We start from the raw sequence: 57,671 nt of genomic DNA, 5'->3' as shown, positions 1-57,671 counted from the left end.
GGAGCGATTCAGCCTGCGCTACAAGCATGGATGATCGACCGAGTAGCACCGCACCGACGAGGAGTCGCAACAGCTACATTCTTCTCAGCATTTGACCTTGGAATTGGTGCGGGAGCGATTATTTTCGGATTCATTGCACATTTTACAAACTATGCGACTGTATATCGTTATTCTTCCCTATTACTTATTGCTTTTCTGTTCATTTACATTACAAGCTTACGAAAACAAAAGCAAAACGATAAAACAAACGAAAAAGCCGTTGGATAGTGTTAAATCGTTCTATTTTAAAGTAATTCAACTAAAAAATCATATATAAACAAGTGCAAAAAGCAGTGGATTCTCCAAAAATCACACTGCTTTTTGCAATGTATTGTAAGGTGAACCACCGTTCTATATATTCATATTGTTCGTATGATATTAATATATACAACGAATTGGAGGAAATATTAATGAAAGCAATAGTGTACACAAAATATGGTCCCCCCGACGTTCTTCAATTGAAAGAGGTAGAAAAACCTAGTCCTAAAGAAAACGAAATACTTGTAAAAATCAAAGCGACAACCGTAACAGCAGGCGATATTCGCTCAAGAAGTTTTACGGTTCCCTCTTCTGTTTGGCTACCTGCTCGCATTGCACTTGGTATTAAACAACCGAAAAAACAAATACTTGGAATGGAATTGGCTGGTGAAGTTGAATCAGTAGGAAAAGACGTTACTCGTTTTAAAATAGGAGATCAAATTTTTGCTGCTACCCAAGCAAATTTCGGTTCTTATGCTGAGTACATTTGTATAGCTGAAGATGGACCAGTATGTATAAAACCCTCCAATATAACCTATGAAGAAGCCGCAGCCATTCCAATCGGGGCACGTACAGCCTTGTTTTTCCTTAGAAAAGCTCACATTCAGAACGGTCAAAACATCCTTATTTACGGCGCTTCTGGAAGCGTTGGAAGCTATGCCATACAAATTTCTAAATATTTCGGTGCGACAGTTACAGGAGTATGCAGTAGCTCCAATTTAGAATTAATAAAATCTCTAGGAGCTGACGAAGTAATTGATTATACCTCAAGAGATTTTTCTACTATAGACGGCGCTTATGACATTATATTTGAAGCTGTAAATAAAAGTACATTTTCAGATTGTATAAAATTGTTAAAAGAAAATGGCACTTATATAAATATAGTCGAACCATTACCGAGTGCTCAAATGCTATGGACGCAATTGACAAGTCGTAAGAAATTAATATTAAGTCAAAACGCACCTGAAACTTCCGAAGCATTAGTCTTCCTAAAAGAGCTTGTTGAACAAGAGAAAATAAAAGTAGCCATTGATAAGCACTATACTTTTGAGGAAATTGTTGAAGCTCACATATATGTTGAAGAGGGACACAAAAAGGGAAATGTCGTCATTCATGTGCAACATAAAGACAACTCTAGTTAAAAGATGATTACTTCACATAGTTTTTCACATTACGACGTACTCCGAATTTCCAATTAAAAAACAGGGCAAATTCATATACGAATTGCTCTTTTTTTATTGTTGCAAACACTTCAAGACAAAATGGTTTAAAATACTTCGATCGTTTTTCACCATCATTTCATCCACTCGTTTCAAATCCCCTATTTCCCCTACATATTTTTCTAACTTCAAGAAAAAATATGTAAAGAACCATTATAAATAATTTAAGACTTCACTTAGTACACCTAATTTACATAGTCTTTCTCGTTTTTTTATTATCCTAAAATAGTGTGATAAATGTGATTTCTTTACAAGAAAACTATTTGAAAAAGAATAAAACCAATTAAATACAGCTGTTTCTTTAAAGAATTGTAAACTTTTTATCCTTTTGTAAATTTAGTGTAAATTTTACTAGCAAACCGTTTACAGTGCCTCAAGGTTTAGTTAATAATTACATCGTACATGAAATTTAAGGAGTGGAATGCGTGGAATATAATGTTCAAGAAATGATCTTCCAATTCATTGGTGGATTAGGTATTTTCTTATTCGGGATTAAATACATGGGCGATGGACTGCAACAAGCAGCTGGAGATCGTCTTCGCGATATTTTAGATCGTTTTACAACGAACCCACTTATGGGTGTACTAGCAGGTATGTTAGTTACTGTATTAATTCAATCAAGTTCAGGAACAACCGCTTTAACAGTCGGACTTGTAAGTGCCGGATTTATGACATTAAGACAAGCAATTGGTGTTATTATGGGTGCGAACATCGGTACGACAGTTACTGCATTTATTATCGGGATTAAAATCGGAGAATACGCTCTCCCAGTTATGGCAGTTGGAGCGATTTTACTATTCTTCTTTAAAAATAAAAAAGTACATTCTGTAGGTCAAGTTGTATTCGGTTTTGGTATGTTATTCTTCGGTTTAGAATTAATGAGCGCAGGTATGAAACCTCTTCGTTCATTAGAGGCATTCCAAGATTTAATGATTAGCATGAGTGATAATCCAATTTTAGGAATTATTGTCGGTACAGTCTTCACTTTAATTGTACAAAGCTCAAGCGCAACAATCGGTATTTTACAAGAATTATTCGGTCAAGGTGCAATCGATTTACAAGCTGCCCTTCCTGTATTATTCGGTGATAACATCGGTACGACAATTACAGCAGTATTAGCAGCAATCGGTACTTCAATTGCAGCAAGACGTGCAGCATTAGTTCACGTTATCTTTAATATTATCGGTACCATTATTTTTACGATTATATTGATACCATTTACAAATTTAATTCAATATTTCCAAACGTCATTAAACTTGAATCCAGAAATGACAATTGCATTTGCACATGGAACATTTAACGTAACGAATACAATCATTCAGTTCCCATTCATTGCAGTATTAGCCTGGATTGTAACAAAAATTATTCGTGGTGAAGATGCATCTATTAACTTCAAACCACAACATTTAAATCCAATCTTTATTGAACAATCTCCAGCTATTGCTTTAACAGAAGCTCAAAAAGAGATTATCCGTATGGCGGAGTTTTCATTAGATGGATTAAAAGAAGCAAACCAGTTTTTAAATACACAAGACAAAAAACACGCTAATATGGCTACTCAATTAGAAGGAGCTATTAACAATTTAGATAAAAAAATTACCGAGTATTTAGTTTTACTATCAGAAAAACCACTTTCATCAGCAGATTCTGAGAAGCATTCTGTTTTAGCTGGTGTTGTTGGAGATATTGAACGTGTCGGTGATCATGTAGAAAACCTTGTAGAACTTGTAGATTTCCAAATTTCAAACCGCGTTTCACTATCAGACGACGCACTAACTGAATTAAATGAAATGCTTGAATTAACAATTTCAACATTACAAGATGCAATCAATGCTTTAACAAACTTTGACACTGAACTAGCTCAAACTGTTATTGCAAAAGAACGTAAAATCGACCAAATGGAACGTGTTCTTCGCAAACGTCACGTAATACGTCTAAACGAACGCAGCTGTTCAGGCGATGCAAGCATCATCTTCGTTGACATGGTAAGTAACTTAGAGCGTATCGGTGATCACGCTGTAAATATCGCTGACGGTGTTTTAGGTGAACAAGGAAAAATCAATTTAAAACAATCATTATAATAGGAAAGAGACGCTCAAGTTAGCGTCTCTTTTTTATTTCATATTTACAACTGTTCTTCCTTTTAACTTTCCTTGCAATATGAGCGAAAACTTCTCATCTAATTTTTCTAATGTACATTCTTCTGTATATGATAATAGTTCTAAGTTCTTCCACTCTGTCGCTAACAATGCCCACACTTCTCTTCTCATATCTACTGGACATTGTACGGAATCTATTCCTACAAGGCTAATACCTCGCAAAATAAACGGATATACTGTTGTGTGTAATTCATGCCCTGCCACATTACCACATGTCGTTACACAACCGGCATATCGTACCAATTTCAATGCTGTTTCTAACATCTTTCCGCCCACAGTATCGATAACCCCGGCGTATATTCCTTTAAGCATTGGCCTTCCTGATTCATCACTCAACTCTTCACGCTGAATTACCTTCTTTGCTCCTAAACGTAGTAACATCTCTTCTTCTTCCAATTTCCCTGTTGCTCCGACTACGTTATATCCTAACTTACTTAAAATACTAACCGCTACACTACCTACACCGCCCGTAGCACCAGTTACTAAAACATCTCCCATATTAGGCATAATTCCTGCTCCAATGAGCTTATATACCGATAGTGCAGCTGTAAAACCAGCTGTCCCATACATCATACTTTCCTTCAAAGACATTCCTTCTGGTAAAGAAACAATCCAAGATGATGGCACGCGAATATATTCTCCGAATCCACCAGACGTATTCATACCTAAATCATACCCCGTTACAATAACTTGATCCCCTACCTTAAAGGAACCATCTTCACTACTCACAACTTCTCCTGCAGCATCGATTCCTGGCGTATGAGGATATGTTCTCGTTACACCTTTATTACCAGTAGCTGAAAGCGCATCTTTATAATTTAATGAAGAGTAATGAACTCGTATTAGCACATCTCCTTCAGGTAAACGATTGATTTCTCTCTCAACAAGCTTTCTTTCAAATTGATTATTTTCTTTTTCTTTCACGACGATTGCTCGGAATGATGTATGATCCATTATGCTCTCTCCTTCATCCGTAAAATTCTTCTTTATTATATAGAAGAAATAAGTAGTACTACCAATTTCTTATTGGCTATATTTCAACAAATCTTACTTCTCTCTCACTTTCTCACAATATATATTTTCATTTCTACTAAAAAAACATATACTTATCCTACATCTGAAAAATAACATATAGAAAATCTGACTTTTTATAAATAAATTGAATTTTTACGAAATGTAAATGATTTGTAATGTTTTTTTTCGTCAAATTTCATTATAATAAGTGGATGTGAGTGTCGTATTTCAATCCAAATGAAGGAGTACAAGAAATGGAGCAAAACCCATCTTTGCAAGAAAATACACGCAATAAACCGAAAAAAAGTAAGAAAAAAACAAAAATTATTATAAGCGTCATTCTATTCTTTTTAATAGTAGGAGGCGGTTATACGTGGTTTTTAGTAAATAAAGCATCTTCTGCTGTTCGAAATGCCGCACACGATTTAGCACGCGGTGATAAATCTGATTTACGTGATAAAGCTGTAAAACCTATTACGAACAATGTCTCTGTCTTAATAATGGGTGTTGATGAAAGCGATGTCCGAGGAAAAGAATATGGTGAAGCTATAAGAACAGATGCGCTGTTGCTTGCAACTTTTAATAAAGACAGCAAAACTGTTAAACTATTAAGTATTCCACGTGACACATATACTTACATTCCAGTAGAAAAGAAAAAAGATAAAATTACACACGCTCATGCATTCGGTTCTGCTAAAAACGGTAAAAAGGGTGGACCACAAGCAAGTATCGATGCAGTTGAAAAATTAATGAATGTTCCTGTCGATTACTTTGTAAAATTTAACTTTAAATCATTTATAAAAATTGTCGATGATTTAGGCGGCATTGAAGTCGATGTACCTGTTGAATTTTCAGAACAAGATAGTAATGATAATGCCGATGCAATTCACCTGAAAAAAGGTGTCCAAAAGTTAAATGGCGAAGAGGCTCTTGCTCTTGCTAGAACGCGACACATCGATAGTGATGCAATGCGTGGGCAACGTCAACAACTCGTTATTGAAGCTATTTTAAAGAAAATAACAAACGTTGGATCTGTAACAAAAGTTGGCAACATCATTGATGATATTAACGGACAATTCGTTACAAACTTAACATTCGATGATATGCTTTCATTCTATAAATATGGCGCAGATTCTTCAGTTGAAAAATTACAAATTCAAGGTGATGACTGCTATATGGAAAAAGGTGATGACACATGTAGCAAATCTGCTGGTGGCGGTCGAACATATTACTACAATCCAGATAAAAAAGCACTAGCAAATGTTACGAACGAACTTCGTACTCACCTTGGATTACCTGCCTATACAAAAACTGACTTTGATTCGAAAAAAACAGATTCAGAGAAAACGAAAGACACTAACTCTGAGAGAACAAAAGACACTGACTCTGAGAAAACAAAAGACACTAACTCTGAGAGAACAAAAGACACTAACTCTGAGAGAATAAAAGACACTGACTCTGAAAATACAAACAAACGTGAGTCAAGTAACAACAACCATAATGATAATAACAATGAATAAAAAGAAACCGTACTCTATGGAGGTAGAGTGCGGCTTCTTTTTTCAAACATAAAAAATCAGAACTTTCCAACTATCTTTTTTAATATTTTTAAATTATAATAAATAATAGTAATCTATTCCAATTACCAGGGGGCTCATACATATGAAAGCTGCAGTAAAACATAACATTTCAGATTTTAAAGACTACTTAAAATCCAACGATATATACATGGAAGAAAATATAGATGAAAATGATGGTTCGGTGCATTTTTCAGTAGGATTAGAAACAGAAGCTGGCGCAAAAATTCAACTTATCGCTGCTTTCGAAAATGAAAATCCGACTGTGGATATATACTGCTTCAATGTTGCTCACGTACCTGACGAAACATCAACAAATGACATTTTACATGTCATCAATGAATTAAACACATCTTACCGATTTGCAAAATTCACACTAAATAAGCAAAATGCAATTGATATTTCAACATCTCTTGCATTCTCAGAACCAAACTTTAATCCGGCACTTGTTTTTGAGCATACGAGAATGCTGTATAAATTAGCGAACGACGAATATAAAAACTTAATGAAAGTTATTTGGGCATAAAGTAAAACTATACTCAGTGACGTTTTACTACCCACAATTAGCGGGATAAACAAAAGGATGGGCTGCAAGCAGCACCATCCTTTTACTTCGATATCATATCAACCCACATTTTAACAGCAGTTCCTACAATTAAAGTGGACAATACATATTGCAGTACTTTTTGATTTAGCCTCTTCCCGACTCGTGCTCCAAGTGGCGCAGCAAATATACTTGCAAGCGCAATAATTAGAGCTGGAATGATAACTACTTGCCCAGTAATCACTTTTCCTGTAGTAATCCCTATTGAGGAAATAAACGTAATAGCGATAGATGTTGCGATCGTCATGCGCAGTGGTAATTTTAAAATAACTAGCATAATGGGAACTAAAAGGAACGAACCTCCAGCTCCTATAATGCCTGAAGCTCCCCCTACAACGAACGCTAACAAGCTCGCTAACCATTTATTATACTTCACGTCTCCACTATTATTTTGTTTCGGTACAAACATCATAATAGCTGCAATTGTAGCTAATGCTGCATAAACAACATTCACTGTATGTTCCTCTAATATGTTAGCACCGAAACTCCCTATGAAGCTTCCTATTAATATACTAGCTCCCATATACATAACTAACGTTTTATTCATGTCATTACTTTTTCGGTATGCCCACGCACCTGCAAAAGTTGCAAAGAATACTTGTACCGCTGTAATACCGCTCACCTCATGTGCAGTATAACCAGTAAACCCTAGCAATACTGGAATGTATAAGATCATCGGATAATTAATAATCGCGCCGCCAATCCCAACCATTCCTGATATAAACGATCCTATAAACCCAATTATAAAAAGTAATACGACTAAGCTCACCTTACATCCCCCGCCTTCTTAAAAGAAGGTGATTTAAATGAATAAGTTTACATTCCCATCCGAAGCATCTGCTAAATATGCTCCTACCCCAGCAAACTCTACCCCTTCCATAATCTCTTCCTCTTTTAACCCTAATAAATCTACTGTCATTTGACAAGCTACAAGTTTAATTCCTTGTTCTTTCGCCAAATCAATTAAATCCGGCAAAGGCATTGCGTTATGTTTTTTCATAATGCCTTTAATCATCTTCGGCCCCATGCCAGCAAAATTCATTTTGGATAATCCCATCTTATCGGCACCACGCGGCATCATCTTCCCAAATACTTTCTCTATAAAAGTCTTCTTTACTTTCACATGCTCATCTTTTCTAAGAGCATTCAACCCCCAAAAAGTATGAAATATAGTCACTTCTTGATCATAAGCCGCTGCACCATTTGCAATAATATAGGCAGCCATCGCTTTATCATAATCTCCGCTAAATAACACGATTGTCGTTTTCTTCTGTTGTTCCATTTTGTTCCTCCTCTAAATTACCTATAGGGGTATTTAATTGTTTATAAAAAGGCTCAAATCTTTTATCTCTATGCTATATGACTTTACCTTCCCAAGCTAACATACCACCTACCATATTGATCACTTGAAAACCGTAACCTTCTAAAAATTGAACTGCTCTTGCACTTCTTCCTCCCGAGCGACAAACGATAATGTATTCATTATTTTTATCAAGCTCATGCATTCGAAACTCTAGTAAGCCTAACCTAATATGAAGCACGCCTGGAATTTTCCCTTCCCTCACTTCTTCCACTTCACGAACATCAATTACATGTATCTCTTCATTTCGTAACAATCTTTCCTCTACTTCTCTCGCTGTAATTTCTTTCATCTTAATATTCCTTTCCTTACAAAGCGTTCATACCACCTGAAACATTTATAATGCGCTGAAATCCTAATTTCTTTAATACTTTTGCTGCTTGCTTACTTCTCATCCCGCTCTGACAAATAACGATTACTTCCTTATTCTTATTTAATTGATTTGCCTTACTAACTAACTCATTTAGCGGGATATTCTGAAAGCCCTTCATATGGTTCCCTCTATATTCGCCTACTGTACGAACATCGATAAAGTACTTCCCCTGTTTTCCCACTATACTTTTCAATTCTTTTCCATTTATATTTTGAACACCTTTCACCGGTAAGAACCGTGAAATAACAAATCATGCAGCCAATACAACGAAAAGCGTACTTACTATTGTGTTCATATAACTCCCCCTCTACATTTATAAAATTATTTCTTTACTACGCCTTCTTAATCCAAAACTTTAGTACATCGCTTTCTTCTGCATGCTTTACGATGTCATGACCAGTTTTGTTTGCCCACGCTGGAATATCCTTAATTGACCCTTTATCCGTTACATGTACTTCTAACACTTCGCCCGATTGTAAAGTATCCATCGCTCTTTTCGTTCTTACAATTGGCATTGGACATGCTAAATCTTTCGCATCTAAAACTTGTTTTATATTCATCATCTATTCCTCCAATTTGTTATTAATTATGAACTGCACAGCGGTTTGGACCAATCTCCATTTCACGTTCTTCTTCCACACTCGGATGAATTTTCCCCATATTCGTTTGACGAATTTCTTGATAAGCATTCGGCTGAGGTGGTAGATTCTCCGTTACAATTTTGCGAAATTCATTCTCATCTTTCATATTTAACCCTGCATTCACTTCAAACAATTGTTTTAAATTAGCACTCACAACCCCATTTTCATCCATTTCACTTATTTTTGAATAATGAGCTGGTAAAACAATTAACTCTTGAGATAATTCCTTATAGCGCTTATATAATGTATTTCGTAAATCGCTCACCCAATCTTCAGCCTTACCAGCAAGATCTGGACGCCCGATTGAATCTACAAATAAAATATCGCCCGATAATAAATAGGAATTATCTACAATAAATGATGTACTCCCAATCGTATGCCCCGGTGAGTATAGCGCATCCATTTCGATTTTGGTACCCCCTACCGTAATAACAGATCCTTCTACAAGTGGTTCGTATAAGAAAACGACTTCCTCCGCATCTTTTGGAGGTAACCAATACGTACCACCTACTTTTTCAGCTAACTTACGACCGCCAGAAATATGGTCTGCATGTAAATGTGTATCCATTACATTCGTAATAGTAACTCCATGCTCTTTCGCAAACTCCTCATATGATTCAATCGTTCTTACTGCATCAATAACTGCTGCTTCACCGTTAGAAACGACCATATAAGATAAACAGCCTTTTCCAAGACGATTAAATTGATATATACTCCCTCCGCCCTTTACATCTCCTACTTTGAGCGGCTTTACATATTCACTCCAAGCTTTCATCCCACCAGCTAAATAGGAAACATCGTTGAAGCCAGCATCCAACAATTGCTCCGCGACAAACTGCGAAGAACCTTCTTTTGCACATACGACTAAAATCTCTTTCTCTCTCGGTAATTCATCTACAATATGGTCTACACCATCTAACAAGTCAAAATAAGGTTTATTAATAGAAGAAACTTGTTTCCCTTCAATTTTCCAATCTTCATAATCCGTCTCATTACGAACATCTAAAATAAACAACTCTCCGAATAAAACTTTCTCTGCGACATCTTTTGCTTGTAACGGTTTAACATTCATTTTATTACCCCCATAGGTATATTTTCGTTCAAAAAAATTTACTTCTCTATATTCCCTTGCCACCCTAACATACCAGGAATGACATTTTTCACATTTGAAAAACCTTTCTCTTTCAACATTTGGCAAGCTACATCACTGCGGTTACCAGTTCGGCAAACAACATAAATTTGCTTCGTCTGATCTAACGATGTACTGTCTAGTTCACCTAGTGGCACCGAAATAGCAGATGGAATATGACCAAAAGCAAATTCTGCTGCTTCGCGAACATCTAATACAATGCACTCTTCTCCGTGAGATAATATATCCTGTAATTCCGCATTCGTAATTGTATGAGGATATTTCACAACTTCATTCACTTCATGTTCATGCGCTTTCCTCACATAATGCATCAATATAGCACCCTCGTGTTTCGTCCCGATATATTGATGCCCTATTTTATTCGCCCAACTTTGTATATCTACCGTAGATCCTTTATCTGTTGCCTCAATTTCAATCACTTGCCCTGATGCCAATCCTTCCATCGCCTTCTTCGTCTTTACTATAGGCATCGGACAAGCCAAACCTTTACAATCTAAACTCATATCCACTTTTATACTCATTATCGATTCCTCCATATTTCATATACTTATACCTGTAGGGGTATATTAAAACGTTTTTGAAAATCTGTCAACACTTATGTTTGACAGATTATCGGCTTTTTACAAGTAATTGAACGGCTTCTTTAATTAACTCTTCATTTGAACCATTGCCACTTTCAAACTGTTCACGCAAACATTGCTCTAAATTTGTTCCAACAACTAATCCAATTGTACGATCTAATGCAGAACGAGATGCCGTTAACTGTGTAATAACCTCTCGGCAATCTTTTCCTTCTTCCATCATACGAAGCACACCGCGCACTTGGCCTTCAATACGTTTTAATCTATTTTTCATATCTTGATTGTATTCCATTCTATAATCACCTCATTACCATTATGTCACTACTTATATCTTATAACAATATAATATACCCTGCAGGGTATATTGTAAACCCCTTAATTTAAAATTTTTAACCTACATGTGAAAAAAGACATAAAGTGAGACTTCTATCCTTATTTTTTGTAGCCTATACAAAACTGAATTTCACGAGCAGCAATCTCCCACCAATTTTTAAAATGGGAAACTCACTGCCTGTAACTATTAAGATAAATTTCAATATACAATACGGTCTGGTAATACTGTCCCGTATAATTTAAAGCCACCATCTACATTCTTTACCTTATATCCTTTTTCCATTAACATGCGCGCTGCAACATACCCTCTCATACCAAGTTGACAAGTAATATATATATCTTTATCTACCGGAACTTCGTCCAAACGATCTCGTAATTCATCTAACGGAATATTAATAGAGCCTTTAATCATTCCCTGTTTTAGTTCATTTGGCTCTCGAACATCAATAAGATATCCACCATTTTCAACAATACGATCTATTTCATACCATTGAATCGTTTCTACAAAACCATCTACTATATTACTTGCCGCATACCCCACCATGTTTACTGGGTCTTTTGCAGAAGAATAGGGCGGAGCATATGATAATTCTAAATCTGGTAAATCGATTACAGTTAAATTTGCCTTCATTGCCGTTGCAATAACATCTATACGCTTATCTACTCCATCACGCCCTAAAGCCTGTGCTCCATAAATTTTTCCGCTTTCTTCATTAAAGATTAATTTTATTAGCACTGGCGTAGCATTCGGATAGTACCCTGCATGAGAATTTGCCTGTACATGTACTACCTCATAGGGTATATTTAATCGTTTTAATATTTTCTCATTTACTCCAGTCGAAGCAACTGTTAAATCAAAAACTTTAGCTACAGAAGTTCCCATCGTACCTTTATATAAAGAATCCGTATGACCATGAATAATATCTGCTAACATGCGACCTTGACGATTAGCTGGCCACGCTAAAGGAATCATCGTTTCTGTTTCTGTAACAAAATCTTTCACTTCAATTGCATCACCAATTGCATATATATGGCGGTCCGATGTTTGGAATTTCTCATTTACCTTTATCGTTCCTCTAACTCCTAGTTCTAATTCTGCATCCTTTGCTAAACTACTCTCTGGTTGCACACCAATTGCTAAAATAATCATATCTGTCTTTATGATTGAACCACTTTTTAAACGTACAACAGTCCCGCCCTCTTCTAAAGCATCTACACCATCTTCAAAAACAAGCTCAACATTGTGATTTTTCATAAGCTCATGTACATATGCTGCCATTTCATAATCAATCGGTGGCATCACTTGATTTGCCGTCTCTACAAGAGTAACATCAATCCCTCGTTCTCTTAAGTTTTCAACCATTTCAACGCCAATAAATCCGCCACCAATAACCGTCGCATGACGTGGTTTCTTCTCATCAATATACGCTTTTATACGATCTGTATCAGGTACATTTCGTAACGTAAACAGCGCCTTCGCTTCTTCAATACCCGGAATAGGTGGAACAATTGGTTTCGCCCCTGGTGAAAGGATTAACACATCATATTCCTCGTTATATGTTTCATTTGTAGTTACATTCTTTATAGTAATTGTTTTCTCTTCTTTATTAATCTTTACCACTTCACTCAATACACGTATATCTAAATTAAAACGCTTTGACATCTTTTCAACAGTTTGTACTAATAATTTTTGTCTTTCTGTAATGACACCGCCAATATAGTACGGTAATCCACAATTTGCAAATGAAATATATTCACCGCGCTCCACCATAATAATTTCATCTTCTTCACTTAAACGACGAAACCTTGCAGCTACTGATGCCCCGCCCGCAACTCCGCCTACTACTACAATTTTTCTAGACATATTTCAAACCTCCATATTATTTATTATTCAATTTCCTCATCCATCACACATAAAACCTATACCTGTATGGGTATATGATAAAATATAAAAAATTTAATTTCAATACATATATCTTTCTTTCACAAATTCGAAACAAATAAAAAAGAACCTAGATATCTCCAAGTTCCTTTCTATATGATTAAATCAATGCCTAAAGGCAGCATAGTATGAGTTCTGACTTATTTTTGGCGGCTGAATTTCATTTACGAATGAAATAACCTATCGTTCCATTGTTATAATTCTTATAATCTCTTTGCAAAATTATAATCCATATCGCCACCTAACGCTGCAGCTGTATCACCAGTTTCTCTAAAATCATGTGTATATATTTTTTCAAATGAACCGAAATCTACTTGCTTATAAAATTCAAAACAAGGGAATCCATCATGCTCTCCTTGAATATCAATACTACCATCCTGTTTCACACATACATTTAATACATAATCCACAGGAGGTGCATATACATTTAATGGATTACTTGCACTCGCACTCATTTTGAATTGCACACCTTCAGAATTCCATGTGATATCAGTGCACACAATATTTTCTGTACTTGCTTTCCCTGTTCTTTTACTCACAGAACCATCTGGATTTGTAACCTTCTCTGTCGTAATACCCGTATTTGCATATGAAAACACTTCTTCTTTATAAAAATCCACTACAACCTCTTGCTCAACTCTAGAGCGCATAGTATTTACCGTATGTGGTGTAAATTCACGTGAATCACCTTCAAATTGGATTACTTTTCCTGTTTCCATATCCTTCTTAGCTTCCGTCCAAGACATTGGAATAAATACACTCGCTCTAATTTTTACGATATGAATCATAAGATACACCTCTATAATTTTATTTTAGATACTGCATAATATCGAGTAAAACAGACCACAATATCGCTTCATAATCAATAGATTTCTCTTTTACGTTTTCTACTTCCTTCTGAAAAATAGCGCTATATTTATATTTAGATTGTCGTTTTAAAACTATATTCCATTTCTCCAGCTAGTGCTGCTGGGGTATCATCCGTTTCTCTGAAGTCATGTGTATATATGAATTCAAATGAACCAAAGTCTATTTGTTTATAAAATTCATAGCAAGGGAAACCATCATGTAAACCTTCAACGTGCACAGCGCCACGTTCATTAACCCGTATTAATCTGCTGCTGGTGCTGCCGCGTTTAACGGATTGCTTGCACTTGCTCTCATTTCAAACGAAACTTCATCTTCACTCCATACAATATTTGTACATACAATGTTTTCTGTACTTGTTTCTCCTTTTTGATACTCAATTGAGCCATCTGGATTTGTAATTTTCACAGTGACGATACAAGCATCTGCATATGTGAAAATTTCTCTTTTATAAAAATCAATATTCACTTCTTGTTCTAATCTTGAACGCTTTGTATTCACAGCGTATGGTGTAAACTCACGTGCATCTCCAGCATATTCAAAAACTCTTCCCGTTGCAGGATCCTGAATAGGTTTCAGCGAAGCATACGGTGCAAATACACTCCCTCTAATTTTAACGATATTAACCATGTGAAACCTCCATCGATTCTATATTATATAAATCATTATTTGTTCTACCAACATAATATAGTCAATTTGATTGACTATATTATGTATAGTACAATAAGCATTACATATAGTCAACTTAATTGACTACAAGTGCGGAGGTTATATATATGGATCAAACATTTAACGAGTTAGATCTTACATCGCTTTTATCATTATCATGTAGCACATTAATTACTGAGCTACATGACAAATTAAGTGAATTAGGATTTGAAGATATTAGGCCAGCACATGGTTTTATGTTCAAACGCATCCTCCCTAATGGGGCAACAGGTATAGAACTAGCTGAATATTTAGGGGTTTCCAAACAAGCTGTAAGTAAAATGGTGGATTCTCTTGAGAATAGTGGCTACGTTACACGTAAAACACACCCTACTGATAAAAGGGGTAAAATCATTGTTTTAACCGAACGTGGTTTAGCAGTAATGAAAGCAAAAGAAGAAATAGTAGTTGAAATAGAGCAGCGATGGATTGAAAACATAGGTACAGAACGAATGCAAATGCTAAAAGAAGATTTGACAACATTCGTTACTACAAAAGATGCAGGAAAATTATCATCCAACATACGACCTGTTTGGTAAACAAAAACTCCATATAAAAAACGAATCCATTTTGATTCATCTTCTTCAAAATGGATTCGTTTTTCTATAGCTGTATTAAAAATCATTAATTTCTTTAAATTTTATTCTACTGAATATATTTTTTACGCGTTATATAATTCCATAACTCTCTTCACGACCAACTCCGCAGTATTCTCCTCCGGTGGCATCAATAAATTCGTAACCGGTCCATACACAACAGGGCTTAATTCCACTTCATACCCACCATATGAGAATTCTTCCTTCGTTGGTAAATAACCAATATATCCATTCATATATCCACCAAAGAAAGCTAATTCATTTTGAAGAATCTCTTTCATTTCTAGGGCAGTTTCTGAAAAAGGTTCCATCGGTATGCCAGAGAAAATCCCATCATTAACTTGAAACAGTTGCACTTCTAAATCAGTACTTAACCGCCGCATACCTTGCTCATATTTCTCTAAAACGATAGCAAGCCATTCATCCGCATTCACACCCCACTGCTTCTCATAGTTGGGCCGTTTTTTGTATCTCATCAATTTCAGGAATATCCTTCAACTTCATTTGCATAGTACTTGAAACTGTCCTTACATTTACAATTGGGCTATATGTAACTGTTGGCAACATCGTTAATACATGTCCACTAAGCATGTAAGCCATTTGGTTTAATGCTTCCCTTGAACCGCGATACTTCGCATTCACATTTCCAGCAGCACCTTGAACAATAATAACTGGGCAGTTTACTATTTTCTCAAGAAGCTCTCTCGTCATCCCCGGATAATCTGCTGACAATACATCACTATCACCTTTTACAACGTTCGGATGGGCAGTACAAAATATTACAACTCCAGATAACTCCTTCGTTTCAACATCTCTTATTGCTAACATCCCAATTCGCTTATCTACAACACCCTCTATATTCGTTCCCATCTTCGCTTTTCCATCAGATGTTCTCTCTCTTCGGTTTACTCCAATATCACCTGTCGTAACACCCCATCCAACTTCACATAGCTTCAAATTGTTATTCGCAGTAACAGCACCGTCCACTACATTATTTACTAAAAGCGTTTTATACGACTGTACTAGCGGATCATCACCGACCGTTTCTGGACCGGAATGCGTATGAGTATAAACAACCGTTATTCGCTCAAATGGCACATGAAGCCTACTTGCTACTTGCTCACGAATAAAATTCGTATCCTCTACTAACATTCCAATATTATCAATACTTATAAACACAGTTTTCATTTCATCTTTTTCAAATACAAAGATTGTCCCGTAAATACGCTCCTCAATATTATTAATTCCTGTATCTCTATGGTATCCAATAAAATCGATTCCTAAAGGTGGCGTAATATCTACCTTACATACCCCTACTTTGCTCATTTGAATCGCTCCATTTCTCTATATAACTCCCTTTTTTTTCAAGAATAGCATATTTAAACTTGTTTCAAATAAAAAGAACGGACATAGCATGCTATGTCCGTTCTTTCCATCACACATACTTCCGATGCACCATCTTCCCATCATAAGAAAACACAACGCCCTTACTCTCCACAATGGACTCCATATGCACCGTTCTTCCCCACAACTGATGAAGATATGGCAATACTTTTTCTAAGTATTTTAAATCGAGCTCGATTCCTTCGTAACTATGTTTAATGTATAATTCTCCGTTCTTTAAGTAGTCTCCATCTTCTACTACTAAGTACGGGAATCCACCATTTGTCCGCATATTTACGAGCTGATCACGTACATGTTCCCATTCTTTATCAATTACTTTATATTCTTTTCCTTGGCGCTGGAATAAGTACATATCTTCTCTCATTACGAGTTCTTTATTTAAGTAGTTTCTTAGGAATGATACGTCCCATTCAATTTCGCGTACTTCAAACATTTTCTCTCGACCAGAACCAGGCTTCACACCACGCCTTTTCATTTCTTCTGTCGGGTTGTTGTAGCGTTCTTCAATATCTTCAAACATTTTAATACCGAGGTAGTATGGGTTAATGCTTGTTTTTGATGGCTGAACGACACCTGCATTTAATTTTGCGAATTCGATTGCTTCATCAGATGTTAAGTCCATTTCACGCAGTATACGTTGATGCCAGTAGGAAGCCCAGCCCTCGTTCATGATCTTTGTTTCAAGCTGTGGCCAGAAATATAACATTTCCTCACGCATCATCGTTAATATGTCTCGCTGCCAATCTTCAAGCTCACGGCTATATTCTTCAATAAAGAGTAGTAAATCTTTCTCTGGTTGCGGTGGAATCTTCTTCTTTTTGCGTATATTCGATCGTTCCCTCTTTTTATTTCGATCATCTAAATTCCATAAATCATCGTATTGTGATGCTTTTTTCTTTTCCACTTCTTCCTCTTCTAAATCATCAATACTCCATGCAAGTTTCGGACGCATAAGCGACGGATCAATATGCTCTTGAATGGCAAGTACGGCATCTAAAAATGTTTCTACCTCTGCCTTTCCGTACTTATGCTCATACGCTTTCACACGGTCCGCTGTTGCGGCCATGCTCTCTACCATATCCCGCTTCGTATTTGAAAAACGAATATTATTTTTGAAGAAGTCACAGTGTGCTAAAACGTGTGCTACAATTAATTTGTTTTGGATTAAAGAGTTCGTATCCAATAAAAATGCGTAACATGGATCAGAGTTAATAACGAGTTCGTATATTTTACTAAGTCCTAAATCGTATTGTAATTTCATTCTGAAAAATTGTTTTCCAAAACTCCAATGTGAAAACCTTGTCGGCATCCCATATGCACCAAATGTATAAATAATTTCCGCTGGACATATTTCATAACGCATCGGATAAAAATCAAGCCCAAATCCAGTCGCAATTTCCGTAATTTCCGCAATCGCATATTGCAGTGCTTTATCGTCACTTGCTCTCATTATTTTCCCTCCTTACACTTTCCCTTAAGAAAGTGTATGATGGGGAACAAGCTTTCATGAGGATTGATTGCATAATAAAAAGACACCCTCGTAAAAACGAGAATGTCTCATCTATTAATCTTCAATAATCTCCATCTTCTCCGTAATCGGTGTACGAGCTTTTCCTTCTGGCGCTTTTTCGAAATAACCAATATGAAGAATTCCAACGATACGTTGGCCTCTTGTTAAACCGATTCCTTCTATAAATAATGGATTATAGTTTAATCCACCTGATTTCCAAACACAGCCTAAGCCGCGTTCCCAAGCAAGCAATTGGAAGTTTTGCATAAATGCGCATGTTGCAGCGTAATCTTCGTCACGCTGAATTTGACGCGGATCTTCATTCATATATACAACGATTTGTGCAGGTGTGCTTAAGAAACGATCAGATAAAATTTTACCGCGTTTCGCTCTTTCTTCTTCTGTGAAAGAGTTTAATACCGCATCTACTAATTTCTTACGGCCGTCCCCAATGTATAATTTACAATTCCATGGCTCACGGTGTTTATGATTTGGTGCCCACGTTGCATCGTTTAATAGTTCAATTAATAATTCTTTGTCTACTGCTTTATCTGTAAATGTACGAACAGATCGTCTTTCTTTAATAACATTTGCGATGGAAGTATATGTAGTCATATTTTTCTCTCCCTTATTTTTCATCTATATGTATAAGTTTGTTATTGATATTGATTTTCAATTTCGATTATAACCTAGTTTTTCACTATTAATCAATGTTTTATGTTGGAAAACATATAAAAAACTTCTTTTTCTACTGTGAATAAAAAAACTTAGCTTGTTCACAAGTTTTTCACATTTTATGGAAATGATATGTGTAAAGTTTTCCACATTATCCATCTAGGAGGAGTTTACATGTACAAAAAAATCGCAGTAAGTATGACTATGGCCGCATTATTATGCGGGGTATCTACCTTCCCTGCTTCTGCTACCACGCCAAAGGAAGTTGCAATGCATCATCATAAACCTATTTCAGAAGAAGAAATGCAGTCGCTCGAAAAACTCGGCTATAATAAACATGAAATTTGGAAAGCTGCCCACATTGCAAGAATCAGCAAAAAAGAAACTAAGGACGTTTTAGCTTACTATAAGCAAAATAAATCCTGGGAGAAAACCGCACAACATTTCGGTGTAGATCCAAGTAAGCTTAAAAAGCATCATATGAATAAAGAAACAAAAAAAGCATTACTGCAACAATTAGCAACTATGCAAAAATCCACACCAGATGGACTAAAACAAAAAATGAAAGAATATAATATCGGCTTACGTCAGCTCACGGTATTAACAATCATCTCTCAAAAAAGTAATACCCCTCTTGATGATGTACTAAAAATGAAAAAAGACGGTATGGATATTAAACAAATCGCGGAAAAATTAAATGTTAAAAGAGAAGATATACGAGCAGAGATGATTAAATTAGTGAAGTCTATTAAAGAGAAGCAAACAAATTAACACGCAAAAAAGGAAGAGGTATTCACTGCTCTTCCTTTTCTTTATGAACTTTCAACTTTGAAGTATAAATTCCCGTCTTTCCCAAAAACTAACATAAACAAATGATGTAGTAAGGGGTGAGAAAGTGTTTCGTTTATCGTCTAAAAAGAAGAAAAAAACAATCTGTTCCATTCCAGAGTTTATCCTCACTATGAAAGAATCTAGTGATTTCGTTTCTTATAACATCGTAGAAGATGGGACACTATGTTTGTTTTATTATAAATCTACAGCTGAATCACTCCTCATTAATCGATTCATTTTAACACCTATAAAAAGAGAATTAGATCGCATTGAAAATATAAGTGACATAGCAAATATCGTTACACTCGAAGGGATCATCACCAGTCCTTCTATTGATGATATTCGTGAAAAATTATTAGTTGGGTATGTACTCATACAGATAACAAACGATTCCCAAGCAGCAGAATATGCACTTATTCGTGCTGAAAGTTCAGTTTTAGGTACACGATTATATAACGATACCGAAAATGAATATAGTGTAATCGGTCCAAAAGTCGGATTTGTTGAAAATATTGATACAAATACACACTTACTTCGCCGAAATATAGTAACAGAGCAATTAGTTTTCAAAGAAGTTATAGTTGGCTCTATATCAAAAACAAAGGTTATAGTTGCTTACATCGAAGGCATTACAAATGAACAACACATCAATACTGCAATGCAGCGCTTACAAGACGTTGACTTTGATGTTCCTTTTGATGCAACTATGATTGAACAGTTTATTAGCGATAATAGTAACTCACCCTTCCCTGTTTTACTACCTACAGAGCGGCTAGACCGCTCGGTGTACGCATTACTGAATGGAGGCGTTGTTATTTTAACAGACGGTTCACCTTACGCATTAGCTGGACCAGCGACGTTACTTGATTTCTTCGTCTCGCCAGAAGATTATTATTTACCATGGATTGCAGGCTCATTTCTTAGATTAGTTCGTTTTTTTGGAGCAGCTTTCTCTCTATTTTCTTCAGCTATTTACACAGCTGTATTAACATATCATTATCAAATGATTCCTGCAGATTTACTTGGCCCTATTATTTATTCTAGAGCCAATGTACCATTTCCACCTGTTTTGGAAGCTCTTTTTTTAGAAATTACAATTGAATTACTGCGTGAAGCTGGAGCACGCTTACCGACTAAAGTCGGCCAAACAATTGGTATTGTTGGAGGAATTGTAATTGGGCAAGCATCTGTTGAAGCTGCTTTAACGAGTACGATTTTATTAATTGCGGTTGCATTATCTGCGCTTGCTTCTTTTACAACACCGACAGTAAAAATGTCTTCTACAATCCGGATATTACGATTTCCTCTTATCATTTTAGCTGGAGCGTTTGGTGGCGTTGGTCTCATCGTCGGATTTGTATTCATATTAGCTCATTTAATTCGCCTTAAATCACTCGGATCACCTTATTTATTACCTTTATATCCATTCCGCGGTTTAGGGACAGCAGAAGGACTCCTTCGTTTGCCGTTTAGTCAAACTGCTGGGCGTGCCTCTTTTCTGAGACCAAAAAAGAAATGGCGCTATGACCCAAACAAAGCGAAAGAAAAACGTGACGGTGAAGAGAAATGAAAAATATTTTATTATGCTTTTCCATTATCATTTTAATTTTTCAATCTGGTTGTACAGAAACAAATATAGTTGATACACAGCGAATGATTCACGTAGGTGGATTCGATATAATGAAAGATAAAAAATTTCGCGGGACAATTTTATATCCCGATTACACAAAAGGAGTACAATCGAAACCAGAAACTCAATCAACTCATGCAGGTACAATTGAAACTATATCGTCCCTTCTAAACGCAAAATCGCCACATACGATCGCTATAGGTCAAATGCGTGTTGTCCTATTTGGGAAAGCATTTGGTGAACGTGGAATTGGAGATGTTATTAACAACTTACAACGTGACCCTAACATTGGCCGCGATGTACAGCTAGCACTGGTAGATGGTTCAGCAGAAGAATTACTTAAACATGTTAAAACAAATGGATCACTTTATCTATCTGATTTACTGGAGCAAAATATAAAAAACGAGACAATCCCGCGGACAGCTTTAAATATTTTTTTATATAACTTTTATTCATCAGGATGCGATCCATTTCTTCCTTATATTAAAGTTGATGAAGACAAGTCCGCTTCCATTAAAGGACTCGCTTTTTTAAAAAAGGATAAAGTGGTTATGTACACCGATAAAAAAGAATCTTTTTTATTAAAATTACTTATTAATCCAACGAAAAATGGTCGCTACGAAGTTCCAATACATCAAGGTAAGCATAAAGGATTGATCGCTACTCAAAACTTATCTGGAAAAAGTGTTTGTTCTCTTTCGCAAAACGGTGATATTCCGAAAGTTAACATTCACTTAAAATTAAATGGACTCATAAAAAATGCTCCCGACTGGCTTGATTTATCTAAGAACGAAAATGTAACTTACGTAAAAAAACATGTAGAAAAAACGCTTGAGAAACATTTAAACGAATTAATAAAACAATTCCAAGAAAAAAAAATTGATCCAATAGGTATACGAGAAGAAATTCGTAGTCATTCAAGAAAATGGACTATAAAACAAATTCAAGAAATGTACCCTAATGTAGACGTTGCTGTTCATGTGCAAATCAATGTCGTGCAATCTGGTATCGGAGAATAGTGGAGGTGCTATAATGGCTGAACAAGATAAAACACATACTGTTTCCCCTTATTTCACATTCCTTCTATTACACTCCCTTCAAATTGGAGTAGGTGTGTTAGGGTACCAAAGAATTATTGCGCAATATGCCGGTTATGATGCTTGGATTTCTCTTATTATCGCTGGTATTGCAACTCATATCGTTTTATTTTGTATGCTTAAAATGTTAGAAAAAGATAATGATTTAATGAATATTCATACGACATGTTTTGGAAAGTGGATTGGAACATTTTTTTCCGTATGTTTTGCCGCATACCTTCTATTATTTTGTCTTACTGTTCTTCGTACATATATTGAAGTCATTCAAGTTTGGGTCTTTCCTACAATTAAACCGTGGAAATTAACTTTACTATTTTTACTTGTAACTTATTACATAATTAGAGGCGGCTTTCGTTCTGTAACAGGAATATGTTTTTGGGGTGTCATAATACCGATTTTCGTACTACTTTTCTTAGTTTTCCCAATGAAATACGCACATGTCCGTAACATTTTCCCAATTCTCGCTCATTCACCTTTAGACATTTTAACTTCAGCGAAAGCATCTGCATTAGAATTTCTTGGATTTGAAGCAATCCTTATCTTTTATCCATTTATTAAAAAAGGAAAATCGTTAAATAAATGGGCACATAGCGGTATTGCTTTTACAACCATTCTATACGTAATATTAGCGATTGTGTCCCTTATGTACTATAGCCAAGGGCAACTACATCATACAATTTGGCCAACATTAACGATGCTAAAAATAATTAAGGTTCCTTTTATCCAAAGGTTTGAGTACATTATTATTTTCTTATGGTATCTAATTATTTTACCTAACCTTTGTTTAACGATTTGGTCTTCTTGTTGCATTACTAAGAAATCTTTTCGCATACCATTTAACATTACACTGCCATTTTTTATCGCAACTATATTTATTTCATCCTTGTATTTCACAAACCGCGAAAGTATCAATACATTGAATACAGTACTGTCTCAAGCTGGTTTATATATTGTATACGCTTATATCCCAGTCTTATTTCTATTCCATTCATTGCGGTGGCGCTTCAAAAATAAGTCGAAAGAATCTTCACCCGACACACCATGATATTTGATACAATTTGATTAATACATGTGTAAAGGGGACAAGCGTATGAAGAAATATGTATTTTCTTTACTTGCAGTACTGAGTTTAATTCTTGCTGGATGTGGAGCTACTAGTACAAATGAAAAAAAATCATCTGAATCAAAAGAAGAGCATGACCATGCATCGCACACGCAGCAAGCTGACATTCAAGAAAAAACAAAGGGAGTCGACACACTTCCTGCCTTCCTAGACAAGCTTGATCCACAAATGAAAGACATTTACACTGTCGCTGGACAAAATGCAGAGCTATTAGATTGGATTCCATGTTACTGCGGTTGCGGTGAAAGTGTAGGACATAAAAACAATAAAAATTGCTTTATTCGTGAAATTAAGAAGAATGGTGAAGTTGTTTGGGATTCCCATGCAACGACTTGCGTCAATTGCCTAGAAATCGCAGTTGAATCAGCTACGATGAAACAAAAAGGAAAATCAACGCTTGAAATTCGTAACTATATTGACAATAAATACAAAGAAGGCTATGGCAAACCAACACCTACGCCAATGCCAAAAGCTTAAAAAACGAGGAAATACCTCGTTTTTTTTCATTCACTTTTTTTCTTAACAAATTCTTTCAAGTGTATTTCTCCTTACTTATCACACACTATATATAACTCTCGGTAAGGAGGGTACACAGTGCAAACATATAACGACTATGATAAAGCTCTCTATTACACGTATTGCTGTAATTGGGATAAATTACTCGTTCTCATGGTTCAGACGAACGATCAATTATTTTCTAAGCGTATTGAGCATTTTTTACATGCTTATCAATACAGTAAAGAGCTACCAGAAGTTGATAAACAATTGCAGCTCCTATTTCAATATATTGACCACGCATCTCAAAAGTCACATGTAGAAGAAGTAGAGCAAATTCAAATGTAAAATATAGCGCTATTCTCTTTATGAGAATGGCGCTTTTTAAAATGTTGATATCAATAAATGTTTCTCCTTATAAAACTTTTATTGATAAACATATTTTTTCTTTCTTTTCCCTACTACTTCATACTATAATTTAGTATGTAACTATTATAAGTGAGGTATAAAATATGGGACGAGAAAAAAAGCAAGAATATGCTTTACTTACTGCATGGGGAGCTTCATTTATTGCTACATTAGGAAGTCTATACTTTTCCGAAATCATGAAATTTGAGCCTTGTGTCCTTTGTTGGTATCAGCGTATTTTTATGTATCCATTTGTTTTATGGCTTGGTATCGCTATAGTAAAGAAAGACTATCGCATTGCAAGTTATTCTTTACCAATCGCAAGTATTGGTGCTTGTATTTCTTTATATCACTATGCAATTCAAAAAATCGCAGCATTTTCAGCTGCTGGGGCAGCTTGCGGCCGCGTACCTTGTACGGGAGAATACATAAACTGGTTCGGCTTTGTGACCATCCCGTTTTTAGCACTTATCGGCTTTATCACAATCGCTGTTTGTAGCTTTATCGTAATCAAAAACAAATAAGGAGATGAAAGAATGAAAAAAATGCTTATATTTGGCGGTATTATTATTGCCTTGTTTGCAGCAATTTTCGCTGTCACACAAATGGAAGAAAAAAATGCTTCAACTAGCCAAAAAATTGATAATGCTACTGGTAGTCAAACAGATGGTGCTGACTACTACACAAATAAAATCTCTCTTTCAGATCTCCAAAAGAATTTAAAAGAGAAAAAAGAAGAAACAGTATACTTTTATCAAACATCTTGCGTTCATTGCCAAAAATTATCTCCTGTCGTAGTACCGATGGCTAAAGACTTGAATGTTGATATGAAAGTTATGGATATTGAAAAATTAGATGCTCCTTGGGATGAATATAAAATTCAAGGTACACCAACAATCATTCATTTTAAAGATGGTAAAGAAGTGAGCCGTATTAGCGGCGAACAATCGAAAGACAAATTAAAAGAATGGCTTGAGCAAACGAAGAAATAACGAGAAAAGGAAACTCCTTCTACACATGAAATGGGCGTAAAACCTCACACTAATGTATAAGGAGGGGGTTTTATGCCAGAAGTAAAATGCTCTGTTTCCAATTGCTCATTTTGGGGACAAGGTAACTTTTGTCAAGCAAGTGCTATCATCGTTCAGCCTGATGCAGATGAAGCTGGTCAAACTGAAAATGATTCGTATACAAGCGCGGTTTTAACAAACGAGACGTTAGAAAGCTCTGTAGCAACGAGTGTAGAAACTTGTTGCCATACATTTAAACCAAAATATTAAACATAAAAAGCATACGATGAATCGTATGCTTTTTTACATTCCCCTCCAAAAATCATGCATGATAAAAAAGTACAAAATAACGAGGACAACCGTCCCACATAGGGTAATGCGCCTATATATACTCTTTTCTCCTTCCCTTGCTTTTACAAAAGCCCAAATAAATCCGAAGAACAATATTAAATCAACATATGGAACATAAAAGGAAAAGACGAGAAACGCATACAAATACACAATGAATAAACAGGTCGTTACTAAGAAAACTTTAAATGCAAATTCGCTTTTCATAATATAACCGCCCCCTATCTGTATTGTATTATATTCAGCAAAATACAATAGTTGCAGTTAAACTCCAAGTAGAAATAAGCTACCGCCTATAAAACGGTAGCTATTACGGAACTTTGTATTTCCGTTTATATATATTACTTAAAGTCGAAGTAGGAATTTGCTCGTAACGAATTTTTTCTCCTGTTTCATCTACAATATACAAATTGTTTCCTATATAATATATTCCATTTTTTCGTTTTGAGTACACCGTATATCTTTCATTCGGCAATACCGTTTTCACTTTTGTTAACTGCCCATTCGGTTCTTGCCAATATATATCCGCGCGATCTACTAACGTAAGTATTCCTATTTGCTCTTCTTCTACTTTACGACCATTCCAACTCACAACACGATAACCAAGTGTATTTGCCTCATATTCCGGACTCATATGAAAACGAGAAATGATTACTTTTGTTTGTAATTGTACTCGGTCATATAACCATTGTATATCCTTGTCATGCATGCGAATACAACCATTTGATTCCCTACTTCCAATCGTCCATTCCCGATTTGTCCCGTGAATCGCATATTCCTTTTTATCTAGTCCAAGCCACCTCGTACCGAGAGGGTTGTTTGGTGCACCACCACGTATCTTTTTTCGATGGTATTCTTTATTTTTATATTTAGTTATAATACAAAAATTACCTTCTGGCGTAGGTGTACGATCTCTTCCAGTCGTTATCGGAAACGTTCTCGTATAGTTTCCTTCTTCAAAGAAAGACAGCTGATTCGTCGTAAGATTAACTAATATTAAATGATCTGTATTAGCAAAAACGCTAGCTGGTAGGCAGAAAAATAGGATTACGATAAACAATACTTTTTTCATCTAAATCCTCCCTAGCACTAACATCATAATAAATGCAATTAGCTTTACTTTGCTCTTATAAATGAAAACTATCCATTTACGATAACGCCTCCGTTTACATGTATCATTTGCCCCGTAACATAAGATGAATCGTCCGATGCTAAGTATACGTATGCTGGTGCTAATTCATATGGCTGACCAGGTCTTTGCATCGGAACATTGTTTCCAAACTGTGACACTTTCTTCTCATCAAAGCTCGATGGAATAAGAGGTGTCCAAATCGGGCCTGGCGCAACACCATTTACACGAATTCCTTTTTGCACTAACGATTGAGAGAGAGATCTTGTAAAAGCAACGATAGCTCCTTTCGTTGCAGAATAATCAATTAAAGTTTCATTTCCTTCATATGCAACGATAGACGCCGTATTTATAATGACATCCCCTTGTTTGAAGTGAGAAAGTGCTGCTTTCGTAACGTGAAAATAAGAAAAAATATTAATACTGAATGTTTTTTCTAGCTGTTCTGCTGTAATATATTCTAGTCCTTGCTGCGGATATTGCTGTGCGACGTTATTCACAACAATATTTAAACCACCTAACTGCGAAACAGTCTCTTCCACAATATCTTTACAATGTTGTTCATTACTTAAATCTCCCGGTAATAATACACACTTTACACCTTCTTTTTCAACACGTTGTTTCGTCTCATTCGCATCCTCCTCCTCATCTAAATAAGCAATTGCAATATTTGCACCCTCTTTTGCAAAAGCGATGGAAACAGCTCGTCCAATCCCGCTATCTCCCCCTGTAATTAACACATTCTTCCCCTTTAACTTTTCACTTCCCTTATAATTGGGATCTTCAAACTGCGGAAGTGGATTCATTAATGATTCAATACCAGGCTGTTTATTTTGATGTTGGGCTGGCATTGTTAAAAAGCTTTTTTGCTGTGGCATAACTTCCTTCAGCTCCTTTTCCTTATCATGTGCACAATAAAAAGCTACAATTCACACATAGTTTTACGATTAATATTCGAATTTAAGACACAAAATATGAATTGTTGTAAACTTTTTATACAAAACTATTGCAAAATAGTTAAAAAACGAATATTATATATAACTGTTGTGAAAATTATTCGTAAACAGAAAGGATGTTTATATGTTTAACCTTTCAAAACATAAAACTTCTATTAAAACTGAAATTATGGCAGGTATTATTACCTTCTTAACAATGGCATATATCATTGTCGTAAACCCTGTCATCCTTGGGGATGCAGGTGTTCCATTTGAACAAGCATTTACAGCAACAATTATCGCTGCTGTTGTCGGAACATTATTTATGGCGATCTTTACAAACTTACCAATCGCAATTGCACCAGGTATGGGATTAAATGCTTACTTCTCTTACTCTGTTGTAAAAGCTCATGAAGGCATGACTTTCGCAATTGCATTCTCTGCTGTATTCGTAGCAGGTATGATTTTAATTTTGTTATCATTCACATCTTTCCGTACAAAATTAATGGAAGCCATTCCTGAAAACTTAAAACACGCAATTACTGCTGGTATCGGACTATTTATCGCCTTTATCGGTTTACGTTTAACAGGTATCGTTACAAAAAACGATGCAAACTTAGTTGGACTTGGTGATCTTCACTCTGCTCCAGTTCTACTAGCATTAGCTGGACTTGGAATTACAATTGTCCTTATGTCTTTAAATGTAAATGGTGCGCTATTTATCGGCATGCTATTAACTGGTCTTATCGCTTTCTTCACAGGACAATTAACGTTCTCAAACGGTGTTACATCAATGCCTGGATTACCAGAAGGAATTATCGTATCAAATCCAATTACTGCTGTATCTGATGTAATTAACTACGGATTATACGGCGTTGTATTCTCATTCTTCCTTGTTACACTATTCGATACAACAGGTACACTACTTGGCGTTGCGCAACAAGGTGGATTTATGAAAGACGGAAAGCTTCCAAAAGCAGGACGAGCTCTTCTATCTGACTCATTCTCAGCAACAATCGGTTCTATGTTCGGAACAACACCATCAACAGCTTACATTGAATCTTCTGCTGGTGTTGCAGCTGGTGGCCGTACTGGTTTAACAACAGTTACAGTAGCTGTTCTATTCGCATTAGCAGCTTTCTTTGGACCATTAGTGAGCGCTGTATCTGGTGTATCAGCTATTACTGCACCATCACTAATTATCGTTGGTAGTCTTATGATGGGTTCAGTTCGCCACATCGATTGGGATTCATTTGATGAAGCATTCCCAGCATTCTTAGTAATCTTAAGCATGCCACTTACATCAAGTATCGCAACAGGTATCGCACTTGGATTTATTTCATACCCACTTATGAAAGTGGCAAAAGGTAAATTCCGTTCTGTTCACCCACTTGTGTATGTATTCGGAATCTTGTTCGCTTATCAATTGATATTCTTACCACATTAAAATCCCTCTTTCTGAGGGATTTTTTATTTTCAAAAAACATTTGACAACTGTACAGAATCATGGAATAATTCAAAATAGTTAAATATTCGATGTCTTATCAAGAGCAGGTGGAGGGATGAGCCCTACGAAGCCCGGCAACCGACCCATTTATGGGCACGGTGCTAATTCTTACAACACGTTGTGTTGAAAGATAAGAGTAATATGATAAGACGTCTTTTCTATATGAAAAGGCGTTTTTTATTTTCACTCCCTCCCCTCTCTTCTTAGTTTAGGAGGGATTTTTTTATGAAAAAATTGTGTTCCATCGTACTTATTTTTCTATTACTTACATTGACGGCTTGTACAAATGAACAAGATGCTATCTCTTCACAAAAGCAACAAACGGTGAAAAAAGGAACTACAACAGTTGAAAATCATTTACAAACAGAAATTCCAAAGCAAATAAAAAAGCCATTAAAAATCGCATTAATTATGCAAATGTCTATCGGAACTTTTTCCTCTCAATATATTGAGGGCGTCAAAAAACAAGTCGAGCTATTTGGCGGTAGTGTACAAGTCTACAATTCTGATAACGATTTAGCAAAAATGGCTGCAAATTTAGATACTGCTATTAATTCAAAAGTGGATGGTATTTTAATTGATCATGGCCGATCTGAAGCATTAAAACCTGGGGTAGAAAAAGCGTTACAGGCGAACATTCCCGTAGTCGCGTTTGATAACGATCTACGCTTACCAGGTGTAACGATTATTGATCAAGATGACTATAGTCTTGCATGGAAATCATTAAAAACGTTAGCAGAAGATTTGAATGGACAAGGAAATATCGCAGTCGTATGGGTTGGCGGATTTGCTCCAATGGAACGTCGTAACGTTATCATTGATGCTTTTTATAAACGGTATCCAAATATAAAAGAAGTTGCGCGATTCGGTACTGCTAGTAATAACACACCGCTTGATACACAAACACAAGTAGAAGCTTTACTAAAAAAATATCCGAAAGAAGGAGATTTACAAGCCATTTTCGCTTCGTGGGATGAGTTTGCTAAAGGAGCTGTTAAAGCACTTGAACAAGCTGGTCGTACAGATATAAAAGTATACAGTATTGACTTAAGTAATGAAGATTTACAACTTATGCAAAAAGAAAACTCACCTTGGTCTGCTACGGCTGCAACGGATCCAGCTGAAGTAGGGAAAGTTCAAGTACGATTCTTATACAAAAAAATTGCCGGTGAACAAACGCCAGATATTTATTCACTAGAACCTTATTTAGTAAAGAAAAATAGTTTACCAAAAGAAAATATAACAATGGATCAATTATCAAAACATATAAACGGTTGGGGAGACTCGAAAGATGCGTATTCTCCTTGGATGAAAAAATTAGAGAAGGAGAAAAAATGATGACATTCTCTCTTCAAAACATTACACATTCTTATCATGCCGCTACACCTGTTCTAGAAGATGTTTCTATCCATATTCAAAAAGGAAAAGTTCATGCCCTACTAGGAATGAACGGTGCTGGGAAAAGTACTCTACTGAAAATAGCAACTGGTGAAATTCAACCAGTTGCTGGCGATATAAAAATTGATAATCAGTCTGTTTCCTTTCCTTCGCCACGCGATGCAAAAAAGCACGGTATTTCTTTCGTAACACAAGAAGTAGACCACGGACTTATTCCGGGATTATCTGTATTAGAAAATGTACTTATCGATCATTTAGCAATGCAAAATAAGGTACTATTTTCAAAGTCAAAATTAGTCGCACTCGCTAAACAACATTTGCAAACTGTACAGGCTGATTTAAATATTTTTGAAGATGTTTCAAACTGCTCATTACATGAAAAACAATTACTTCTTATCGCAAGAGCTTTATCCAACAATACAAATTATCTTTTATTAGATGAGCCTACTTCTTCTCTTGGACCGAAAGAAATTGAAACCTTCGGGCAACTATTAAAAGATTTAACATCAAAAGGAATTGGCATCATCTTAATTTCTCATCGTTTATCAGAGATTCGAAATTTCGCGGATGATGTAACTGTATTACATAATGGTAAAGTCGCACTTTCTGATGCGATTACAAAGGTTACAGATCAACAAATTGTAGCATCGATGACTGGAAAACAACTTACACTTCCTATTAATGCAGCACCAAAACGAGGGAACGAAGAATTCTTTAAAGTACAAGAACTTCCATTACACAAAAACCATTCTCCCCTTTCTCTCACCGTACGGAAAGGTGAAACTGTTGTGATATACGGATTAATTGGCAGTGGCAAAACAACACTTGCTGAAACGTTATTTGGTGCTCATCATACTTATCACGCAGAAATAAACGGTCAAAATATAACGATTAAAACACCGCGAGATGCGATTAAAGCGAAAATCGCACTTGTACCAGAAGAAAGAAGAAAACAAGGCGTATTTCTTTCGGAAGATATTATAAGCCACACGAATTTACACCAATCAGGTTGGAGACGAAAACAAACCGAATTAAATAATGCTACTGCGGCAATTTCTTCTTTCAGCATTTCACCGAATGACCCAAAAGCCTTTATTCATTCACTTAGCGGTGGAAATCAACAAAAAGTCTCGATTGCAAAGTGGCATGGATTCAAACCGAATCTCTTTCTTTTAGACGAGCCAACTAAAGGTGTAGACATAGCTGCAAAACAAGACATTTTTCAATTCATTCGTAACATTACTGAAAACGGGAGTTCCGTAATTTACTTCACAGGAGAACAAGATGAAGCACTACATATCGCTGATCGCATTCTTATACTGGCAAACGGAGAATTTGTAGGTGAATACTTACCAAACGAACTATCTCCTGAACAGCTTTTACATTTATCTGAAGGGAGTTATTCCATTGAATCTCGTTCATAAAACAAAAACTAAGAAACTATATTTACCTACTCATCTTTTTTATCAATTTAGTACGATTGCTATCATTATAGGTGTTACAATTTTCTTCTCTATCGTCAACGATTCTTTTTTAACGTACAACAATATTAGTGATATTTTACGCTCCATTTCTATCGTAACGTTACTTGCAATTGGTGTTACCTTTACATTAATTGTAGATGGGTTTGATTTATCAGTCGGCTCTACCGCTAGTTTAGCAACCATTGCAGCTGCTTCCTGTCTCGTTTTATATCGACAAGAACTATTAGTCACACTCCTTGTTCCTATTCTTTGTGGGCTATTAGTTGGATTATTAAATGCACTACTCGTTATCCGAATTAAACTACCAGATTTACTAGCTACATTAAGTATTATGTATATCGTGAATGGACTACACTTAACATTTTCAAAAGGATCTTCTATTTATGAAGGAATGTCTGGTGCCAAAGGACATTTTATTCCATCCTTTTTATTTATCGGTCAAGGTTCTGTCTTAGGAATTCCAGTCCCTGTCATTATCATGCTTATTGTCGTTTTGATTGCATATGTATTTTTAGAAAAAACAACGTACGGTCGTTTCTTTTATATGACAGGTGGGAATCGAGAAGCTGCTAGACTAGCTGGTATTCCTACTGATCGTTACCGTGTATATGCTTATATGATTAGCGGTTTACTTGCCTCTATTGGCGGAATTATTCTATGTAGCCGCGTTGGCACAGGACAAGTTTCAGCTGGCGCCCCATTATTAATGGATGCAGTTGCCGCTGCCTATATCGGTTATGCAATGTTCGGTGCTAAGAAACCAAATGTCATCGGAACATTTCTTGGTTCCGTATTAATCGGGATCATATTAAACGGCCTTACAATGATGAACGTTCCTTATTATGCACAAGATATCATTAAAGGCAGTATTTTAATTGCTGCTTTAGCCTTTTCATTTATTAAAAAGAAACGTAAATAAAGTGAAACTTTAATAAGTGGGGGTTTTCTTCCCCCCACTTATTATTAGGCTTCACCAATCGGGCATTTACGGGCAGTTGGTCCCCCACCTAACTTCTTTGCTTTCGCCGAATTTTGAGGTGGGGGTCTTACTGCCCGGCAAATAGCGGGATAAAAAAGTAGCGCATCGAATTCCGATGCGCTACTTTCCTTTTGCAACAATCACACGAACTACTTTTAGCGCAAGCAGTAAGAGCAAGTTTGCTATTGCTGTAACTCCTAAAAACATCGCTATCATCATTCTCCCATGCCGTTATTAAATACAAACGTAATAGAAGAAATGAAAGCCAAAATAAACAATATGAACGCTGGTATATATTTAATAAACGGCTTCTCATATGATCTTTTAGAAAGGAAAGACGTCATTAACAATGTCATAATAAAAACAAAATATACCGCAAATAAAAAAATCATATGAAAGCCTCCTCTACGACCAAACTACTTAAAAGAGGTTAGAATCCTTTAATATTTTTCATTTACCTGTAATTCTTTACTGTACTTTTGAATGAAAATTGATGAAATAATCATTACTATCCCTACACTAAAACCAATAAGCTGATCCAGTAATATTTCATCATGAATAACCAAACGAAGTAAAAATACACTACCAAAAATAAGCAACATAGTAAATCCAGTATGTCTAAGCCCCTTATATACATTTTCCATATGTATCACCTCTCTACACGTTTTTCCATATTCCCCAAAATGTGTATAACCAACATTCGGTATTGCAATCAATAATAAAAAAGACTGCGGAGAAATTCTTCTCCGCAGCCTAATATTTATTTTTGCAAAAACGCCTGTAAATCTGCAAATTGTCTCTTTGCATCCTCATAGCCTTGCTCGTATAAATTTTGTAGTTTTGCTGTATCTTTTTCCATACGATCTACTTGAAGCGGCACTTCTGGGCGGATCACAAATAAATTACCCGCTTGCTCTTCTTTTTCAATGTAGTGCAGCGTTTCGTTATACACCTCATAACGATTCAGCATCGTGTTAACAAGGTTCGGATATTTTTTATAAGCTTTCGCAGCAACCCAACCAAATTTTGATTTTTTCTTTGCGTAACCATGATTTCTCGTTAAAATAACGACTGATTTTTTAAATCCGTCTTCTTGCGCTTTACGAACTGGAATCGGATCAGAAATCCCGCCATCTAACAATTGCTTACCACGGTAATTTACTACTGGTGCAATAAAAGGTAATGAACTAGATGCTTGTAATAAATTTAGCGCATCATCATTCGTTCCCTCTTTTTCAAAGTAAATAGATTGTCCTGTTTCACAATCTGTTGTCCCTACAAGGAAACGCTCTGGACTATTGAAGTATGTTTCAAAATCAAACGGCACATGCTTTTCTGGAATTTCATGAAAAATGAAATCCATATCGAATAGTTGACGTTTTTTCCACAAGTTTTTATACGATAAATATTGTGGATGTGATGCATAATCAATATTGACTGTTTTATTTCTATTTCTTTGTCTGGAAAGATACGACGCTGCATGACAAGCACCAGCCGAGACACCAATCACATATGGAAAATATAAATCTTGTTCCATAAAATATTCTAATATCCCGCCCGTATATACACCACGCATACCGCCGCCTTCTAATACTAACCCCGTATTTTCAAGCATGTTACTCTCTCCTCTATATATATTGACTCTTTAATTATTCACTATGTTAAGTATCTTTTTCTATTATATATGAGTTCTTTCAGAAATTATATTCAAAAGGCTTGAGAAAAAAGTATTTTTTCTTCCAATTATATTTCCAAATGATCAGAGACATCCTTTATAAACCTTTGAATAAAATCTTGCTCTTCTTTCGTATATCCATCTAAAAGTAACAGCCACTTTTCTTCCGCTTGTTTATGCAACTTTTCATGAGCTTTATATATTTCATTTCCTCTTTCCGTTAAGCGGAAGAAAATTTCTTTTTGATTATCTAACATTTGCATCTTCTCAACGAACTGCTTTTGAAATAACTTTGTACAAATTTTAGAGATCGCGCCCTTCGTCATTCCCATTTCTGTCGTAATAGCCGTTACATTCATGAGACCATTTTGTCCGATACACTCGATAACATGTAACTCAGATAAAGACATACCACTTACACCTGTTTCACGAAGAAACTTCTCATTATTTTCTTTCAAATGCTCTTCTTTTTTATGAAAAAGTGTACGAATATCCGAAATTATTTCCATTTGTTTCGCTGTACGTTCCAATCCATTCGCCTCCTAAGTTTCCAAAGAAACAATTTAACTATATACCATTTTAAAATCATTTCTCCATCTTTACAAGTGAGAAAATCATGTTAAAATAAATTTAGTTTCCTAGGAAACTAAAAATAAGGAGGTTAGCATTATGGAAAAAACCAAACTGAATTTCATTTTATATGTTGTCTGTATGAGTGCCTTACTCAGTTCCTTCGCTCAAAATATTTACACACCGATCTTACCGATGATTCAAAATTCGTTTCATACTTCTCTTTATCTTGTAAGTTTAACCGTTTCACTTTTCACATTCATTCTTGCGATTATGCAGCTCATATACGGACCTTTAATTGATACAAAAGGAAGAAAATCTGTCCTTATCCCTAGTTTAATTATTAGTACAATCGGCTCAATTGGTTGTGCTTTCTCACCAAACATTTACTTATTTCTATTTTTTAGAGCTGTTCAAGCTATAGGAATAGCGGCTATACCTGTAGTTGCAGCAACGATTATCGGTGATTTATTTGAAGGAAAAGAACGCGGAGAAGCGATGAGCCTTTATCAAATGTTACTTGCTCTCGCACCTGCGATCGGCCCTCTTATAGGTGGTTATCTCGGCAGTATACACGGCCACTTATCTGTATTTCTGTTTTTATCTACAATTGGCATCATCTTATTAATTATAAACATTTCACTACTTCCAGAAACAAAACCAAATATAATTAAACAACCTAAAGTAAAAAAGAATTACTGGCTTATCTTAAAAAATAAAACTGGATTTTCTATTACACTTATTGGCTTTATTCAATTTTGTATGTATTTCTGTTTCCTGTTTTTTTTGCCTAGCATATTAACAAATATATATCATCTACACGCAAGTGAAATTGGTCTTATGTTTGTACCAATGTCCCTTTCTATTATGTTAGGAAGTTATTGCTACAAATTTTTGCAAAAACAGTTCACAACAAAGCAAGCTTTATTCATCACTAGTTTCTTCAATATTATATGTATCACTTTATTCTCTTTAGCATATAGCAACAATATCCCAACCGTCATTATCGTTACCTCTTTATACGGTTTTAGCATGGGACTTTCTATGCCAACTCACACTACTTTATTAACGGAAGAATTCGTACAAGAACGCGCAACAGCTATCGGTATGTACAACTTCATTCGCTATTTTGGCATGGGTACAGGACCTATTGTAGGTGGGTTTCTTTTATTTAATCAAAATTACTTTTGGATTTTCTTTATAGGAGCAGTTACATTTCTACTTATAGTTTTATACGCAATAAAAATGTTACGTTTCTCTACCGCACAAAAGGCAAAATAGAGCCCCCGAAAGGTGGGCTCTATTTAAGCTCTTTGATCCGCAACAATATGAATATCAATATACTTTGTTTGTCTCATAATTTCATTTACAATAGAACCTTTTCGTATTTCTTCCCACCTTGTTCTTGCAGATTGTCCAAGTAAAATTTGCGTCACTTGTAATCTTTTTGCGACTTCAATAATAACATCCGCTGGTTTTCTCCCTTTCGCCTCTTCTAATACAAAACTCGCATCAAATTGATTGGTTAACGATTTCCACTCTTCAATCGTCTGCTTTTTTCCAGCTGAAATAGAATCTATATTTTCCCTCTCAACGTTTAATACGTACAATTCAGCATTTAACCGATCAGCCATGCGCCATCCCCGTCTTATTAATTTCTCCGCTGTTGAACTGTATTGTACACAAACGAGAATTTTTTCTTTTACGCCAATTGGTTCTATTACTGTTTGGCTAATTTTCTCGTCCATATCATCAGCAACTTCTCGAAGTGATAATTCCCTAAGTGCCCCTAGATTATTAAGCGTAAAGAAATTTTGTAAGCTCTGCTGAATTTTTTCTTCCTTATATATCTTTCCATCTATTAATCTCTTCCTTAATACCTCAGGCGTTGCATCAACGAGCTGAATTTCATTTGCTTTTTGTAAAATAAAATCTGGAATACGTTCCCGTACTTTTACATTCGTAATTTGAGCTACAATGTCATGAACGCTTTCTAAATGTTGAATATTAAACGCAGATAATACAGATATACCGGCATCTAACAATTCTTGCACATCCATGTAACGCTTCTTATTTTTAGACCCAGGAATGTTACTATGTGCAAGTTCATCCACTACAACTACTTGCGGGCCACGCTTTATAATTCCTTCTACATCAAGTTCATAAAATACTTTTCCTTTATACTCTATTTCTTTTAAAGGAACTTTTTCTAAATCAGCAATTGCTTCTTCCGTCTCTTTTCTACCATGTGTTTCAATTAAACCAATTACAATATCAATGCCGTCTTTTTTCATCTCTCGTGCATCAAAAAGCATTTTATAACTTTTCCCTACGCCTGGGGCAGCCCCTACGTATAGCTTTAATTTTCCACGATTTTGTTGACGAATGTATTCTAAATATTCCTCTGGCGTTCGCCTTTGAAACGTCGGTTTATAATCATCCGCATACAAAACACTCACAACCCTTCTTGCGAAACAACACTACCTCAATCCGTTAGATTGAGGTAGTACTGTTACTATTTCATTAATTTCTGTAATTCTAAGTTTAACTTTAAGACGTTTACGCGATCTTCTCCAAATAAACCGAGGGCAGCACCTTCTGTTTGTTCCTTAATCAATTGATTTAACTTTTCTTTCGGAATATTCGTTAATTTAGAGATGCGATCTACCTGCACAGACGCTGCCTTTGGACTAATGTCAGGATCAAGCCCTGAACCTGAATTCGTCACTAAGTCTATCGGTACTTCTGTAACTGGAACGGTTGGATTTTGTTTCTTCCAGTCTTCCATACTTTTCTCTACTCGTTTCTCTAAATCTGGATTAGACGGTGCATAGTTATTTGAACCAGATGCTTCTGCTTTATATTCTATACTAGAGACACGTCCATGAAAATAACGTGGATCTGTGAAATTTTGACCGATTAACTTCGAACCAACTATTTCATCCTTATCATTATATATAAGACTTCCATCCGCATTATCCTTCATTACCGCTTGTGCAATACCAGTTACAATAAGCGGGTATACGAGGCCGCACAAAACTAAAAATGTAAAAGTAATACGAATAATTGGTGATAGTATACTTTGTTTCTTCGCCATCTTTTTCCCCTCTTCCTTATATGAACAAGCCGACAATCATATCAATTACCTTAATTCCAATGAACGGAACGATAACCCCGCCAAGCCCGTAAATGAGTAAGTTTCTGCTAAGCAATGCATTAGAGCTCATCGGTTTATATGCGATTCCTTTCATCGCTAATGGAATAAGTAATGGAATAATAACAGCGTTAAATATTAATGCTGATAAAATTGCTGACAGTGGTGACGTTAATTTCATAATGTTCAATGCTTCCATTTGCGGAATCGCAAGTGTGAACATCGCTGGAATAATTGCAAAATATTTTGCTATATCATTCGCAATACTAAACGTTGTTAACGCCCCGCGCGTCATTAACAATTGCTTACCAATTCCTACAACCTCAATAATTTTCGTTGGATTCGAGTCTAAATCAATCATATTTGCTGCTTCTTTTGCAGCTGTCGTACCGCTATTCATCGCTAATCCAACGTCGGCTTGCGCTAACGCCGGCGCATCATTTGTACCATCACCTGTCATCGCTACAAGCTTCCCTTTATCTTGCTCTGCTTTAATAACTGCAATTTTATCTTCTGGTTTACACTCGGCAACGAATTCATCTACACCTGCTTCTTTTGCAATTGTTGCTGCTGTTAATGGGTTATCCCCTGTACACATAACCGTTTTAATCCCCATCTGACGTAATTGTTCAAAACGCTCACGCATACCAGGTTTTACCGTATCCTTTAAATAAATTAAACCGTAAATACGATCATCTACTGCCACTACAAGTGGTGTTCCACCCTCTTTTGAAATGAAATCTGCTTTTTGATTCACATCTTTTGGAATCTTTCCACCTTGTGATCGAACCCATTCAATCACGCTACCTACAGCACCTTTTCTCACTTTCGTTCCGTCCTGTAAATCGACACCACTCATTCTTGTTTCTGCTTTAAACGGAACGAACTCCCCTTGTTCTGCAAGTTCTCGATTATATGATATAGATTTCGTTTGCACATATTCTATAACAGATCGGCCTTCTGGTGTTTCATCTAAAACAGAACTAATAGCAGCCCACTTTCCAACTTGCTCAATCGTTTCATTTCCTACTGGAAGCAGTGTATGTGCCATTCGGTTCCCGAAAGTAATCGTACCTGTTTTATCTAAAATAATTGTATTAATATCGCCCGCAGCTTCTACTGCTTTCCCTGACATTGCTAACACGTTAAACTTTGTCACGCGGTCCATCCCAGCTATACCAATTGCCGATAATAACCCACCAATTGTCGTTGGAATTAAACAAACTAACAATGCTACAAGTACAGCTGTATCAATTTGAAACCCTAAATAATTCGTGAAAATTGGCAACGTCACAACAACGATTAAGAAAATAAGCGTTAAACTCGTTAATACTGTATTTAAAGCAATCTCATTCGGCGTTTTTTGACGAGCAGCCCCTTCTACTAATGAAATCATTTTATCAATAAATGATTCTCCAGGATTACTTGTAATAACAATTGTAATTTCATCACTTACCACCATCGTTCCACCTGTTACGGAACAAAAATCGCCACCCGCTTCCTTTATAACAGGGGCTGATTCTCCTGTTATTGCAGATTCATCGACAGACGCTAACCCTTTTATTACTTCACCATCATTTGGAATCATTTCCCCTTGTTTTACGATAACAACGTCACCTTTTCTCAGATCAGTTGCTGAAACTTGAACAATGTCTCCATTTTCTTTTACGACATTTGCAAACACATCTTTCTTCGATTGTTTTAAAGAATCGGCTTGCGCTTTACCACGGCCTTCAGCTAACGCTTCTGCAAAGTTAGCAAATAAAACTGTAAATAATAGAATGAGAGAAACTGTTATATTAAACCATCCTGGTACACTACTAGAACTGCTTGGGAGAAAAGATAAAATGAACGTAATGATAAACCCAATTTCCACAATAAACATAATCGGATTCTTTATCATTACTTTCGGATTCAATTTCGCAAAGGATTGTTTCATCGCATGCGTCACGATATCACGATCCAACGTTTTCGCTTGTCTAACTTCATCTTCTACAGCATGTATTTGTGAATCGTTCAATTGTTTTTCTTTTACTACTACCGGTCTCATTATTTACCCTCCATTACTTCAATGTAAGAAATTCTGCAATTGGGCCAAGTACTAACATCGGGAAAAATGTTAATGCACCAACAATTACAATCGTTCCAATAAAGATTCCTCCAAATAAACCATTATCCGTACGGAACGTTCCGACTGTTTCTGGTACTACCGTCTTCTCTTTCAATGAAGCTGCTACAGCTAGCATCGTAATTAAACTGAAATAGCGTCCTAAAAACATAACTAAACCAGTCGTAATATTCCAAAACGGTGTATTATCTGCTAATCCTTCAAATCCAGATCCATTATTCGCAGCTGACGATGTGTATTCATATACAACTTGCGTTAAACCGTGAAAACCGGAATGAGAAATCGCATCCGTTCCTAAACTTGTTGAAAGAGCTAATGCAGAAAATCCTAAGATAAGTAATGGATGAAATAGAATCGTTACTGCAATTAATTTCATTTCCTTACCTTCAATCTTTTTACCTAAAAACTCTGGTGTTCTTCCGACCATTAATCCAGATATAAAAACTGCAATAATTGCATACATAATAATATTAATAAAGCCCGCTCCAACACCGCCGTATACTGTATTCAACATCATATTTACGAGTGGAACTAAACCGCCAATTGGCGTTAACGTATCATGCATCGTATTAACGGCCCCTGTTTCAGCAGCTGTCGTTACTGTTGCGTATAGTGAAGAAAATACTGTTCCAAATCGTACTTCTTTCCCTTCTGTACTTCCTTGTACATGTTCGATACCCATTCCATTTAATGCCGGATTCCCGTTTAGTTCAGATGTCGTAATCGTTATAAATCCTAGTAAAAACACCATGAATAGTGAAACGAAAAGGATACGCCCTTGTTTTTTATTTCCTACCATTCGTCCGTACGTAAATGGAAGTGCTGTTGGTAATAACATCATAAGCATCATTTGCAAAATATTACTCATTTGTCCTGGATTTTCAAAAGGATGTGTAGAGTTTGCCCCGAAAAATCCACCGCCGTTATTCCCAAGTTCCTTAATAGAAACGAATGATGCAACAGGCCCTCGTAAAATACTTTGTTTTGCTCCATCAATCGTTTGTGCTGTAACCGCCCCATCTAACGTTTGTGGTACACCAAGTGCGACAAAGACTAACGCTGCAATAAATGCGATAGGAAGAAACACCCTCGTTAACGCTCTCGTAAAATCAACGAAAAAGTTACCAAGTTCTTTTCCAGCAAGTCCTCTTATAAAAGCCATAACGAGCGCTAACGTCGTTGCTGGTGCCGCAAACATTAAAAATGTAATCCCGATTAATTGTGATAAATAAGATAAACCATTTTCACCGCTGTAATGTTGTAAGTTTGTATCAGCCATAAAACTAATCGCTGTATTAAAAGCGAGCGTAGGCTCCATCCCTTCAATATGCGCTGGATTTAATGGCAATACACCTTGTAATCTAAAAATGAAATATACAACGACAATCATAAATCCGTTGAGTAGAACTAATGATAATGCGTACTGTTTCCACGTTTGATTGTATTCTTTTACACCCGTAATTTTAAAAATAAGTTTCTCAAAAGGCCCGAATACTTTATCTAGTATTTTGCTACCTTGAAAGGCTTTCTCTAAATAAATCCCCGTTGGCTTTGCTACTAAAATAAACAAGAGCATTGTAATAATGACTGAAACCCAAATCATAATGAATGATTCCCCCTAATTAAAACTTTTCTGGATTTAATAATGCGTATACTAAGTACACTGTAATCGCTGCAACAATAACCGATAAGGCAATCATCATGATTGCTTCCCTTCTTTCACAACTTTATCTGACCAACTTGCAAGACTTGCCATCGATGCTACTAATACAACAAAAATTCCGATCATCACAACATCTAACATAACAATCCCTCACTTTAAATGTTAAAATTTACCATTAAAATATTAAAAAAGAACACTGAGCTCTACTCAGTGTTCAAAAAATGAACAACAAAAAGTAAACCTCCTCTCTAAACGCTTACGAGGTTAGCTGTCGGATTCGGGCCTAAAGAGTAGCCCTACTTTCAAAACTGAAAGATTCACCCCAAGTGACGATGCACAAAATTGGTTCCCCCGCTCCATTTCTGGAACTCAGCGATTTTAGGTTTTTTTTGGAAATTTGATAAATGATTTATGAGAGTAAATATACTCCTCTATATTTCACTTGTAAAGAGGTAAATTACTTAAAATAAGAAAATATTATGCTATTTAAACGCTTACATTACGTATTATTAATATTTTTTCATCTGTTTTCTTGTCTTTTCTTTCTTTTTCATAGAAATGACCTTTTATATATAAAAAAAGAGCGAATGTATATAAGCACCCCACTTAGGCACACTTAACATTCGCTCTCGTTTTCATTCAGAATTTATTTACCACGTAAAAATGCACGTAAATTTCTCCCGCGAATATAAACTTGTGTCAATTCTGCATGTAGCTGCTCATACTCGGTAATATCCATCTCTAAATACAAAGCATCTTTTGATGGTAATATAATATATGGCCCTGGAAAAAGGGGATCAATCTGAACCAATTCTTGAACTCGCTCTACCGATACTGCCCAACGATTTGCTATATCTCCAAGTAATAGTACCTTCATCATTTCTTCCCCTGCCCTATTCAAAAAATAAAAAAGAAATATTATCACAATTTGTAAACACGACAAACTTAGCTCCAATTGTTTCATAGAGCCTCGCTGGATATCGTTTATTCCTTGTAACAACAGTAATAGGTGCTTGAAAAGAAAAGCGAATGTGTTCTGTGAAGAAACTAACTGTTGGAAGCTCATCCCCTAGTAAAATCACCTTCTTAATTCGTGTGCAAATACTAGTAAAATCCTTCTCCTTATTACAGCTATAAGCTGATTCAAACCCATAATCTCTAACTTCAGCCGCTATCTCTTCATTGGCTGTAAAAATAATTAACTCATGCTGAAATGCTATTAGCTCTCTTAAACTCTTTACCTTGTTTTTTTCTCCAACACAAATAAGTGTTAGTTCCATGTATCTCATCCTCCTTAGCATAAAAGAATTCAAACGTAGATTGATATTCCCCTATACTAATCGGATCGATGAAGTGATGTATCCATCATGGCACCGTCCTCTCTCAAAACGCTTACGAAGTTAGCTGTCGGATTCGGGCTTTGAGAGTAGCCCTACTTTCAAAACTGAAAGATTCACCCCAAGTGACGATGCACAAAATTGGTTCCTCCGCTCCATATTTTTGGACTCAGCGTATTACAAAAAATGTATTCTGGCTGATATATTACTCTTGTATTTGGAAAAAGTAAACAAAAAAAGCCAGTTGTAAAACTGGCCTTTTCATTCTTCATGCTTATGCTTTATTCAATTTATACGCAAAATGATTCGTCGGTCCATGACCACTACCAATATTCAATGGCTCTTCAATTGCTATACTAATAAATCGTTTTGCCTCTTGAACTGCTTCGTCCATTGAGTATCCTTTCGCAAGTCCAGCTGTAACTGCTGAAGCAAATGTACAGCCACTTCCGTGCGTTTGTTTCGAAGGAATTCGTTCACTTCTAAATTCAATAAACTCTTCTCCATCAAAGAGTAAATCAATTACTTCATTACCTTGATATTCCGCATGTCCGCCCTTCATAAGCACATATTTAGCACCTAATTCGTGCAATACTTTCGCAGCTTTCTTACTATCTTCTATATTATGAATCTCCATCCCAGTTAACACTTCAGCTTCTGGAACATTCGGTGTAATAACTGTTGCTACTGGTAATAAATATTCCTTTAATGCTTGAACTGCTTCTTGCTGTAATAATGATGCTCCGCCCTTTGCAATCATAACAGGATCTAGCACAATATTATTCCAACCAAATTTCTTAATCTGTTCTGCCACAATTTGAATAATTTCACTACTAAATAACATTCCTAGTTTCACTGCATCTGGTGTTAAATCCGTACCAATTGAATTCAGCTGTTCCGTAATACCTTCTAATGGAACAGGATATACCCCTTGAACGCCAAGCGTATTTTGAGCAGTAATTGCCGTAATAACCGTCATCCCATACACACTAAGCTCTTGGAATGTTTTTAAATCCGCTTGAATACCAGCACCACCGCCGCTATCAGATCCTGCAATTGTTAAAGCTTTATTCACTTCCATCTCACTCATCCTTTTCTATCCAAAATAGCGATGATAAATCGTCTTTGCTTCGCTTATATCTTTCGTTCCATGTACAAGTACACGGCCATCTTTGAAGGCAACTAACCTCTTTTCTTCAACAGAGAAAGATAGTAAATATGGATTTACATTTAAATCATTCACACGGCCTTCTAGTAGCTGTTTATATTGTTCAAAATCCATTTCTTCTTTATGAGGTGGTCTAATTTGAACTGTATTTCTCCCGCATAAAACTGCTGTTTTCGATGTGTTCTCTTTATTTAAATACGGATATAATGCATTCTCTCCGCACGAAGGACAATTATGTTTGCGAAGTTTTTGCACATTCATACATGAATACTCATTCTTCCACGTATCAAACGATACAAGTCCATCTCGAAGTGATTTATAATCTTCTACTAACAGTTTAAGAGCTTCTGTTACTTGATGAGAAACGACAAGAGATACAGCAGGTGATATAATACCCGCTGTATCACATGTCGCCCCGCCAAGCGGAATCGATTGTAATAAACATGATAAACATGGTGTTTTACTAGGAAGAATTGTGTAAGAAAGACCGTAACTGCCTACACATGCACCATAAATCCATGGAATAGAATATTTTTGTGCTATATCATTCACAATAAAACGTGTTTCAAAATTATCAGTCGCATCAATCATTACATCAACGTTTGTAACAAGTTCTTCTAGCTCCTCAGCTGTTACATCTTGAACGAGGGCCTCTATTGTTACATCACTATTAATCTCTTCTAAACGCTTTTTAGCCGCTATAGCCTTCGGAAGATTATTTTTCACGTCGCTCTCTGCATACAATTGTTGTCTTTGTAAATTACTCCAATCGACATAATCACGGTCAACAATTGTTATCTTCCCAACACCAGCTCTTACAAACATTTCTGCATTTGCACTACCAAGTGCGCCTGCGCCGATAATAAGCACATGCTTTTCTCTTATCTTTTGCTGCCCTTCTTCCCCAATTGGAGAAAATAGTTCTTGGCGAGAATATCGATTATTCAACTACACTCATTCCTTCTAAAGGACTGCTTGCAGTTGCACAACGTTTACGTGCAATACGCCCCGCTTCAAAGCCTATGCGACCTGCCTCAATACCTAACTTCATTGCGTATGCCATCTTAATAGGATCTTTTGCTCCTGATACAGCCGTATTTAATAACACACCATCTGCTCCTAATTCCATCGCAAACGCTGCATCAGCTGGGCTACCAATACCTGCATCAACGATAACCGGTACTGTCGCTTGTTCAATAATGAAGCTTAAATTTAACGGATTTACAATACCAAGCCCTGAACCGATTGGTGATGCTCCTGGCATAATTGCATGCACACCTAGTTCTTGTAATTTACGTGCTAATACAACATCATCAGATGTGTACGGAAGTACGATAAACCCTTTTTCTAGTAACATTTCAGATGCCTTTAACGTTTCTACTGGATCAGGTAACAACGTTCTATCATCACCAATAACTTCAACTTTGATCATGTCACAAAGCCCTGAAGCTTTTGCTAATTTTGCAATACGAACAGCTTCTTCAGCATTTTTTGCTCCAGCTGTATTTGGTAATAACGTATATTTTTTCACATCAAGCTTCTCTAATAAATTAGGTTGCTTTGCATCAAATATATCCATACGACGTACTGCAAACGTTAAAATTTCAGCTTCAGAAGCGTCAATTGCTTTTTGCTGTACGTCAAAATCAGGGAATTTCCCTGTTCCTAATAAAAGTCTAGACTGAAATGACAATGGTCCAATGTTTAACATAATCAACCGCCTCCTACGAAAGTTACAATCTCAATTTGGTCTCCATCAAAAACAGATGTATCTGTATGATCATCTTTTTGTAAAATATCTTTATTACGCTCTACTACAACAATTCTGTTATCTAACTCTAAATGTGTAAGTAACTCAGCTACTGTTTTTACACTCTCTGGTACTTCAATTTGGTTACCATTAATTTTTAAATTCAAACTTCCATCCCCTTTCTAAACCGTTTTAGAAAGCAATGAATCTAGCAAGTGATTCTCCTGCTTTCCTTCTATTAAATCCGCCATATATTGACCAGAAACAGGGCTTAATAAAATGCCGTTTCGATAATGGCCCGTACAAGCATATAAACCTTTTATTTCTTCATGTTCTCCCATATAAGGAGCTTCGTGATTCGATTGTGGTCTTAATCCTGCCCATGCGCTTTCCCACTCTGCTTCTTTTAAAGCTGGCAATATTGTATAAGCACGCTCTAATATAGAAGTAATGCTTTCCGGTTGTACAGTTTTATTAAACGTATGCGGCTTCATCGTTGCTCCAATTACGTAACGTCCGCCGCGCTTTGGAGCAATATAAAATCTTTCTTGGAAAATAGGTGCCTTTAAAAGTGGTTTTCTACTTCTTACCGCTACTACTTCTCCTTTAACTGGATATGTACCCCATTCGCGGTGAAAATGACCTAGTAACTTCGTGCTCCATGAGCCACCGGCAATCACCACTTTTTCGCATGTGATTATACCTTCGCTCGTAACAATACCAGTCACTTTATTATTTTCAATACGAATATCAAACACTTCTGTCTGTTCATATATATCCGCACCGGAAATTGATGCAGAATGCGCGAATGCTTTCGTAAGCTCTGGTGCAATAACGTGACCATCTTTCGGATAATATACCGCTCCTATAATGGATTCGGATAGAAATGGCTCTTTTTCAAGTAAATGGTCTCCCGTTAGAAAATATGAATCTTCACCTGTTTTCTGTTGCCAATCCATAATGTGAAGAATTCTTTCCTTCTCATCTTCGTTTTGTGCAATACGATATATCCCTTTCTCCTCATATCCAATATCAATACCCGTCTTTTCACGTAAAACTGTTGCAAGTTGTGGAAATATAGCTCGGCTTTCTCTAGCAAGTTCAAATAGCGGGTCATACGCATCCCATTCTGCTTGAACACCAAGCAGGCCAGCAGCTGCTTTAGAAGCTTCCGATGCAATTTTTTGCTTCTCTATAATTGCTACTTTATGTCCTCTTTCTGCTAGAAAATGTGCAACTGAGCTACCAATTACACCACCGCCAATAATCGCTACATCATACTTCTCACACATGTTTTTCCGCCCACTTTCTTATTGATTCCTTATAAGATTTCGCTTTGCTATATGGGTTACTACTACTTACAATTCCGGACATAACTGCTATACCGCTTACACCGTTAGTAAGAACATCTACTGTGTTTTCTGGGGTAATTCCTCCAATCGCAGTAATCGATATAGATAAACAGCTTGCAATGTCTGAAATTTCTTCAAGTCCTCTCGCTGGCACACCTTTTTTACAATCTGTCGGAAATACATGACCATAAACGAGTGAATCCGCTCCATTTTTAAATGCTACTATCGCTTCCTCTAACGAGTGTACTGAATAACCGACATGCAAATAAGAAAACTTTTCTTTCACTAACCTTACATCTGCGCTTCGGTATCCTAGTTGAACACGCGGAATGTTTAATAAAATGGCAATATCAATTCGATCATTTATAACAAGCTTAGATGCTGGAAAGCCTTTTTTCAAAAGACTTTCCACCCCTTCATATAATTCCTTCGTACTTTTCTCACGCTCACGAATATGCAAATAATCAATCTCACTCTCAATTTGCATCGCTACATTCACTAACTCTTCGAATGGCATATGGCCATTTGAGATTACATGGAGCTCATTTTTCATATTCATTCGCCTACTTTAAAATGTTTTCGAATAATTCATCGGCAGGAACAATTTCTTTCGTCATTCCTTTGTCTTTCAACCATTTGTTTTGTTTCTCCCATGACTCTTTTGAATCTGATAAAAATGGCTCATCTTTCGTTTCCATCTTCTCTAATAAAATTTTCATGCTTTCTTTTTCAACTTCTGGTACAAGCGGGAAGTTTTCTTTTTCTTGATGATCTAATAAAATATTTAATGCTTCATCAGGGCTTTTCTTCATAAAGTCATACCCTTTTTTTGCCCCACGTAAAAAGGCTTGCAATGCTTCTTTATCTTTTTTCAACGTTTTATCACCTGTTACGAAAACCAGTTCATGATAATTAGGCACACCATATTCTGCTGGATTAAAGTACGCTGGTTCATGGCCTTCATGACGCATAACAGGTACTTCATGGTTAATGTATGCTCCTGTTACAGCATCCACTTTCTTCGTAATTAACGCTGGTACTAAATCAAAGCCAACATCAACTACTTTCACCGTATCAGGATTACCACCAGCTTCTTTTATCATCGTTTTTAAATATGCTTCACTTAAAGGAGTTCCAGAATATCCTACTGTTTTTCCTTCTAAATCTTTCGGTGATTGAATACCTGCTGATTTCAGCGATACGACATGATTTAACGGTGAACGTACGACAGCTCCAATTGATTTCACTGGAATTTGTTCATTTGCTCTGGCCATAACAACATCTGGCTGATAATACAAACCAACTGTCACTTTCCCTGCTGCAGCTAAAGTTAATGGATCAGTTGGATTAGAAGGGAATTTTATATTTACCTTTATTCCTTCTTCTTTAAAGTAGCCTTTTTCAATTGCTGCATAAATAAAGCTATGTACCGCATTTGGGTACCAATCGAGCATAACCGTTATTTCTTTCTCTTTTTTACTTTTATCTGATGCTGAATTACTCGAACATCCTGCAATCATTGCAACTAATAATGTAAACACAAAGATGCGTTTTAAAAATTTCATGAATGCTTCCTCCAACTAATGAATTTCTTTTCTAATATGGAAATAAGTATGACGAAGAAAATAGCTAATAATGATAACAATACAATGGGTGCAAATACACCAGCTCCATCTAACTGTGTCATCATTCTCTTACTGAAATAACCAAGCCCAGCTTGTGCACCGAGCCATTCACCGATTGCTGCCCCAATTACACTAAGCGGAACTGCAATTTTTAAAGCTGAAAAAAAATAAGGAAGAGCAGACGGTAACTTTAACTTAAGAAAAACATCTTTCTTCGTTGCTCCATATGTAACTAAGAGCTCCTCCCATTCTTTTTTCGTACTACGCAGTCCGTCATACGTATTGACCGCAATAGGGAAAAACGTAATTAAAACTGTAACAACAACCTTACTCCAGATGGTATATCCAAACCATAAAACGAAAAGCGGAGCAAGCGCTGTAATGGGAATCGTTTGTGAGGCAACTAATAATGGATAAAATGCCCTTTCCATCCATGTACTCGCATTCATTAACATCGCTAGCCCTACACCTAATACGATAGAAATAACAACACCTATTAAAACGACGTATAACGTTGCCGGTAAATGAACCGTAAATAATATGTCTTTTAGTTTCCATATCTTCATTACAATTGCTGACGGTGACGGTAAAATGTACATTTCATCTACAATTCTTGCTCCTATTTCCCACATAACGAGTAAAATGCTAGAAAGTGTAATGGCAGGAACTAATTCTTTCAATCGGTTCATCATACGAGTACCTGCCTTTGTAACATACTAAGAAGCTCATCTTTCAGCGCTAACACATCCGGTTTATATAAATCTTTTCGTGTTCTGTTATGATCAAGCGGCACAATCCGTTCAGTCAAAGTAGTTATCGGCTGCTGTTCCACCACTAAAATTCGATTCGAAAGAAACAACGCTTCTTCCACATCATGAGTGATAAATAAAATTGTTTTTTCCCACTCTTTCCATTGTTCAAACAACCATTCTTGCAAAGATGCCTTCGTTAAAGCGTCCAATGCGCTAAACGGTTCATCTAGCAATAATATCTCTCCGCCTGTTAATAATGTTCGGATAAAAGATACGCGCTGCCTCATACCGCCAGATAAATCTTTCGGGTATTTTCCCTCGTATCCTTGTAAACCAAATTTATGTAACAGTTCCTTTGCCTTTACTTGTGCTTCTTTCTTCTGTACACCCTGACATTCTAGTGGCAAAGCAGCATTCTCAATAATTGTTCTCCACGGCAGGAGCATATCTTTTTGAGGCATATACCCTACAGGATGACTTTTTGTTTCTGTCAGCTCTATCCGTCCAGTACTAACTTCTTCTAACCCTGTAATAAGGCGAAATAGAGTACTTTTCCCGCAGCCACTTGGCCCAATAATGCTTACAAACTCTTTCTCTTGTATAGAAGCATTTAATTCATCGATGATTGGCTTCTCATCATAATGAAAAGAAACATTATGAAACTGTAGTATGTTCTTGCTCCTCAAATCCCCACATCTCCTTACGATAGGACATATCCCAGAATAAATATTCAAATCGACTGGAATATAAGAAAATCTCCTCTAATCTTTCTAGCTCTCGCTCTGACTTTCCAATTGCCATTTCATCTAATAAATCTATTAACCAAATACAAAGGTTACCGTATTCTTCAGAACTATATCCTTGAATCCACTCACCAAAGAACTCATGATCTCTCGCTCCAGGAATATCATTTAAACGCTTTCCAATTTCCCAATAACTCCACATACATGGAAGAAGTGCTGCTATTAATTCCGCAAGTGTGCCATTTTGAGATACAGACATCATGTAATTTGTATAAGCTAAATTTTTAGCAGATGGTTTTGCTGATTCTATCTCCTCTATAGAAATTCCAAGCCTTTTTGCATACTGTTTATGGATCGTCATTTCTCCATTTAATATTCCATCAATTTGTTCAGCAAATTTCCCCATTACTTGTGGATTCGTTGCCTTTACAACACCGATGGCATATAGCTTTGCATAATCTAACAAATATAAATAATCTTGAATAATGTAATACTGAAACTTATCTTTTTCTAACGTGCCATCCCCCATCCCTACTACAAATGGATGATTATGACTCATCTCCCAAACTGGTTGTACAGTTTCTAACAATCTATTACAAAATTTCATTTCTATTTCCCCCTTCAATATATGTATCTAAATAAAAAACCACTTCTATAATCAGAAGTGGTTACAACAAATAAAATTATAGTTTATTCGTTGTTCCACTTCCCTTCGCTAGTATTACCTAGATCAGGTGTTGTAAGGGTTAAGGATTATTCCTCTCTCAGCACGAAAAGCACCCCTAGTGGTTTCAATATAAAATTTTCAAATAAAAAAGCCCCGTTTCTATACGCAAAGAAACGGGGACTCATCATTAGTGTCCGAATTGCTTCCCTACGCTAGCATAATCTAGATCAGGTAATGAAAAGGATCAAAGACTTAAGGTCTTACTCTCAGCTGGCAACACCAGCTCTCCTAGCAAACTATAAAATTATCACTGTCAGTATAACACCCTAATAAGACATCATCAACTGTTTTAATTTTCTTAATTGTCAACAAAATAACAGGGTTATATAATACTTATTATTCTATTTCGTAAAATAAAATCCCAATTAATTCTATAAAAAGGAATCATTATCCTGAAAAAATTTATTTTTATATTGATTTCATATTACATTTATGTGAATACACCCACTATATTATATCTTTATACTATAATAAAATTACAACTAACTATACAACTAGAGGAGGTCTCTATTATATGAATATGAAAGCTACAGCTCTAACAGCAACTACTGTCGCAATCGCCTCATTACTTCCTTCTATGGGCGAAACAAATGTACAAAAAGCAAACGCTGAACAATTATCTAATGTCAAAACTGGATATGTCAAAGTCGATCAAGTAGCCTTACATAAAGAAGATAATACAAATAGCACATCCCTTGATACAATTCGCTTTAATACGAAAGTTAACATACTTAAAACAACGAAGGATTGGTATAAAGTATCTGTTAATAATAAAGTAGGCTATGTACAAAAAGATGCTATTCTGCAAAAAAACAAACTTCAATCTACTAATCAATACATCGTCAATGCTAATGCATTGAACGTTCGCTCTGAACCTAATTTAGAATCTTCCATTTTAGATGTATTACCAAATGGTAAGTTCGTGACTATTCAAGGAGAACAAGGCGAATGGTATAAAATTTCACATAACGGTCAAACAGGTTATGTACAAAAAGCATTCGTATCTAATGGTTCGCAGCCCTTAGTAAAAGGAATCACAGTTCAAAATGATACGAAATATACTGTTGCAACACCTAAATTAAATGTACGTAGCAATGCTAGCACAAATGGCACTCTACTTGGTTCTTTACAAAACGGTACACAGGTACAAGTAGTAGAAACAGTAGGAACTTGGTATAAAATTCGTTTTGGCACAGGATACGGGTATGTGGCCAAACACTATGTGGTACAAAATCAACAGCAATCACAAGCTCAAACAGCTCAATCTTCAGCTATTCCAGCAGTTTTCAAATTCCCTACTCAAGGAAAAATCAGCTCAACCTTTGATATACGCTGGGAACAAATGCATTATGGAATAGATATTGCAGCACAAGGTAACGTCTCCATTCAAGCTGCCGCTGCAGGTAAAGTTATTAAATCATATTATTCAGCTAGTTATGGCAATGTAGTGTTCATCGCCCATCAAATAAACGGGAAATTATATACAACAGTTTATGCTCATATGAAAGATCGCACTGTACAAGCTGGTGATCAAATACAAACTGGACAATTACTAGGTCATATGGGTAACACAGGTCATTCATACGGACAACACCTCCATTTTGAATTACATAATGGAGAATGGAATTTTGAAAAAACAAATGCAGTAAATCCACTGCCGTATTTAGTTAGGTAAATTGTATGCCACGCAATATACCTCTCTTCATTGAATACTTAGCCTTTTTAGGTTTAATCTGTTGTTTAATAATTTACAATACAAACACTGTATTTTTATCTATTATCATTGCTTTTGTTGCTCTAGAAATTATGATGGAGTCATTTCAAGTGCGACTAAAGCAAAAAGTTGCCCATGTTTATAATGCTATTTTTCTATTAAGTGCCCTTATAACAAATGTTATTAGTAATGGCTTTTATTTATCTACTATAATTCCCGTATTCTTTATGGCTGTTTTATTATTCATAGCTAGATACATTAATGTCCCTAATAATAAAAAACATGAACAAGAAGCTTAGAAAGAGGAGACACTGTGTACCAATCTTTCAAAGATAACACAATGAAATATATATTGAATTTATACGAAAAACTAAATACTTTTTTTGGTATACAAGGAAGTTATACTGCACAACTTCTCCTATATGGAATGTTATTTCTCATCTTAATCACTTTCTCCTTGTTTTACTAACAAAAAAGGATCTCACATAACATTGAGATCCTTTTTAATTTATATTAATTTTTCATATGTAAAATACTGTTTAGCCACAAGCATATTTTTCATAAATAAAACTAAGATTATATTTTTTCTCTAAACCCATTCTTTGTTCATCGTCACACCAATAGAAAAGAATATCATGAATCGTCGCATAACGCTTATTTTTAAGAAATAGTTTAAAGAATGACGGTAAACAATCATGTAATTGTATAAATATATAATTGCGTAGTATTTCCTCTTTATATTCAATGCCCTTACAAATATACAGTAATTCTTCACAATAATATGCATGCTGTGGAACTTGAATCATTTCGAAAAATGGCACGTATGATAATAACTTTCCGATAAAATGGTTATATCGATCCATTATACCTATTGTCATATGTTCCATCATTTCTTTCATCACATATAAATAATCATCTACATGAGTTGTCTTTAGTGGATCTAATCGATCTGAAATTTGAGAAAGTACAGCTCTTTGACAAGCTAAAACTACTTGACTAGGTCCATAATATGATAGAAAATCTGTACACTTACGATACTTTCGCAACAAGTCATGTGTATATAAATCATACACAAAAGTATTACAATACATCGCTAGACTCATCATATCACTATTCAGCTGCTCTTTTGACTGTGCTTTAGCCCTCTTACACATATAGAAGAATGTAAACTCTAATATTTCTTTTTGAGATAATAGATGTTTACAATTTGTTATACATTTCTCATTAAATTTAACTCTATCCCAAATTTCTACATCCCCATCTGTTAATTCCCCGACACGATATTTAATAACTAAATAGTTTAAAGCAACTGCTTGTGTCAAAAGATCCCATGTTTCATATTCCAATGAAGTTTGGACAAATTCAGCTAGCCCTTGTGTTACCATAAAAGTATTTGCCTCTTCATACCAACCAATCTCTTGGCATAAACGAAGAATACGTACTAAGGTTGGAATTTCATCTTTATGAAACTGTGGTAAATTCTTTACTCTATTCATTCCATAAACGATAACTGCTGCTAAATTTTCTTCTTTATAAAATTCTTTTTCTTTCCATGCTAATATAGTTCGCTCTTTTCCTTCACCTTTTGGGTGACAAGGTACAAGTAAAGATAATAATTCAGCAAAATTATTTGGTTCTATATATGTATCTGTAACCAAATTCCAATTTGGATCGCCCTGTACAGCCCTCATATAATTCCCCTTCCCTTTTTATCCCGCTATTTGCCGGGCAGTAAGACGCCCACCTCAAAATCCAGTGAATGCGAGGAAGTTAGGTGGGAAATAAAACTGCCGGTAAAAGCCCGATTGGTTCAACGAATAATCATTGGCGGATGGACAAAACCCCCAATAATTAAAGTTTCACTTTATCTACGTAGGAAATATTAACTCATTATTACAACACTAAAAATAAATATTGTTATATTCAAAACCTATCATAATACTTATATCTATCAGTATATCACTTTTTCTCTTATTTAAAATTAGGAATGAAAAATTTAAATAAACTGTCGAAAACCTTAACTATGTACTTATTATATAATGTCTCAGATACATCACGCTAATATATTAGTTTAATCCACATATACTAGAATAATGTATCTGATTTTTATCCATCATTTATCCCACTATTTGCGGACAATAACACTTTCACTAATTAAAGTTTAACTTTATTCCGTACGTTCCGAGATTTCACTTAAAGCGAACCCAGCTTGATCATCTGCCGCTTCTCTTATAGCTAAATCACCTAATGCTAGCATCCCGACAAGTTGACCGCCCTCAACTACTGGCAATCGTCTAATTTGATACTGTGCCATTAATTCTGTAGCTTTTTCAATAGAATCATCTGGAGAAACCGAAACAATGTTTGTCGTCATTACATTTGTAATTTTATTAGACCCAGGATGTTTTTCAGCAATCCCTCGAACAACTAAATCTCGATCAGTAACAAGCCCAACGACTTGTTCATTTTCAAGAACAGGAATCAATCCAACTGATTCTTCCTTCATTTTTACAGCAGCCTCATATACATTATCTAACGGTGTACAATGTACAATATGAGTACTCATAAAGTCTCTAACTTGCGTCATTTTTTATCTCCTCCTTTTAATACATACCATAGTTTTTCCTAAATCCCTTTATTTATTTGAGGAAAATAAGATGATAAAAAAGAGGATTATACACAATAAAAAAGAGCCAGCATATTGCTGACTCTTTCTTTATGACCCGTACGGGATTCGAACCCGTGTTACCGCCGTGAAAGGGCGGTGTCTTAACCACTTGACCAACGGGCCATGGCTCCGCAGGTAGGACTCGAACCTACGACCGATCGGTTAACAGCCGATAGCTCTACCACTGAGCTACTGCGGAATAAATATATGGTGGGCCTAAATGGACTCGAACCATCGACCTCACGCTTATCAGGCGTGCGCTCTAACCAGCTGAGCTATAGGCCCATATACTTTACAGGGGCAGTAGGAATCGAACCCACACTGGAGGTTTTGGAGACCTCAGTTCTACCTTTAAACTATGCCCCTAAATGATGCCGGCTAGAGGACTTGAACCCCCAACCTACTGATTACAAGTCAGTTGCTCTACCAATTGAGCTAAGCCGGCATAAAAAAAATGGTGGCTCGGGACGGAATCGAACCGCCGACACGAGGATTTTCAGTCCTCTGCTCTACCGACTGAGCTACCGAGCCAACATAAATGGCGGTCCCGACCGGGGTCGAACCGGCGATCTCCTGCGTGACAGGCAGGCATGTTAACCACTACACCACGGGACCATTTGGTTGCGGGGACAGGATTTGAACCTGCGACCTTCGGGTTATGAGCCCGACGAGCTACCGTACTGCTCCACCCCGCGACAATATAATATTTTAAAAATGGAGGAGGTAGAGGGATTCGAACCCCCGCGCGACTCTCGCCGCCTGTCGGTTTTCAAGACCGATCCCTTCAGCCGAACTTGGGTATACCTCCATGAAGGAAAATAAATATTTTATTATTATATGTAGCTAAACCATTTCAAAAGAAAATGGAGGAGGTAGAGGGATTCGAACCCCCGCGCGATTCTCACCGCCTGTCGGTTTTCAAGACCGATCCCTTCAGCCGAACTTGGGTATACCTCCGAGACATATAATAAATAAAGTGGAGCCTAGCGGGATCGAACCGCTGACCTCCTGCGTGCAAGGCAGGCGCTCTCCCAGCTGAGCTAAGGCCCCATGTTTTTGGGAAAATCGGGAAGACAGGATTTGAACCTGCGACCCCCTGGTCCCAAACCAGGTGCTCTACCAAGCTGAGCCACTTCCCGTTAATAAAAGCGCGCCCGAGAGGAGTCGAACCCCTAACCTCTTGATCCGTAGTCAAACGCTCTATCCAATTGAGCTACGGGCGCATATGGTGCCGAGGGCGGGGGTCGAACCCGCACGGTG

61 protein-coding genes, 13 tRNA genes, 3 pseudogenes and 5 riboswitches (1 of these 82 running past the window's edge) are annotated in these 57,671 nt (G+C 36.2%); of the genes and pseudogenes, 22 read left to right on the top strand and 55 right to left on the bottom strand.

The genetic code is table 11. The features are described 5' to 3' along the window. From ACS2MN_RS05450 to ACS2MN_RS05440, 3 genes are all read left to right on the top strand, one after another. Nucleotides 1-267: the 3' portion of an MFS transporter gene (locus ACS2MN_RS05450; RefSeq protein ID WP_000503252.1), read on the top strand. 936 nt of this gene lie to the left of the window's left edge; the window shows 267 of its 1,203 coding nt (coding positions 937-1,203); the start codon falls outside the window, past its left edge; its stop codon occupies nt 265-267. Between the two features lie 182 nt (nt 268-449). Further along, nucleotides 450-1,439, top strand: coding sequence for an NAD(P)-dependent alcohol dehydrogenase (locus tag ACS2MN_RS05445; protein ID WP_000644665.1), 990 nt, complete (start codon nt 450-452; stop codon nt 1,437-1,439). A gap of 503 nt (nt 1,440-1,942) precedes the next feature. Beyond that, nucleotides 1,943-3,598 carry a Na/Pi cotransporter family protein gene (locus ACS2MN_RS05440; protein ID WP_000456282.1) on the top strand — a complete coding sequence of 552 codons (1,656 nt, stop codon included), beginning with the start codon at nt 1,943-1,945 and terminating at the stop codon, nt 3,596-3,598. A 33-nt stretch (nt 3,599-3,631) separates the two neighbouring features. Here the strand turns inward: ACS2MN_RS05440 and ACS2MN_RS05435 are convergent, their stop codons facing one another. Continuing rightward, nucleotides 3,632-4,696 carry a YhdH/YhfP family quinone oxidoreductase gene (locus ACS2MN_RS05435; protein WP_303740959.1) on the bottom strand — a complete coding sequence of 355 codons (1,065 nt, stop codon included), beginning with the start codon at nt 4,694-4,696 and terminating at the stop codon, nt 3,632-3,634. A 248-nt stretch (nt 4,697-4,944) separates the two neighbouring features. On the opposite strand from ACS2MN_RS05435, the gene ACS2MN_RS05430 reads away from it, so the two are divergent. Beyond that, nucleotides 4,945-6,210, top strand: coding sequence for an LCP family protein (locus tag ACS2MN_RS05430; RefSeq protein WP_438894668.1), 1,266 nt, complete (start codon nt 4,945-4,947; stop codon nt 6,208-6,210). A gap of 142 nt (nt 6,211-6,352) precedes the next feature. After that, on the top strand, nt 6,353-6,793 hold the full coding sequence (locus ACS2MN_RS05425; RefSeq protein WP_000642358.1) for a hypothetical protein: 441 nt from the start codon (nt 6,353-6,355) through the stop codon (nt 6,791-6,793). Nucleotides 6,794-6,875: 82 nt separating this feature from the next. On the opposite strand, the gene ACS2MN_RS05420 is transcribed toward ACS2MN_RS05425, so the two are convergent. From ACS2MN_RS05420 to ACS2MN_RS05370, 11 genes and pseudogenes are all read right to left on the bottom strand, one after another. Beyond that, a complete protein-coding gene (locus ACS2MN_RS05420) occupies nt 6,876-7,640 on the bottom strand; it encodes a sulfite exporter TauE/SafE family protein (RefSeq protein ID WP_346994902.1) in 765 nt (254 codons plus the stop codon). A 33-nt stretch (nt 7,641-7,673) separates the two neighbouring features. Continuing rightward, nucleotides 7,674-8,153, bottom strand: a complete 480-nt coding sequence (locus tag ACS2MN_RS05415; RefSeq protein ID WP_000437728.1) for a DsrE/DsrF/DrsH-like family protein — start codon at nt 8,151-8,153, stop codon at nt 7,674-7,676. A gap of 73 nt (nt 8,154-8,226) precedes the next feature. Continuing rightward, the gene (locus ACS2MN_RS05410) at nt 8,227-8,523 is read right to left on the bottom strand and encodes a rhodanese-like domain-containing protein (RefSeq protein WP_000659152.1); all 297 of its coding nucleotides are present in this window, start codon (nt 8,521-8,523) and stop codon (nt 8,227-8,229) included. 16 nt (nt 8,524-8,539) lie between these two features. Beyond that, the gene (locus ACS2MN_RS05405) at nt 8,540-8,848 is read right to left on the bottom strand and encodes a rhodanese-like domain-containing protein (RefSeq protein ID WP_438894679.1); all 309 of its coding nucleotides are present in this window, start codon (nt 8,846-8,848) and stop codon (nt 8,540-8,542) included. An 88-nt stretch (nt 8,849-8,936) separates the two neighbouring features. Then, the gene (locus tag ACS2MN_RS05400; protein WP_002038023.1) at nt 8,937-9,167 is read right to left on the bottom strand and encodes a sulfurtransferase TusA family protein; all 231 of its coding nucleotides are present in this window, start codon (nt 9,165-9,167) and stop codon (nt 8,937-8,939) included. A gap of 19 nt (nt 9,168-9,186) precedes the next feature. Beyond that, complete coding sequence (locus tag ACS2MN_RS05395) at nt 9,187-10,317, bottom strand: MBL fold metallo-hydrolase (RefSeq protein ID WP_346994901.1); 1,131 nt, start codon at nt 10,315-10,317, stop codon at nt 9,187-9,189. 38 nt (nt 10,318-10,355) lie between these two features. After that, a complete protein-coding gene (locus ACS2MN_RS05390; protein WP_015000162.1) occupies nt 10,356-10,931 on the bottom strand; it encodes a sulfurtransferase TusA family protein in 576 nt (191 codons plus the stop codon). 73 nt (nt 10,932-11,004) lie between these two features. After that, nucleotides 11,005-11,268, bottom strand: a complete 264-nt coding sequence (locus tag ACS2MN_RS05385) for a metal-sensitive transcriptional regulator (protein WP_000456206.1) — start codon at nt 11,266-11,268, stop codon at nt 11,005-11,007. 240 nt (nt 11,269-11,508) lie between these two features. Then, nucleotides 11,509-13,173, bottom strand: a complete 1,665-nt coding sequence (gene cdr / locus ACS2MN_RS05380; RefSeq protein WP_346994899.1) for a CoA-disulfide reductase — start codon at nt 13,171-13,173, stop codon at nt 11,509-11,511. A gap of 281 nt (nt 13,174-13,454) precedes the next feature. Then, on the bottom strand, nt 13,455-14,039 hold the full coding sequence (locus tag ACS2MN_RS05375) for a DUF3238 domain-containing protein (protein ID WP_087950904.1): 585 nt from the start codon (nt 14,037-14,039) through the stop codon (nt 13,455-13,457). Nucleotides 14,040-14,173: 134 nt separating this feature from the next. Beyond that, nucleotides 14,174-14,748, bottom strand: a pseudogene (locus ACS2MN_RS05370) (DUF3238 domain-containing protein). A 146-nt stretch (nt 14,749-14,894) separates the two neighbouring features. On the opposite strand from ACS2MN_RS05370, the gene ACS2MN_RS05365 reads away from it, so the two are divergent. Beyond that, nucleotides 14,895-15,365: a MarR family winged helix-turn-helix transcriptional regulator gene (locus tag ACS2MN_RS05365; RefSeq protein ID WP_000372887.1), complete on the top strand. Its 471-nt coding sequence runs from the start codon at nt 14,895-14,897 to the stop codon at nt 15,363-15,365. A 122-nt stretch (nt 15,366-15,487) separates the two neighbouring features. On the opposite strand, the pseudogene ACS2MN_RS05360 reads toward ACS2MN_RS05365, so the two are convergent. The 3 genes and pseudogenes from ACS2MN_RS05360 to ACS2MN_RS05350 all read right to left on the bottom strand — a co-directional run bounded on the left by ACS2MN_RS05360 (nt 15,488) and on the right by ACS2MN_RS05350 (nt 18,951). Next, nucleotides 15,488-16,748 (bottom strand): annotated as a pseudogene (locus ACS2MN_RS05360) (neutral/alkaline non-lysosomal ceramidase N-terminal domain-containing protein). A 109-nt stretch (nt 16,749-16,857) separates the two neighbouring features. After that, nucleotides 16,858-18,276, bottom strand: a complete 1,419-nt coding sequence (gene spoVR / locus ACS2MN_RS05355; RefSeq protein WP_001202697.1) for a stage V sporulation protein SpoVR — start codon at nt 18,274-18,276, stop codon at nt 16,858-16,860. 114 nt (nt 18,277-18,390) lie between these two features. Further along, the gene (locus ACS2MN_RS05350; RefSeq protein WP_002093832.1) at nt 18,391-18,951 is read right to left on the bottom strand and encodes a nitroreductase family protein; all 561 of its coding nucleotides are present in this window, start codon (nt 18,949-18,951) and stop codon (nt 18,391-18,393) included. Nucleotides 18,952-19,185: 234 nt separating this feature from the next. Here ACS2MN_RS05350 and ACS2MN_RS05345 point away from each other — a divergent pair, with 234 nt between their 5' ends. The 9 genes from ACS2MN_RS05345 (at nt 19,186) to ACS2MN_RS05305 (ending at nt 25,875) form a co-directional block, all read left to right on the top strand. Next, on the top strand, nt 19,186-19,782 hold the full coding sequence (locus ACS2MN_RS05345) for a hypothetical protein (RefSeq protein WP_000276987.1): 597 nt from the start codon (nt 19,186-19,188) through the stop codon (nt 19,780-19,782). Nucleotides 19,783-19,906: 124 nt separating this feature from the next. Beyond that, nucleotides 19,907-21,412 (top strand): spore germination protein, encoded by a 1,506-nt coding sequence (locus ACS2MN_RS05340; RefSeq protein WP_000489316.1) that lies wholly within the window; start codon nt 19,907-19,909, stop codon nt 21,410-21,412. Further along, complete coding sequence (locus ACS2MN_RS05335) at nt 21,409-22,491, top strand: spore germination protein GerYC (protein ID WP_346994898.1); 1,083 nt, start codon at nt 21,409-21,411, stop codon at nt 22,489-22,491. The genes ACS2MN_RS05340 and ACS2MN_RS05335 overlap by 4 nt, the downstream gene beginning before the upstream one ends. A 13-nt stretch (nt 22,492-22,504) precedes the next feature. Then, nucleotides 22,505-23,614, top strand: a complete 1,110-nt coding sequence (locus ACS2MN_RS05330; protein ID WP_000840374.1) for a GerAB/ArcD/ProY family transporter — start codon at nt 22,505-22,507, stop codon at nt 23,612-23,614. Nucleotides 23,615-23,659: 45 nt separating this feature from the next. Next, complete coding sequence (locus ACS2MN_RS05325; RefSeq protein ID WP_000761016.1) at nt 23,660-24,169, top strand: PCYCGC domain-containing protein; 510 nt, start codon at nt 23,660-23,662, stop codon at nt 24,167-24,169. 117 nt (nt 24,170-24,286) lie between these two features. Then, nucleotides 24,287-24,535 carry a YhdB family protein gene (locus ACS2MN_RS05320; RefSeq protein ID WP_001195459.1) on the top strand — a complete coding sequence of 83 codons (249 nt, stop codon included), beginning with the start codon at nt 24,287-24,289 and terminating at the stop codon, nt 24,533-24,535. A 164-nt stretch (nt 24,536-24,699) separates the two neighbouring features. Further along, nucleotides 24,700-25,119, top strand: a complete 420-nt coding sequence (locus tag ACS2MN_RS05315; RefSeq protein WP_000532260.1) for a disulfide formation protein C — start codon at nt 24,700-24,702, stop codon at nt 25,117-25,119. A gap of 12 nt (nt 25,120-25,131) precedes the next feature. Beyond that, nucleotides 25,132-25,587, top strand: coding sequence for a thioredoxin family protein (locus ACS2MN_RS05310; protein WP_000738433.1), 456 nt, complete (start codon nt 25,132-25,134; stop codon nt 25,585-25,587). Between the two features lie 72 nt (nt 25,588-25,659). Further along, nucleotides 25,660-25,875, top strand: a complete 216-nt coding sequence (locus ACS2MN_RS05305; protein ID WP_001115393.1) for a DUF1540 domain-containing protein — start codon at nt 25,660-25,662, stop codon at nt 25,873-25,875. Between the two features lie 33 nt (nt 25,876-25,908). On the opposite strand, the gene ACS2MN_RS05300 is transcribed toward ACS2MN_RS05305, so the two are convergent. The 3 genes from ACS2MN_RS05300 to ACS2MN_RS05290 all read right to left on the bottom strand — a co-directional run bounded on the left by ACS2MN_RS05300 (nt 25,909) and on the right by ACS2MN_RS05290 (nt 27,960). Beyond that, nucleotides 25,909-26,160 (bottom strand): hypothetical protein, encoded by a 252-nt coding sequence (locus ACS2MN_RS05300; RefSeq protein WP_000834196.1) that lies wholly within the window; start codon nt 26,158-26,160, stop codon nt 25,909-25,911. A 103-nt stretch (nt 26,161-26,263) separates the two neighbouring features. Next, on the bottom strand, nt 26,264-27,025 hold the full coding sequence (locus ACS2MN_RS05295) for a L,D-transpeptidase (RefSeq protein WP_087950899.1): 762 nt from the start codon (nt 27,023-27,025) through the stop codon (nt 26,264-26,266). 68 nt (nt 27,026-27,093) lie between these two features. Next, the gene (locus ACS2MN_RS05290) at nt 27,094-27,960 is read right to left on the bottom strand and encodes an SDR family oxidoreductase (protein ID WP_346994897.1); all 867 of its coding nucleotides are present in this window, start codon (nt 27,958-27,960) and stop codon (nt 27,094-27,096) included. A gap of 202 nt (nt 27,961-28,162) precedes the next feature. Here ACS2MN_RS05290 and ACS2MN_RS05285 point away from each other — a divergent pair, with 202 nt between their 5' ends. The 4 genes from ACS2MN_RS05285 (at nt 28,163) to ACS2MN_RS05270 (ending at nt 33,325) form a co-directional block, all read left to right on the top strand. Further along, nucleotides 28,163-29,464: an NCS2 family permease gene (locus ACS2MN_RS05285; RefSeq protein WP_000482720.1), complete on the top strand. Its 1,302-nt coding sequence runs from the start codon at nt 28,163-28,165 to the stop codon at nt 29,462-29,464. A gap of 91 nt (nt 29,465-29,555) precedes the next feature. Continuing rightward, nucleotides 29,556-29,661, top strand: a riboswitch (SAM riboswitch). Nucleotides 29,662-29,749: 88 nt separating this feature from the next. Further along, nucleotides 29,750-30,862, top strand: coding sequence for a sugar ABC transporter substrate-binding protein (locus tag ACS2MN_RS05280; protein ID WP_000732070.1), 1,113 nt, complete (start codon nt 29,750-29,752; stop codon nt 30,860-30,862). Next, nucleotides 30,859-32,346 carry a sugar ABC transporter ATP-binding protein gene (locus tag ACS2MN_RS05275; RefSeq protein WP_015000160.1) on the top strand — a complete coding sequence of 496 codons (1,488 nt, stop codon included), beginning with the start codon at nt 30,859-30,861 and terminating at the stop codon, nt 32,344-32,346. Before ACS2MN_RS05280 ends, ACS2MN_RS05275 begins: the two co-directional genes overlap by 4 nt. Next, nucleotides 32,330-33,325: an ABC transporter permease gene (locus ACS2MN_RS05270; RefSeq protein WP_001054978.1), complete on the top strand. Its 996-nt coding sequence runs from the start codon at nt 32,330-32,332 to the stop codon at nt 33,323-33,325. The genes ACS2MN_RS05275 and ACS2MN_RS05270 overlap by 17 nt, the downstream gene beginning before the upstream one ends. 180 nt (nt 33,326-33,505) lie before the next feature. Here the strand turns inward: ACS2MN_RS05270 and ACS2MN_RS05265 are convergent. The 4 genes and pseudogenes from ACS2MN_RS05265 to ACS2MN_RS05250 all read right to left on the bottom strand — a co-directional run bounded on the left by ACS2MN_RS05265 (nt 33,506) and on the right by ACS2MN_RS05250 (nt 35,590). After that, a pseudogene (locus ACS2MN_RS05265) lies at nt 33,506-33,777 on the bottom strand (sugar ABC transporter ATPase). Nucleotides 33,778-33,825: 48 nt separating this feature from the next. Continuing rightward, entirely contained in the window at nt 33,826-34,029 is a 204-nt protein-coding gene (locus tag ACS2MN_RS05260) for a hypothetical protein (protein ID WP_000432822.1), read from the bottom strand. 116 nt (nt 34,030-34,145) lie between these two features. Continuing rightward, complete coding sequence (locus ACS2MN_RS05255) at nt 34,146-35,000, bottom strand: patatin-like phospholipase family protein (RefSeq protein WP_000892697.1); 855 nt, start codon at nt 34,998-35,000, stop codon at nt 34,146-34,148. 128 nt (nt 35,001-35,128) lie between these two features. Then, nucleotides 35,129-35,590 carry a MarR family transcriptional regulator gene (locus ACS2MN_RS05250; RefSeq protein ID WP_000442447.1) on the bottom strand — a complete coding sequence of 154 codons (462 nt, stop codon included), beginning with the start codon at nt 35,588-35,590 and terminating at the stop codon, nt 35,129-35,131. Between the two features lie 139 nt (nt 35,591-35,729). On the opposite strand from ACS2MN_RS05250, the gene ACS2MN_RS05245 reads away from it, so the two are divergent. Next, entirely contained in the window at nt 35,730-36,911 is a 1,182-nt protein-coding gene (locus tag ACS2MN_RS05245) for an MFS transporter (RefSeq protein WP_088054703.1), read from the top strand. A gap of 23 nt (nt 36,912-36,934) precedes the next feature. On the opposite strand, the gene kdpDN is transcribed toward ACS2MN_RS05245, so the two are convergent. The 18 genes from kdpDN to tenA all read right to left on the bottom strand — a co-directional run bounded on the left by kdpDN (nt 36,935) and on the right by tenA (nt 51,909). Continuing rightward, a complete protein-coding gene (gene kdpDN / locus ACS2MN_RS05240) occupies nt 36,935-38,089 on the bottom strand; it encodes a KdpD-like non-kinase potassium sensor (protein ID WP_015000159.1) in 1,155 nt (384 codons plus the stop codon). A gap of 56 nt (nt 38,090-38,145) precedes the next feature. After that, the gene (kdpC, locus tag ACS2MN_RS05235) at nt 38,146-38,727 is read right to left on the bottom strand and encodes a K(+)-transporting ATPase subunit C (RefSeq protein WP_001085547.1); all 582 of its coding nucleotides are present in this window, start codon (nt 38,725-38,727) and stop codon (nt 38,146-38,148) included. 16 nt (nt 38,728-38,743) lie between these two features. Then, the gene (kdpB, locus tag ACS2MN_RS05230) at nt 38,744-40,834 is read right to left on the bottom strand and encodes a potassium-transporting ATPase subunit KdpB (protein WP_001247984.1); all 2,091 of its coding nucleotides are present in this window, start codon (nt 40,832-40,834) and stop codon (nt 38,744-38,746) included. Between the two features lie 13 nt (nt 40,835-40,847). Further along, a complete protein-coding gene (kdpA, locus tag ACS2MN_RS05225; RefSeq protein WP_087950896.1) occupies nt 40,848-42,515 on the bottom strand; it encodes a potassium-transporting ATPase subunit KdpA in 1,668 nt (555 codons plus the stop codon). 19 nt (nt 42,516-42,534) lie between these two features. Continuing rightward, entirely contained in the window at nt 42,535-42,615 is an 81-nt protein-coding gene (gene kdpF, locus ACS2MN_RS05220; protein WP_000972378.1) for a K(+)-transporting ATPase subunit F, read from the bottom strand. Then, complete coding sequence (locus ACS2MN_RS05215; RefSeq protein WP_000887889.1) at nt 42,612-42,716, bottom strand: SipW-dependent-type signal peptide-containing protein; 105 nt, start codon at nt 42,714-42,716, stop codon at nt 42,612-42,614. The genes kdpF and ACS2MN_RS05215 overlap by 4 nt, the downstream gene beginning before the upstream one ends. 98 nt (nt 42,717-42,814) lie before the next feature. Then, nucleotides 42,815-42,960, bottom strand: a riboswitch (cyclic di-AMP (ydaO/yuaA leader). 261 nt (nt 42,961-43,221) lie between these two features. Then, nucleotides 43,222-43,455 carry a hypothetical protein gene (locus tag ACS2MN_RS05210; protein ID WP_015000156.1) on the bottom strand — a complete coding sequence of 78 codons (234 nt, stop codon included), beginning with the start codon at nt 43,453-43,455 and terminating at the stop codon, nt 43,222-43,224. 13 nt (nt 43,456-43,468) lie between these two features. Further along, entirely contained in the window at nt 43,469-43,855 is a 387-nt protein-coding gene (locus ACS2MN_RS05205) for a hypothetical protein (RefSeq protein WP_142345000.1), read from the bottom strand. A 93-nt stretch (nt 43,856-43,948) separates the two neighbouring features. Further along, nucleotides 43,949-44,097, bottom strand: a riboswitch (cyclic di-AMP (ydaO/yuaA leader). Between the two features lie 89 nt (nt 44,098-44,186). Beyond that, nucleotides 44,187-44,993, bottom strand: coding sequence for a bifunctional hydroxymethylpyrimidine kinase/phosphomethylpyrimidine kinase (gene thiD / locus ACS2MN_RS05200; RefSeq protein WP_000453552.1), 807 nt, complete (start codon nt 44,991-44,993; stop codon nt 44,187-44,189). Between the two features lie 15 nt (nt 44,994-45,008). Further along, complete coding sequence (gene thiF, locus ACS2MN_RS05195; protein ID WP_103591326.1) at nt 45,009-46,028, bottom strand: thiazole biosynthesis adenylyltransferase ThiF; 1,020 nt, start codon at nt 46,026-46,028, stop codon at nt 45,009-45,011. Then, complete coding sequence (gene thiG, locus ACS2MN_RS05190; RefSeq protein WP_098805959.1) at nt 46,021-46,791, bottom strand: thiazole synthase; 771 nt, start codon at nt 46,789-46,791, stop codon at nt 46,021-46,023. The genes thiF and thiG overlap by 8 nt, the downstream gene beginning before the upstream one ends. A 2-nt stretch (nt 46,792-46,793) precedes the next feature. Then, entirely contained in the window at nt 46,794-46,997 is a 204-nt protein-coding gene (thiS, locus tag ACS2MN_RS05185) for a sulfur carrier protein ThiS (protein ID WP_001049505.1), read from the bottom strand. 15 nt (nt 46,998-47,012) lie between these two features. Beyond that, complete coding sequence (gene thiO, locus ACS2MN_RS05180; RefSeq protein ID WP_000333289.1) at nt 47,013-48,122, bottom strand: glycine oxidase ThiO; 1,110 nt, start codon at nt 48,120-48,122, stop codon at nt 47,013-47,015. After that, nucleotides 48,115-48,735 carry a thiazole tautomerase TenI gene (tenI, locus tag ACS2MN_RS05175; protein ID WP_000787163.1) on the bottom strand — a complete coding sequence of 207 codons (621 nt, stop codon included), beginning with the start codon at nt 48,733-48,735 and terminating at the stop codon, nt 48,115-48,117. The genes thiO and tenI overlap by 8 nt, the downstream gene beginning before the upstream one ends. A gap of 10 nt (nt 48,736-48,745) precedes the next feature. Further along, nucleotides 48,746-49,747, bottom strand: a complete 1,002-nt coding sequence (locus ACS2MN_RS05170; RefSeq protein WP_000670425.1) for an ABC transporter substrate-binding protein — start codon at nt 49,745-49,747, stop codon at nt 48,746-48,748. After that, complete coding sequence (locus ACS2MN_RS05165) at nt 49,744-50,496, bottom strand: ABC transporter permease (RefSeq protein ID WP_002059286.1); 753 nt, start codon at nt 50,494-50,496, stop codon at nt 49,744-49,746. The genes ACS2MN_RS05170 and ACS2MN_RS05165 overlap by 4 nt, the downstream gene beginning before the upstream one ends. Beyond that, nucleotides 50,496-51,245, bottom strand: coding sequence for an ABC transporter ATP-binding protein (locus ACS2MN_RS05160; RefSeq protein ID WP_001256784.1), 750 nt, complete (start codon nt 51,243-51,245; stop codon nt 50,496-50,498). The genes ACS2MN_RS05165 and ACS2MN_RS05160 overlap by 1 nt, the downstream gene beginning before the upstream one ends. Beyond that, entirely contained in the window at nt 51,214-51,909 is a 696-nt protein-coding gene (gene tenA / locus ACS2MN_RS05155) for a thiaminase II (protein ID WP_000666918.1), read from the bottom strand. Before tenA ends, ACS2MN_RS05160 begins: the two co-directional genes overlap by 32 nt. An 83-nt stretch (nt 51,910-51,992) precedes the next feature. Beyond that, nucleotides 51,993-52,096, bottom strand: a riboswitch (TPP riboswitch). A gap of 60 nt (nt 52,097-52,156) precedes the next feature. Beyond that, a riboswitch (TPP riboswitch) is annotated at nt 52,157-52,269 on the bottom strand. Between the two features lie 274 nt (nt 52,270-52,543). On the opposite strand from tenA, the gene ACS2MN_RS05150 reads away from it, so the two are divergent. Both ACS2MN_RS05150 and ACS2MN_RS05145 read left to right on the top strand, forming a co-directional pair. Further along, complete coding sequence (locus ACS2MN_RS05150) at nt 52,544-53,704, top strand: SH3 domain-containing protein (RefSeq protein WP_001056044.1); 1,161 nt, start codon at nt 52,544-52,546, stop codon at nt 53,702-53,704. A gap of 5 nt (nt 53,705-53,709) precedes the next feature. Beyond that, nucleotides 53,710-54,042: a hypothetical protein gene (locus tag ACS2MN_RS05145; RefSeq protein ID WP_001137815.1), complete on the top strand. Its 333-nt coding sequence runs from the start codon at nt 53,710-53,712 to the stop codon at nt 54,040-54,042. 240 nt (nt 54,043-54,282) lie between these two features. Here ACS2MN_RS05145 and ACS2MN_RS05140 read toward each other — a convergent pair whose 3' ends face one another. From ACS2MN_RS05140 to ACS2MN_RS05070, 15 genes are all read right to left on the bottom strand, one after another. Further along, nucleotides 54,283-55,434, bottom strand: coding sequence for a DUF3965 domain-containing protein (locus ACS2MN_RS05140; protein ID WP_001203043.1), 1,152 nt, complete (start codon nt 55,432-55,434; stop codon nt 54,283-54,285). Nucleotides 55,435-55,910: 476 nt separating this feature from the next. Continuing rightward, entirely contained in the window at nt 55,911-56,330 is a 420-nt protein-coding gene (locus ACS2MN_RS05135; protein WP_000195540.1) for a CBS domain-containing protein, read from the bottom strand. A gap of 132 nt (nt 56,331-56,462) precedes the next feature. Next, nucleotides 56,463-56,534: transfer RNA gene (locus ACS2MN_RS05130), tRNA-Glu, on the bottom strand. Nucleotide 56,535: 1 nt separating this feature from the next. After that, nucleotides 56,536-56,610 (bottom strand) — tRNA-Asn (locus tag ACS2MN_RS05125). A 9-nt stretch (nt 56,611-56,619) separates the two neighbouring features. Further along, nucleotides 56,620-56,696: transfer RNA gene (locus tag ACS2MN_RS05120), tRNA-Ile, on the bottom strand. A 10-nt stretch (nt 56,697-56,706) separates the two neighbouring features. Then, nucleotides 56,707-56,777, bottom strand: a tRNA-Trp gene (locus tag ACS2MN_RS05115). Between the two features lie 6 nt (nt 56,778-56,783). Further along, nucleotides 56,784-56,856 (bottom strand) — tRNA-Thr (locus tag ACS2MN_RS05110). 10 nt (nt 56,857-56,866) lie between these two features. Then, nucleotides 56,867-56,942 (bottom strand) — tRNA-Phe (locus ACS2MN_RS05105). Nucleotides 56,943-56,950: 8 nt separating this feature from the next. Then, nucleotides 56,951-57,026, bottom strand: a tRNA-Asp gene (locus tag ACS2MN_RS05100). A 3-nt stretch (nt 57,027-57,029) separates the two neighbouring features. Beyond that, nucleotides 57,030-57,106, bottom strand: a tRNA-Met gene (locus ACS2MN_RS05095). Nucleotides 57,107-57,126: 20 nt separating this feature from the next. Further along, nucleotides 57,127-57,219: transfer RNA gene (locus ACS2MN_RS05090), tRNA-Ser, on the bottom strand. A gap of 56 nt (nt 57,220-57,275) precedes the next feature. Further along, nucleotides 57,276-57,368 (bottom strand) — tRNA-Ser (locus tag ACS2MN_RS05085). 20 nt (nt 57,369-57,388) lie between these two features. Continuing rightward, nucleotides 57,389-57,461, bottom strand: a tRNA-Ala gene (locus tag ACS2MN_RS05080). 15 nt (nt 57,462-57,476) lie between these two features. Further along, a tRNA-Pro gene (locus ACS2MN_RS05075) sits at nt 57,477-57,550 on the bottom strand. 10 nt (nt 57,551-57,560) lie between these two features. After that, nucleotides 57,561-57,634 (bottom strand) — tRNA-Arg (locus ACS2MN_RS05070). Between the last annotated feature and the right edge of the window lie 37 nt (nt 57,635-57,671).

This window comes from Bacillus cereus group sp. BceL062, from assembly GCF_051780025.1.
Classification (GTDB): Bacteria; Bacillota; Bacilli; order Bacillales; family Bacillaceae_G; genus Bacillus_A; species Bacillus_A toyonensis.
Note: the sequence above shows the minus strand (reverse complement) of the source record. Positions and strands in the feature narration are given on the sequence as shown.

Coding starts and splice junctions, on each gene's coding strand:
- thiG (WP_098805959.1), bottom strand. CDS start 46,791: ATGTTAAACATTGGACCATTGTCATTTCAGTCTAGACTTTTATTAGGA.
- ACS2MN_RS05295 (WP_087950899.1), bottom strand. CDS start 27,025: ATGAAAAAAGTATTGTTTATCGTAATCCTATTTTTCTGCCTACCAGCT.
- ACS2MN_RS05325 (WP_000761016.1), top strand. CDS start 23,660: ATGAAGAAATATGTATTTTCTTTACTTGCAGTACTGAGTTTAATTCTT.
- ACS2MN_RS05210 (WP_015000156.1), bottom strand. CDS start 43,455: ATGATGAAGGTACTATTACTTGGAGATATAGCAAATCGTTGGGCAGTA.
- ACS2MN_RS05350 (WP_002093832.1), bottom strand. CDS start 18,951: ATGACTACATATACTTCCATCGCAAATGTTATTAAAGAAAGACGATCT.
- ACS2MN_RS05260 (WP_000432822.1), bottom strand. CDS start 34,029: ATGGAAAATGTATATAAGGGGCTTAGACATACTGGATTTACTATGTTG.
- ACS2MN_RS05375 (WP_087950904.1), bottom strand. CDS start 14,039: ATGATTCATATCGTAAAAATTAGAGCGAGTGTATTTATTCCAATGTCT.
- kdpA (WP_087950896.1), bottom strand. CDS start 42,515: ATGATTTGGGTTTCAGTCATTATTACAATGCTCTTGTTTATTTTAGTA.
- ACS2MN_RS05165 (WP_002059286.1), bottom strand. CDS start 50,496: ATGAACCGATTGAAAGAATTAGTTCCTGCCATTACACTTTCTAGCATT.
- ACS2MN_RS05245 (WP_088054703.1), top strand. CDS start 35,730: ATGGAAAAAACCAAACTGAATTTCATTTTATATGTTGTCTGTATGAGT.
- ACS2MN_RS05430 (WP_438894668.1), top strand. CDS start 4,945: ATGGAGCAAAACCCATCTTTGCAAGAAAATACACGCAATAAACCGAAA.
- ACS2MN_RS05445 (WP_000644665.1), top strand. CDS start 450: ATGAAAGCAATAGTGTACACAAAATATGGTCCCCCCGACGTTCTTCAA.
- ACS2MN_RS05400 (WP_002038023.1), bottom strand. CDS start 9,167: ATGATGAATATAAAACAAGTTTTAGATGCGAAAGATTTAGCATGTCCA.
- ACS2MN_RS05280 (WP_000732070.1), top strand. CDS start 29,750: ATGAAAAAATTGTGTTCCATCGTACTTATTTTTCTATTACTTACATTG.
- ACS2MN_RS05150 (WP_001056044.1), top strand. CDS start 52,544: ATGAATATGAAAGCTACAGCTCTAACAGCAACTACTGTCGCAATCGCC.
- ACS2MN_RS05425 (WP_000642358.1), top strand. CDS start 6,353: ATGAAAGCTGCAGTAAAACATAACATTTCAGATTTTAAAGACTACTTA.
- ACS2MN_RS05300 (WP_000834196.1), bottom strand. CDS start 26,160: ATGAAAAGCGAATTTGCATTTAAAGTTTTCTTAGTAACGACCTGTTTA.
- thiO (WP_000333289.1), bottom strand. CDS start 48,122: ATGTGTGAGAAGTATGATGTAGCGATTATTGGCGGTGGTGTAATTGGT.
- tenA (WP_000666918.1), bottom strand. CDS start 51,909: ATGAAATTTTGTAATAGATTGTTAGAAACTGTACAACCAGTTTGGGAG.
- ACS2MN_RS05290 (WP_346994897.1), bottom strand. CDS start 27,960: ATGCCACAGCAAAAAAGCTTTTTAACAATGCCAGCCCAACATCAAAAT.
- kdpB (WP_001247984.1), bottom strand. CDS start 40,834: ATGAGACCGGTAGTAGTAAAAGAAAAACAATTGAACGATTCACAAATA.
- ACS2MN_RS05145 (WP_001137815.1), top strand. CDS start 53,710: ATGCCACGCAATATACCTCTCTTCATTGAATACTTAGCCTTTTTAGGT.
- ACS2MN_RS05395 (WP_346994901.1), bottom strand. CDS start 10,317: ATGAATGTTAAACCGTTACAAGCAAAAGATGTCGCAGAGAAAGTTTTA.
- ACS2MN_RS05315 (WP_000532260.1), top strand. CDS start 24,700: ATGGGACGAGAAAAAAAGCAAGAATATGCTTTACTTACTGCATGGGGA.
- ACS2MN_RS05255 (WP_000892697.1), bottom strand. CDS start 35,000: ATGCTTGAAAATACGGGGTTAGTATTAGAAGGCGGCGGTATGCGTGGT.
- spoVR (WP_001202697.1), bottom strand. CDS start 18,276: ATGAGAGCAAGTGACGATAAAGCACTGCAATATGCGATTGCGGAAATT.
- ACS2MN_RS05415 (WP_000437728.1), bottom strand. CDS start 8,153: ATGGAACAACAGAAGAAAACGACAATCGTGTTATTTAGCGGAGATTAT.
- kdpC (WP_001085547.1), bottom strand. CDS start 38,727: ATGGCGAAGAAACAAAGTATACTATCACCAATTATTCGTATTACTTTT.
- cdr (WP_346994899.1), bottom strand. CDS start 13,173: ATGTCTAGAAAAATTGTAGTAGTAGGCGGAGTTGCGGGCGGGGCATCA.
- ACS2MN_RS05215 (WP_000887889.1), bottom strand. CDS start 42,716: ATGTTAGATGTTGTGATGATCGGAATTTTTGTTGTATTAGTAGCATCG.
- ACS2MN_RS05410 (WP_000659152.1), bottom strand. CDS start 8,523: ATGAAAGAAATTACAGCGAGAGAAGTAGAGGAAAGATTGTTACGAAAT.
- ACS2MN_RS05365 (WP_000372887.1), top strand. CDS start 14,895: ATGGATCAAACATTTAACGAGTTAGATCTTACATCGCTTTTATCATTA.
- ACS2MN_RS05205 (WP_142345000.1), bottom strand. CDS start 43,855: ATGGAACTAACACTTATTTGTGTTGGAGAAAAAAACAAGGTAAAGAGT.
- ACS2MN_RS05335 (WP_346994898.1), top strand. CDS start 21,409: ATGAAAAATATTTTATTATGCTTTTCCATTATCATTTTAATTTTTCAA.
- ACS2MN_RS05310 (WP_000738433.1), top strand. CDS start 25,132: ATGAAAAAAATGCTTATATTTGGCGGTATTATTATTGCCTTGTTTGCA.
- ACS2MN_RS05140 (WP_001203043.1), bottom strand. CDS start 55,434: ATGAGGGCTGTACAGGGCGATCCAAATTGGAATTTGGTTACAGATACA.
- ACS2MN_RS05170 (WP_000670425.1), bottom strand. CDS start 49,747: ATGAAATTTTTAAAACGCATCTTTGTGTTTACATTATTAGTTGCAATG.
- kdpF (WP_000972378.1), bottom strand. CDS start 42,615: ATGATGATTGCCTTATCGGTTATTGTTGCAGCGATTACAGTGTACTTA.
- tenI (WP_000787163.1), bottom strand. CDS start 48,735: ATGAAAAATGAGCTCCATGTAATCTCAAATGGCCATATGCCATTCGAA.
- ACS2MN_RS05330 (WP_000840374.1), top strand. CDS start 22,505: ATGGCTGAACAAGATAAAACACATACTGTTTCCCCTTATTTCACATTC.
- ACS2MN_RS05135 (WP_000195540.1), bottom strand. CDS start 56,330: ATGACGCAAGTTAGAGACTTTATGAGTACTCATATTGTACATTGTACA.
- ACS2MN_RS05345 (WP_000276987.1), top strand. CDS start 19,186: ATGTACAAAAAAATCGCAGTAAGTATGACTATGGCCGCATTATTATGC.
- ACS2MN_RS05275 (WP_015000160.1), top strand. CDS start 30,859: ATGATGACATTCTCTCTTCAAAACATTACACATTCTTATCATGCCGCT.
- thiD (WP_000453552.1), bottom strand. CDS start 44,993: ATGGAAGTGAATAAAGCTTTAACAATTGCAGGATCTGATAGCGGCGGT.
- ACS2MN_RS05285 (WP_000482720.1), top strand. CDS start 28,163: ATGTTTAACCTTTCAAAACATAAAACTTCTATTAAAACTGAAATTATG.
- ACS2MN_RS05305 (WP_001115393.1), top strand. CDS start 25,660: ATGCCAGAAGTAAAATGCTCTGTTTCCAATTGCTCATTTTGGGGACAA.
- ACS2MN_RS05385 (WP_000456206.1), bottom strand. CDS start 11,268: ATGGAATACAATCAAGATATGAAAAATAGATTAAAACGTATTGAAGGC.
- ACS2MN_RS05390 (WP_015000162.1), bottom strand. CDS start 10,931: ATGGAGGAATCGATAATGAGTATAAAAGTGGATATGAGTTTAGATTGT.